54 protein-coding genes and 3 pseudogenes (2 of these 57 running past the window's edge) are annotated in these 56,387 nt (G+C 68.3%); 35 read left to right on the top strand and 22 right to left on the bottom strand.

Translation table 11 applies throughout. From position 1 onward, the window contains the following. Positions 1–233 carry the final stretch of a GIY-YIG nuclease family protein gene (locus RNB18_RS28235; protein WP_311716912.1) on the top strand. Its footprint begins 286 nt before the window's first position, so only the last 233 of its 519 coding nucleotides appear in the window; its start codon lies beyond the left edge, outside the window; it ends in the stop codon at positions 231–233. A 336-nt stretch (positions 234–569) separates the two neighbouring features. Here RNB18_RS28235 and RNB18_RS28240 read toward each other — a convergent pair whose 3' ends face one another. Continuing rightward, entirely contained in the window at positions 570–1,529 is a 960-nt protein-coding gene (locus RNB18_RS28240; RefSeq protein WP_311716913.1) for a phosphotransferase family protein, read from the bottom strand. 237 nt (positions 1,530–1,766) lie between these two features. On the opposite strand from RNB18_RS28240, the gene RNB18_RS28245 reads away from it, so the two are divergent. Next, complete coding sequence (locus RNB18_RS28245; RefSeq protein ID WP_311716914.1) at positions 1,767–2,363, top strand: dihydrofolate reductase family protein; 597 nt, start codon at positions 1,767–1,769, stop codon at positions 2,361–2,363. 92 nt (positions 2,364–2,455) lie between these two features. Here the strand turns inward: RNB18_RS28245 and RNB18_RS28250 are convergent, their stop codons facing one another. After that, entirely contained in the window at positions 2,456–3,250 is a 795-nt protein-coding gene (locus tag RNB18_RS28250) for an alpha/beta fold hydrolase (protein WP_311716915.1), read from the bottom strand. A gap of 62 nt (positions 3,251–3,312) precedes the next feature. On the opposite strand from RNB18_RS28250, the gene RNB18_RS28255 reads away from it, so the two are divergent. Then, positions 3,313–3,732 carry a MarR family winged helix-turn-helix transcriptional regulator gene (locus RNB18_RS28255; protein WP_311716916.1) on the top strand — a complete coding sequence of 140 codons (420 nt, stop codon included), beginning with the start codon at positions 3,313–3,315 and terminating at the stop codon, positions 3,730–3,732. A 423-nt stretch (positions 3,733–4,155) separates the two neighbouring features. Here the strand turns inward: RNB18_RS28255 and RNB18_RS28260 are convergent, their stop codons facing one another. Further along, positions 4,156–4,782: a TetR/AcrR family transcriptional regulator gene (locus tag RNB18_RS28260; RefSeq protein ID WP_311717033.1), complete on the bottom strand. Its 627-nt coding sequence runs from the start codon at positions 4,780–4,782 to the stop codon at positions 4,156–4,158. A gap of 77 nt (positions 4,783–4,859) precedes the next feature. Between RNB18_RS28260 and RNB18_RS28265 the strand changes: the two genes are divergently transcribed. The 3 genes from RNB18_RS28265 (at position 4,860) to RNB18_RS28275 (ending at position 6,908) form a co-directional block, all read left to right on the top strand. Further along, positions 4,860–5,633, top strand: a complete 774-nt coding sequence (locus RNB18_RS28265) for an SDR family oxidoreductase (RefSeq protein WP_311716917.1) — start codon at positions 4,860–4,862, stop codon at positions 5,631–5,633. Positions 5,634–5,804: 171 nt separating this feature from the next. Beyond that, entirely contained in the window at positions 5,805–6,437 is a 633-nt protein-coding gene (locus RNB18_RS28270; RefSeq protein ID WP_311716918.1) for a DUF6368 family protein, read from the top strand. A gap of 30 nt (positions 6,438–6,467) precedes the next feature. Further along, positions 6,468–6,908 carry an arylamine N-acetyltransferase family protein gene (locus tag RNB18_RS28275; protein WP_311716919.1) on the top strand — a complete coding sequence of 147 codons (441 nt, stop codon included), beginning with the start codon at positions 6,468–6,470 and terminating at the stop codon, positions 6,906–6,908. 158 nt (positions 6,909–7,066) lie between these two features. Here the strand turns inward: RNB18_RS28275 and RNB18_RS28280 are convergent, their stop codons facing one another. The 3 genes from RNB18_RS28280 to pyrE all read right to left on the bottom strand — a co-directional run bounded on the left by RNB18_RS28280 (position 7,067) and on the right by pyrE (position 8,949). Then, positions 7,067–7,333 carry a hypothetical protein gene (locus RNB18_RS28280; protein ID WP_311716920.1) on the bottom strand — a complete coding sequence of 89 codons (267 nt, stop codon included), beginning with the start codon at positions 7,331–7,333 and terminating at the stop codon, positions 7,067–7,069. Between the two features lie 360 nt (positions 7,334–7,693). Next, the gene (locus RNB18_RS28285; RefSeq protein ID WP_311716921.1) at positions 7,694–8,014 is read right to left on the bottom strand and encodes a DUF6191 domain-containing protein; all 321 of its coding nucleotides are present in this window, start codon (positions 8,012–8,014) and stop codon (positions 7,694–7,696) included. Between the two features lie 407 nt (positions 8,015–8,421). After that, entirely contained in the window at positions 8,422–8,949 is a 528-nt protein-coding gene (gene pyrE / locus RNB18_RS28290) for an orotate phosphoribosyltransferase (protein WP_311716922.1), read from the bottom strand. A 63-nt stretch (positions 8,950–9,012) separates the two neighbouring features. Between pyrE and RNB18_RS28295 the strand changes: the two genes are divergently transcribed. Then, positions 9,013–9,270 carry a TfoX/Sxy family protein gene (locus tag RNB18_RS28295; protein ID WP_311716923.1) on the top strand — a complete coding sequence of 86 codons (258 nt, stop codon included), beginning with the start codon at positions 9,013–9,015 and terminating at the stop codon, positions 9,268–9,270. 311 nt (positions 9,271–9,581) lie between these two features. Here the strand turns inward: RNB18_RS28295 and RNB18_RS28300 are convergent, their stop codons facing one another. Together RNB18_RS28300 and RNB18_RS28305 are read right to left on the bottom strand one after the other, a co-directional pair. Further along, entirely contained in the window at positions 9,582–10,460 is an 879-nt protein-coding gene (locus RNB18_RS28300; protein ID WP_311716924.1) for an LLM class flavin-dependent oxidoreductase, read from the bottom strand. 731 nt (positions 10,461–11,191) lie between these two features. Continuing rightward, entirely contained in the window at positions 11,192–11,434 is a 243-nt protein-coding gene (locus RNB18_RS28305; RefSeq protein ID WP_059209864.1) for a DUF5302 domain-containing protein, read from the bottom strand. Positions 11,435–11,681: 247 nt separating this feature from the next. On the opposite strand from RNB18_RS28305, the gene RNB18_RS28310 reads away from it, so the two are divergent. Next, positions 11,682–12,230, top strand: a complete 549-nt coding sequence (locus tag RNB18_RS28310; protein WP_311716925.1) for a GNAT family N-acetyltransferase — start codon at positions 11,682–11,684, stop codon at positions 12,228–12,230. Positions 12,231–12,453: 223 nt separating this feature from the next. On the opposite strand, the gene RNB18_RS28315 is transcribed toward RNB18_RS28310, so the two are convergent. Further along, a complete protein-coding gene (locus tag RNB18_RS28315; RefSeq protein WP_311716926.1) occupies positions 12,454–13,050 on the bottom strand; it encodes a TetR/AcrR family transcriptional regulator in 597 nt (198 codons plus the stop codon). Between the two features lie 129 nt (positions 13,051–13,179). Here RNB18_RS28315 and RNB18_RS28320 point away from each other — a divergent pair, with 129 nt between their 5' ends. The 3 genes from RNB18_RS28320 (at position 13,180) to RNB18_RS28330 (ending at position 17,496) form a co-directional block, all read left to right on the top strand. Further along, a complete protein-coding gene (locus RNB18_RS28320) occupies positions 13,180–14,067 on the top strand; it encodes an NAD(P)-dependent oxidoreductase (RefSeq protein WP_311716927.1) in 888 nt (295 codons plus the stop codon). 466 nt (positions 14,068–14,533) lie between these two features. Further along, a complete protein-coding gene (locus tag RNB18_RS28325) occupies positions 14,534–15,154 on the top strand; it encodes an SRPBCC family protein (protein ID WP_311716928.1) in 621 nt (206 codons plus the stop codon). A gap of 50 nt (positions 15,155–15,204) precedes the next feature. Then, entirely contained in the window at positions 15,205–17,496 is a 2,292-nt protein-coding gene (locus RNB18_RS28330; protein ID WP_311716929.1) for an FdhF/YdeP family oxidoreductase, read from the top strand. 16 nt (positions 17,497–17,512) lie between these two features. Here RNB18_RS28330 and RNB18_RS28335 read toward each other — a convergent pair whose 3' ends face one another. Further along, positions 17,513–17,860, bottom strand: coding sequence for an antibiotic biosynthesis monooxygenase family protein (locus RNB18_RS28335; protein WP_311716930.1), 348 nt, complete (start codon positions 17,858–17,860; stop codon positions 17,513–17,515). Positions 17,861–18,046: 186 nt separating this feature from the next. Here RNB18_RS28335 and RNB18_RS28340 point away from each other — a divergent pair, with 186 nt between their 5' ends. Beyond that, positions 18,047–19,114 carry a hypothetical protein gene (locus RNB18_RS28340; RefSeq protein WP_311716931.1) on the top strand — a complete coding sequence of 356 codons (1,068 nt, stop codon included), beginning with the start codon at positions 18,047–18,049 and terminating at the stop codon, positions 19,112–19,114. A gap of 2 nt (positions 19,115–19,116) precedes the next feature. After that, entirely contained in the window at positions 19,117–20,226 is a 1,110-nt protein-coding gene (locus tag RNB18_RS28345; RefSeq protein ID WP_311716932.1) for a hypothetical protein, read from the top strand. A 241-nt stretch (positions 20,227–20,467) separates the two neighbouring features. On the opposite strand, the gene RNB18_RS28350 is transcribed toward RNB18_RS28345, so the two are convergent. Then, entirely contained in the window at positions 20,468–20,902 is a 435-nt protein-coding gene (locus tag RNB18_RS28350; RefSeq protein ID WP_311716933.1) for a MarR family transcriptional regulator, read from the bottom strand. Between the two features lie 199 nt (positions 20,903–21,101). Between RNB18_RS28350 and RNB18_RS28355 the strand changes: the two genes are divergently transcribed. The 6 genes from RNB18_RS28355 to RNB18_RS28380 all read left to right on the top strand — a co-directional run bounded on the left by RNB18_RS28355 (position 21,102) and on the right by RNB18_RS28380 (position 26,978). After that, positions 21,102–22,274 carry a PP2C family protein-serine/threonine phosphatase gene (locus tag RNB18_RS28355; protein ID WP_311716934.1) on the top strand — a complete coding sequence of 391 codons (1,173 nt, stop codon included), beginning with the start codon at positions 21,102–21,104 and terminating at the stop codon, positions 22,272–22,274. 134 nt (positions 22,275–22,408) lie between these two features. Continuing rightward, positions 22,409–23,308: an STAS domain-containing protein gene (locus tag RNB18_RS28360; protein ID WP_311717034.1), complete on the top strand. Its 900-nt coding sequence runs from the start codon at positions 22,409–22,411 to the stop codon at positions 23,306–23,308. Beyond that, the gene (locus RNB18_RS28365; protein WP_394817680.1) at positions 23,305–23,730 is read left to right on the top strand and encodes an STAS domain-containing protein; all 426 of its coding nucleotides are present in this window, start codon (positions 23,305–23,307) and stop codon (positions 23,728–23,730) included. Before RNB18_RS28360 ends, RNB18_RS28365 begins: the two co-directional genes overlap by 4 nt. Continuing rightward, positions 23,730–24,173, top strand: a complete 444-nt coding sequence (locus tag RNB18_RS28370; RefSeq protein WP_311717036.1) for an ATP-binding protein — start codon at positions 23,730–23,732, stop codon at positions 24,171–24,173. The genes RNB18_RS28365 and RNB18_RS28370 overlap by 1 nt, the downstream gene beginning before the upstream one ends. Further along, positions 24,170–25,255 carry a SpoIIE family protein phosphatase gene (locus RNB18_RS28375; protein WP_311716935.1) on the top strand — a complete coding sequence of 362 codons (1,086 nt, stop codon included), beginning with the start codon at positions 24,170–24,172 and terminating at the stop codon, positions 25,253–25,255. The genes RNB18_RS28370 and RNB18_RS28375 overlap by 4 nt, the downstream gene beginning before the upstream one ends. After that, positions 25,239–26,978: a PP2C family protein-serine/threonine phosphatase gene (locus tag RNB18_RS28380; protein ID WP_311716936.1), complete on the top strand. Its 1,740-nt coding sequence runs from the start codon at positions 25,239–25,241 to the stop codon at positions 26,976–26,978. The genes RNB18_RS28375 and RNB18_RS28380 overlap by 17 nt, the downstream gene beginning before the upstream one ends. Before the next feature lie 63 nt (positions 26,979–27,041). Here RNB18_RS28380 and RNB18_RS28385 read toward each other — a convergent pair whose 3' ends face one another. Further along, positions 27,042–27,545: a MarR family winged helix-turn-helix transcriptional regulator gene (locus tag RNB18_RS28385; RefSeq protein ID WP_311716937.1), complete on the bottom strand. Its 504-nt coding sequence runs from the start codon at positions 27,543–27,545 to the stop codon at positions 27,042–27,044. 304 nt (positions 27,546–27,849) lie between these two features. On the opposite strand from RNB18_RS28385, the gene rph reads away from it, so the two are divergent. After that, the gene (gene rph, locus RNB18_RS28390) at positions 27,850–30,477 is read left to right on the top strand and encodes a rifamycin-inactivating phosphotransferase (RefSeq protein WP_311716938.1); all 2,628 of its coding nucleotides are present in this window, start codon (positions 27,850–27,852) and stop codon (positions 30,475–30,477) included. A 142-nt stretch (positions 30,478–30,619) separates the two neighbouring features. Here rph and denD read toward each other — a convergent pair whose 3' ends face one another. Further along, positions 30,620–31,636, bottom strand: a complete 1,017-nt coding sequence (denD, locus tag RNB18_RS28395; protein WP_311716939.1) for a D-erythronate dehydrogenase — start codon at positions 31,634–31,636, stop codon at positions 30,620–30,622. Between the two features lie 19 nt (positions 31,637–31,655). Between denD and RNB18_RS28400 the strand changes: the two genes are divergently transcribed. The 6 genes from RNB18_RS28400 to RNB18_RS28425 all read left to right on the top strand — a co-directional run bounded on the left by RNB18_RS28400 (position 31,656) and on the right by RNB18_RS28425 (position 40,298). Then, positions 31,656–33,815: a leucine-rich repeat domain-containing protein gene (locus RNB18_RS28400; protein ID WP_311716940.1), complete on the top strand. Its 2,160-nt coding sequence runs from the start codon at positions 31,656–31,658 to the stop codon at positions 33,813–33,815. A 251-nt stretch (positions 33,816–34,066) separates the two neighbouring features. Then, the gene (locus RNB18_RS28405) at positions 34,067–34,993 is read left to right on the top strand and encodes a hypothetical protein (protein WP_311716941.1); all 927 of its coding nucleotides are present in this window, start codon (positions 34,067–34,069) and stop codon (positions 34,991–34,993) included. A gap of 1,309 nt (positions 34,994–36,302) precedes the next feature. Continuing rightward, positions 36,303–36,509: a hypothetical protein gene (locus tag RNB18_RS28410; protein WP_311716943.1), complete on the top strand. Its 207-nt coding sequence runs from the start codon at positions 36,303–36,305 to the stop codon at positions 36,507–36,509. 794 nt (positions 36,510–37,303) lie between these two features. Beyond that, a complete protein-coding gene (locus RNB18_RS28415) occupies positions 37,304–37,885 on the top strand; it encodes a hypothetical protein (protein WP_311716944.1) in 582 nt (193 codons plus the stop codon). Next, positions 37,869–38,282, top strand: a complete 414-nt coding sequence (locus tag RNB18_RS28420) for a hypothetical protein (protein WP_311716945.1) — start codon at positions 37,869–37,871, stop codon at positions 38,280–38,282. Before RNB18_RS28415 ends, RNB18_RS28420 begins: the two co-directional genes overlap by 17 nt. 789 nt (positions 38,283–39,071) lie before the next feature. Next, positions 39,072–40,298 carry a restriction endonuclease gene (locus RNB18_RS28425; protein WP_311716946.1) on the top strand — a complete coding sequence of 409 codons (1,227 nt, stop codon included), beginning with the start codon at positions 39,072–39,074 and terminating at the stop codon, positions 40,296–40,298. 468 nt (positions 40,299–40,766) lie between these two features. Here the strand turns inward: RNB18_RS28425 and RNB18_RS28430 are convergent, their stop codons facing one another. Continuing rightward, complete coding sequence (locus tag RNB18_RS28430; protein WP_311716947.1) at positions 40,767–41,165, bottom strand: YybH family protein; 399 nt, start codon at positions 41,163–41,165, stop codon at positions 40,767–40,769. Between the two features lie 82 nt (positions 41,166–41,247). Next, positions 41,248–41,871, bottom strand: coding sequence for an NAD(P)-dependent oxidoreductase (locus RNB18_RS28435; protein ID WP_311716948.1), 624 nt, complete (start codon positions 41,869–41,871; stop codon positions 41,248–41,250). Between the two features lie 105 nt (positions 41,872–41,976). Here RNB18_RS28435 and RNB18_RS28440 point away from each other — a divergent pair, with 105 nt between their 5' ends. Beyond that, on the top strand, positions 41,977–42,360 hold the full coding sequence (locus tag RNB18_RS28440; RefSeq protein WP_311716949.1) for a winged helix-turn-helix transcriptional regulator: 384 nt from the start codon (positions 41,977–41,979) through the stop codon (positions 42,358–42,360). A gap of 1 nt (position 42,361) precedes the next feature. Here RNB18_RS28440 and RNB18_RS28445 read toward each other — a convergent pair. Together RNB18_RS28445 and RNB18_RS54135 are read right to left on the bottom strand one after the other, a co-directional pair. Further along, positions 42,362–42,694, bottom strand: a pseudogene (locus RNB18_RS28445) (transposase); the annotation flags it as partial. Between the two features lie 343 nt (positions 42,695–43,037). Then, positions 43,038–43,220, bottom strand: a pseudogene (locus RNB18_RS54135) (transposase); the annotation flags it as partial. Positions 43,221–43,498: 278 nt separating this feature from the next. Between RNB18_RS54135 and RNB18_RS28455 the strand changes: the two are divergent. After that, positions 43,499–43,642, top strand: a complete 144-nt coding sequence (locus RNB18_RS28455; RefSeq protein WP_394817681.1) for a hypothetical protein — start codon at positions 43,499–43,501, stop codon at positions 43,640–43,642. A gap of 41 nt (positions 43,643–43,683) precedes the next feature. Here RNB18_RS28455 and RNB18_RS28460 read toward each other — a convergent pair whose 3' ends face one another. Then, positions 43,684–44,655, bottom strand: coding sequence for an SDR family NAD(P)-dependent oxidoreductase (locus RNB18_RS28460; RefSeq protein WP_311716951.1), 972 nt, complete (start codon positions 44,653–44,655; stop codon positions 43,684–43,686). Between the two features lie 54 nt (positions 44,656–44,709). Between RNB18_RS28460 and RNB18_RS28465 the strand changes: the two genes are divergently transcribed. From RNB18_RS28465 to RNB18_RS28485, 5 genes and pseudogenes are all read left to right on the top strand, one after another. Beyond that, positions 44,710–45,132, top strand: a complete 423-nt coding sequence (locus RNB18_RS28465) for a MerR family transcriptional regulator (protein WP_311716952.1) — start codon at positions 44,710–44,712, stop codon at positions 45,130–45,132. Between the two features lie 312 nt (positions 45,133–45,444). Then, positions 45,445–45,615, top strand: a pseudogene (locus tag RNB18_RS54140) (replication-relaxation family protein); the annotation flags it as partial. Positions 45,616–45,773: 158 nt separating this feature from the next. Beyond that, positions 45,774–46,895 carry a lipid II:glycine glycyltransferase FemX gene (locus tag RNB18_RS28475; protein ID WP_311716954.1) on the top strand — a complete coding sequence of 374 codons (1,122 nt, stop codon included), beginning with the start codon at positions 45,774–45,776 and terminating at the stop codon, positions 46,893–46,895. A gap of 101 nt (positions 46,896–46,996) precedes the next feature. Continuing rightward, positions 46,997–47,347, top strand: a complete 351-nt coding sequence (locus tag RNB18_RS28480) for a hypothetical protein (RefSeq protein WP_311716955.1) — start codon at positions 46,997–46,999, stop codon at positions 47,345–47,347. 764 nt (positions 47,348–48,111) lie between these two features. Next, on the top strand, positions 48,112–49,308 hold the full coding sequence (locus RNB18_RS28485; RefSeq protein ID WP_311716956.1) for an MFS transporter: 1,197 nt from the start codon (positions 48,112–48,114) through the stop codon (positions 49,306–49,308). Positions 49,309–49,908: 600 nt separating this feature from the next. Here the strand turns inward: RNB18_RS28485 and RNB18_RS28490 are convergent. Continuing rightward, positions 49,909–50,724, bottom strand: coding sequence for an oxidoreductase (locus RNB18_RS28490; RefSeq protein WP_311716957.1), 816 nt, complete (start codon positions 50,722–50,724; stop codon positions 49,909–49,911). A gap of 338 nt (positions 50,725–51,062) precedes the next feature. Between RNB18_RS28490 and RNB18_RS28495 the strand changes: the two genes are divergently transcribed. After that, complete coding sequence (locus RNB18_RS28495; protein ID WP_311716958.1) at positions 51,063–51,647, top strand: hypothetical protein; 585 nt, start codon at positions 51,063–51,065, stop codon at positions 51,645–51,647. Positions 51,648–52,059: 412 nt separating this feature from the next. Here RNB18_RS28495 and RNB18_RS28500 read toward each other — a convergent pair whose 3' ends face one another. The 3 genes from RNB18_RS28500 to RNB18_RS28510 all read right to left on the bottom strand — a co-directional run bounded on the left by RNB18_RS28500 (position 52,060) and on the right by RNB18_RS28510 (position 55,885). Continuing rightward, a complete protein-coding gene (locus RNB18_RS28500) occupies positions 52,060–52,995 on the bottom strand; it encodes an alpha/beta hydrolase (protein WP_311716959.1) in 936 nt (311 codons plus the stop codon). A 111-nt stretch (positions 52,996–53,106) separates the two neighbouring features. Further along, entirely contained in the window at positions 53,107–54,138 is a 1,032-nt protein-coding gene (locus tag RNB18_RS28505) for an NADPH:quinone reductase (RefSeq protein ID WP_311716960.1), read from the bottom strand. Positions 54,139–54,148: 10 nt separating this feature from the next. Continuing rightward, positions 54,149–55,885: a CocE/NonD family hydrolase gene (locus tag RNB18_RS28510; RefSeq protein WP_311716961.1), complete on the bottom strand. Its 1,737-nt coding sequence runs from the start codon at positions 55,883–55,885 to the stop codon at positions 54,149–54,151. A gap of 317 nt (positions 55,886–56,202) precedes the next feature. Between RNB18_RS28510 and RNB18_RS28515 the strand changes: the two genes are divergently transcribed. Beyond that, positions 56,203–56,387, top strand: the 5' end (the start) of a protein-coding gene (locus RNB18_RS28515; RefSeq protein WP_311716962.1) for an FAD binding domain-containing protein. It continues 994 nt past the right edge of the window; 185 of the gene's 1,179 nt are visible here — the first part of the coding sequence; it begins with the start codon at positions 56,203–56,205; its stop codon lies beyond the right edge, outside the window.

Here is a 56,387-nt window from a genome sequence, read left to right on the forward strand (position 1 = left end):
CCCCTCCCCCACCACCCGACCGGGCCTCACGCCTGAGGTCCGAACTCGCCGCGCAACAGCGGCGGCTGGAACAACTCGAGGCCGCCGTACCCCAGTCCACCACCCACCTACGCCTCATCCTCCGCGGCATCACCGCAGCGCAGACACAAATCGCGAAACTCGCCAGAGAAGTCGAAGAAGCTGAGGCCGCACAACACTCACCCGGTCAGCAGACGAGACGGGCCAAGCCGTAGGCGCCGTACCGACATTGGTTCGCCCAGAGCCCAGCCACGACAGGTGGCGGGCGCTCGGAGACCAGCCTGGTCACCGTCGACTCCCGCCCCTGGCATCCCCGTCTCGATCAGGCAGTCCGGCCAGATGAGCCCGAGAACGCCCTCCGCCAGGTCGCCCAGGACCCGCCGCCGAATCACCAGCCACTGCCTTGTACCGGCACCATCAGTGTTGGCGCGCGGCACTGCCGTGTCGCCAGCTGTCGAACGCCACGAGAGCTGTGATGTCGTATCCGCCTATGAAGACAACGTCGGGCAATTGCGGTGCACCGCCGTGCCCCCGCCCCGGACCACCTTGGTTCAGCCCGGCGCGTCCATCAGAGCAGTGACGTACGCATCCAGCCGCTCCTCCACCATCCGTGCCGTCAGCTCTGTCCTGCCTGCACCCCGCCATGGCTGCGACGCCTGCTGCACTTCTTCTGAGAACGCCAGCGCGTCCCGCACCTGCCAGTACATCCGCTCGCTCGCGGCCGCTGCCAGCATGCCGCCGGCCTCCTCGTACGCCTCGGCGAACCGCACACCCCACGCCGGTCCGTGCAGCAGCGCGAGATTAGTGCAGCAGTGCGCGACATCGAGGTCCGCCGGGCCCCAAGAAGCCGCTGCCCAGTCGACGACGCCGGTGATGCGGAAGGCTGCGGGGCCCTTCGGAGGCACGTCGAACAGCACGTTGCCGGGGTGGAAGTCCCGGTGCAGGAACCGTCCCTCATAGGGGGGTGCGGGCCGTCGGATCACGTCGATCGCCGCGGCCCATGTCGCCGTGTCGGCGCCCTTCGGTGTCACGACGGTGTCGGCGGTCGTCAAGGTCACGTACCCCGGGGGCCGCTCGGCGGGGCCGGGTCGCACCGCGTGGATCGCCACGAGTTGACGGGCGAGCAGAGGGACGCGCGCCTCCACTCCCTCGTCCTTCAGGACCGTCCGGCCCGCCAGATGGGTCATCAGCAGCGACGGACACTCGCAATGCACGGCCCTGTGATCAACCGCCACCAGCCCAGGAGCCGGCACGCCGGTCCCCGCGAGCAGGGCGAGGGCGCCCCTCTCCCTGTTCAGCCAGTCCTCGGCGCGCTCCGCATCGACGAAGGTCCGGAGCACCAGGTCACGGGTGCCTCCGTCTTGCCTGGCGACGGTCACACGCCGCATCTCGGCAGTGATACCGCCATGCAGCGCTTCGGCTTTGACGACCCGTTCGCCGACGTCCAGATGCCGGTTCACCCAGGCCAGCGTCAACGGCCGGACGGCCACCGCCCCATCGTGGTCTGCCACTGCGCCACCCCATCATCCAGGCGGCGGCCTGCGCAAAGGTGTTTGCCGGAGGGGATATCAACGCTGTTCTCCTCTCCGCCTCAGATCAGGACTCGGAGCAGCAACTCGGAACTCCCGTCGGGAGAAGCCGGCCATCCTCTCCGCCTCGACGTTCATCAGTCAGGCCTTCCAGCGCGCCGAGGCGTTCCTGTTCGGCAGGCGGACTTACGAGATCTTCGCCGGCTCCTGGGAGCGGGCATGGATCCGGGAAACCCCGTCGGGCAAGCGTTGAACACGCGACCCAAATACGTCGCCTCGGCCACGCTCACCGACCCTCGATGGGCGAACACGACCGTCCTGTCGGGCGACGTCGCGGGCGCCGTCGGAGAACTGAGAGCCGCCGCGGGCGGTGAGCTGCAAGTGTGGGGCAGCGGCACCCTGATCCGCTGGCTGCCCGACCACCGGCTGGTCGACGAGACAATTTTGCTCACCTATCCCGTGATCGTCGGCCAGGGCACACGGCTCTTCCCCGCCACCGGCCCGGACCTTGGACTCGAGCTGGCCGACCTGCGGTCCACCCCGAAGGGGCTATGCACGGCTGTTCGGCTCTACCGGATCCGCCGACGGCAGGACACCCACGTCTGCACTGTCGCCACTGGCATTCACATTCGTCGATTGAGGCACTCAGCCACAGCGGTCCCCACAAAACAGCCCAGCCTTCTGCCAGAGCAAGATCGGAAACGACCTACCGGACCCCGCTTCCGACCCCCGATCGGTTCAGCCCCAAGCCCGCGAGATCAGCAAGAGCCTCCTCGCCGTCGGGGTAGAGGCAAGACCGCGTCCCAGACATCCTGACGTCGTCGACACAGGTCATGGCGTCCCGCGTCCAAGGATTCCAGGCCGGGGCGGGGCCGAATTGGCGGGGGCAACTGATCGCCTACACCTACTCACCACTGACCCGACGGATTGCCCGACCGGCGCAGGTGTGCGTCGATCAGAGCGAAGGTGGCTTCCGGCTGTTCGATCTGCGGAAGATGGCCGGCCTTGGGGACGACTTCGAGTCGGCCGTCGCCGAGGGCGTCGGCGTACGCGGCGCCGTAGGCGGGAGAGACGATGCGGTCGCTCTCACCCCAGAGCAGGAGGGAAGGCACCTGGATCTGCCCGAGCCGGCGCAGCAGCGTGGGGTCGTGCATGTAGGGATCGCCGGCGAGGATGCGCATCGTGGCCATGTTGGCTTGTCTGCGCGCGAGTTCCTCAGCGGGGAGGCCGGCCGGGTCGAGGTAGTAGCGGTCCGGGTCGTGCCAGGAGTGCTCCGCGACGCCGCGGGCGTCGAGGGCGAAGAAGTCGGTGATGGGTTCCGTCTCGACCTGCACACCTACCGCGTCGATCAGGACGAGGCCGGTGATGCTTCCCGCGCTGTCGCGTATGGCCATCTCGGCGGCTATCCAGCCCCCGAGGGAGGAGCCGACGACGAGAACATCGCGCAGTCGACGGTCGCGCAGCATGTGCAGATAGGCGAGTGCAAGGTCGTCGATGCCGGTGAGCCAGGCGGGGCGGCGGGTGCCGTCCCAGCCGGGGTGCACGGGCGTGATCGTGTGGGCAGTTCGGGAGAGGTGCTGGGCGAGGCCGGCGACGGTGGCGGGGCCTCCGCCGCCGTGCAGGACGAGAACCGGCCTGCCTGCTCCGGCCTCGGACAGCGTCAGGGACAGGTCGGCGTACATGGCTGATGCGTTGGTGGACATGCGGACGATAGTAACTAAACATCTTTATATAAGCTAGCTTGGTCATGCCGTAGACTCGATGCATGCACGTTGAGCTGCAAGAACTCGGCAGAGCGGTCAAACAGGCCCAGTACCGACAGCATCGGGCCCTCGACAGCGCCCTCCAAGCCATCGGCACGACGCTGGCACAGTGGGACGCCCTGCGCGCGATCAGCCGCTCCCCCGGAGCATCCGCCCGCGAACTGGCCGCAGCCACGTTCCAGACGGAACAAGCCTTCGGAACACTCGCCGGCCGTCTCACCGCCCAGAACCTCGTAGAACGCCGCCCAGGACACGGTCGGCGCATCGAACACCACCTCACACCCACCGGTCGGCAAATCCTGGCAGCAGGCCACAAGATCGCCGACGAAGTGCTCGCCGACTGCTTCTCCGCCCTGCCGAACGCGGACCGCGCGACCCTCCTCGATCTGCTTCGGCGCCTCGGCGCGGCACGAGATACCTAGTCAACTACTAGGCCAGGTGGACGCGTTGCGCATCGGGTGGTCCGGGGCGGCGCGCGCTGTTCGAGCAGGTGGCCAAGACATCGCGGGAGAGAGGCGCATCCCGCTTGTACTGGACCACCAAGGAGGACAACACCAGCGCCCGCGTGCTGTACGACAAGGTGGCGAGCTTCAAGGGATTCATACGCTACGACTACCCCTTGGCCATGCAGCGTGGGCTGCCCTGCCGCCCCCCCCATGGGCCGGCGAGTTCGCCTGAGCCCAGGGCACGTGGCTCGGGGTCGTGAGCACAAACGAGCGGCCGAAGCGGGGCGCAGGCCGAACTGGTCTTCTGCGACCGGCCGCCGCCGCTCACACTGGCAGCTACGCCGTCAGCTGTCGATCGAACAGCAGATCGTGATCTTGAGAGTCGGAGTGGGTGACTGATCAGCGTTGCGCAGCAGTCGGCCAGGAAGTCAGTGCCAGTTCGGCAACTGCGGCCAGTTGGTCTGCGGTGGCGCCATCCTGGGCTCGCTGCGAGAGTCCCTGCAGGACTGTGGCGAAGTAGTCGGCCAGGGCTCGAGGGCTGACGTCGGCCGGCAGCTCTCCCGCCCGCTGCGCCTCCCGCAGCCGGGACTCGAATCCGTCCACGTTTTTGTTGCGCAGATTACGGAGGAATGCTCGCACCCCCGCATCCTGCGGAGTGACGTTGGTTGCGGCGCTGATGGCCAGGCAGCCGGCCGGGTGCGACGGGTCCGGATAGATGACCGCAGCCTCCCGAAGGATGCGCGCGAACGCCCCGTACGCAGTGGTCTCCTCGCGCAGCGCCACGCCCGCGAAACTGCCGACAGGCGACTGGCCGTAGGCGTTGACGACTTCCTCGAACAGGGACTTCTTGTCCCCGAAGGCCGCGTACAGGCTCCCTGAACGGATCCCCATCGCATCGGTCAGATCGCCGATCGAAACGCCTTCATAGCCTCGCTCCCAGAACAGCCGTGTGGCTGCGGCAAGCGCCGCTGCGTGGTCGAAGGTGCGCGGACGGCCGCGCTTGGGTGTCTCAGCCATGCCCCACATTTTAGAGTGCTCGACCAAAAAAGGTGCTACCTTCTTTCTTGGTCGATCACTCAACAAATGGAAGGCGGTCAATCGGCATGGGTACGCAGCGACTTGAAGGAAAGACGGCACTGGTCACCGGCGGCAGCAGGGGCATCGGACGAGCCATCGCGGAGCGGCTTGCCCGGGACGGCGCTGTTGTCGCACTGACTTACGCCCGCGACGAGAGCGCGGCACACGACGTCGTGGAGCGCATCCGAAAGGATGGCGGCCGGGCCTTCGCCCTCCACGCAGAGCTGGGCCGTCACGGCGACGCCACCGCCTTGTGGTCAGCCTTCGACGCCCAGATTTCCCACCACGCGACCGACCAGGCCGTCGACATCATCGTCAACAACGCCGGGATCGGACGAAGCGCAGATCTGGCTTTATTGACCGAGGCCGGCTTCGACGAGGTCTTCGCCGTGAATGTGCGAGCTCCGTTCTTCATCGTGCAAGAGGGTTTGAAGCGACTGCGCGACGCCGGCCGGATCATCAACATCTCCAGCGGCGCGGCCCACCTCGCCATGCCCGAGGCCATCGCCTACGGCGCCACCAAGAGCGCCCTGGACAACTTCACCCTCAACCTCGCCAAGCAGCTGGGCGCCCGGGGCATCACAGCGAACTCGGTCGCCCCCGGGATCATCGATACGGACGTCAATGCGGGCTGGCTGCGCGGCAACCCGGAGGCCGAAGCCCACGCGAGCTCGCTGGCCGCACTGGGCCGGGTCGGCCGACCGGAAGACGTGGCCGACATCGCGGCCTTCCTCGCCTCGGACGACGCACGCTGGGTCACCGGCAGGACGATCGACGCGACCGGCGGCTCCGGCCTGTGACCCTCCCCTTGGACGGGAGCACCCGTCGGCGACCTCCCGTCCGAGGGAACTCGCCACTAGTGCTCTGACCGCATAGGTTCGCCGGGTGGGCGGCGTCGGTGCTCGGACCGTCTGGACTCGGTGTGGGAACAATGCGAGCGGTCGCGGAGCCGATCAAACTAGGCTCCCAGCATGTCTGGTCCGACGTTGGTGATCGAGTTGGCGGAGCCGCTCTCCCCGGCTGCGCTGCGGGAGTTCCGCGCGTTGATGGTGGGGCTCTCCTCCCACTTCGACGAGAAGCGGTCCGGGTTCTTCGACGTCAACGTGCCCGCAGAGCGACTGGGCGTCGAGGACAGGCGAGAGAAGGACTGGCGAAAGCCGTTCCCGCTGCCACTCCTCGGCAACACCTCCGCGGACGAGGGGCTCGCAGCCCTGGTGGGATTCAATCCGCAGCGCGAGGACTGGCGTCGGCCCTTCCTGGTCTACTTGATGGGGCCGGGCGTCGGCGACGAGAGCACCTTCGAGGCTGAGCACGCGGACGAACCCGAGGTGGAGGCCATCCTCGGCTTCAGACCGACCCATGCCGTCAATGTCAGCGCCGGCTGCAATCGCGAGATCGACCACGTGACCACGGCCCTGCTGACCGCCGCTGTCATGGACGTCATCGGGGGCGTGGCCAATGTCGAGCTGCTGGATGGACAGGCGTCGGTCGTCGCTGGCCTTCCGGGGGTGTTGGGGATCGCGGGCGACGACTGGATGGCGCTGGGATCGGCCGAGTTCCTGCGGGCCTGGGTTGGGCACCCCGCCTTCCGGCTGGTCAAGTAGCCCAGACAGATTCACTGCGGAGGTGGCGCTGTGACCTGGAACGTTCGCCAGGCCTACGCGATGGCCCCGTCGGTGGTGGTGCCCGGCGGCTGGCGGTTCACCCATGACCCCCGCGGCGCCTTCACGGCGATGGTCTTCGCGCCGGAGCCCGTGGAGCTGTCCTCCTTCGCCGCGGAGCACTGCCGGCTGTCCTCTTCCCCTGAGTCCGGATTCGTCCGGGTCCTCCAAGTCCAGCTCCGCGACGCCAAGGGCGTGGACATGCTGCGTGGCTGTGTGCTGCGCCGGATCGACGCCGAAGGCACGTACGAGCGGACCATCGACTCGGCCGACGACTGGTACGACGTACTGGCCGACGTGTTCCATCTGAACCTGACCGACGTCGACACCCCCGCGCGGGCGGCGCTGTGGCACCGCGTCCACACCGCACACCAGCAGTGGGATGCTGAGGGGCAGCGCGCAACAACGCTCTGACAGGACGGTCGGCTCATCGGTTCCTGCCCACTGTTGGCCGGGGGACTTCTACGATCCTGTGCATGCCGGATCCCGAGTTGCCGAGGGTCTCGTCGCCCTTGCGCTCGCGCACCTGCGTGGATGAAGAGGCGGACCGGCCGCAAGCGCCGGGCCGTACGTCACCCGGCGGGTTTGATGCGGAGTACGGCGGCCGCATCCAGGATGTCGACGACCTTCAGGCTCATGGCGTCGTTGAAGGTCGCAGCGGGGCCCTCGCCGCAGCTGAACCCGACACCGCCTCCGCCGTCCGACGACACGCTGCCGCCACCGGAACAGCCCGAGATGCTGTAACCCGACCCTGTCAGCTGGGCGACCATGTCCACCTTTCCGCCGGCGATCGCGGTCACCTTGATCGGCCCGAGGCCGTACGCTTCCGGAACTGTCACGGCGTCTCCCACCGCGACCTTGATTTCGCACGTCCCGTCAGCACACGGTCCGGTTGGCGAGGGCGACGGCGACGGTGTGGCCGTCTTTGTGGGACCGGACGCCGACCCGGATTCGGAGCTGCTGGGCCGGCCCCCGGCGGAGGGCCCGTCCGAAGAGTCCGAGGAACACGACGTGAGAAAGGTCAACGCACAAGCGACAACAACGGCAATGGCGGCGGTGGATGACGTTCCTCTACACATCATGATTGCCATTGAACCTCCACCCCTTGGCCCCCGGGCGGGTGCGCCACAAGACCTCCTCGGGAACGTTCGGCACCACCACAACAGGCTGAACGTGTGCGGCAGAGTCCAGCACTTGCCCTACCGACCGGCTGGAGGCATACGGACGACCGCTGTTCCTCCCTCCAGATCCACCATGGTCCGGTTCGGCGGTGCCCCGTCCTCCTCGTCGTCCCTGAGTATGAGCGCCGACTGGCGCTCCTTCAGTTCGCTCTGCTTGCCCGGCGAGAAGCTCGCATGAAGCTGCTCGAAGCCGGTTGCCGAGATCTGGCCCTGTCTGGCGCTGTTCCGCCAGGGCAGCAGCCCGGCGCGACCTGCGCGCAGAAGCAGCTGATCAGCGAAGGCCGCGGCGGTCAGCACGATGACCAGTCCGGGCAGGGTCATGAAGACGGCGAATCCCATGCGTCCAGTATCAGGGGGAAGGCACACGCACACGCCGCCTTCGGATAAACCGTCTTCACCCGCCTGCCAACGGCCGGGGCACTGACCAACCCGTCCGGGCCTGTCTTTCATCGACGTGCACCACATCCCGGTCGGCGCCCCCCCCACAATCGAAGCCTTCGGACGCCACGACAGGAGCCGGTACCTGGGGGCGCTGCGACAGGAGCCCGCCACCAAGAGCTCGTGGCTCGCCTCCACCACCGACCCGTTCGGCCAGGTCTGCTGCAGCAACGCCGACGGCCGGAACGGCGCAGCGGCGGTCCCCACCGGTGAGTGCTTCAGAGTGTCGCTCGCACCCCACGGTCGTGATCGACGAAGTGCAGGTGGATGAAGCACGGCGTCCTGGTGGAAGCGTGGACGAGTCCAGATCAGGCGGCAGCGGCCCGCAGATCCTCGGCCGTCAGCAGCGACAACAGTCCGATGCCCTGAGCGGCGAGGGCATCGGCGCCGCCTTGCTCGCGGTCGATCACGCACAGAGCTTCCTGCACCTGGGCCCCCAGAGCACGCAAGTCCGCGGTCGACAGCACGATCTGTCCACCACTGGTGACCACGTCCTCGACGACCAGCACCCGGCGACCCTCGATGTCGGCGCCCTCGGCGAGACGGCAGGTGCCATACGGCTTCGCCTGCTTGCGCACGAACGCGCAGGGCAGACCCGTTTGCCGGCCGAGTGCGGTCACCACCGGGATGCCACCCATCTCCAGGCCGGCCAGCACCTCGGTGCCCGAGGGCACCAACGGGGCCATCCGCCGGGCGATCTCATCGAGCAGGACCGGGTCACCCTCGAACCGGTATTTGTCGAAGTACTCCGTGGCAGTACGCCCGGACCGAAGCGTGAATTGTCCTGTCAGATGGGAGGCGGCATGGATACGGCGAGCAAGATCAGAATGTGTCACGGACGCCCAGTCTTCCAGCCGCCCCTCGCGAGGCTGATGACAGCCCCGGCTACCGCCTGGTTGGTGCACCGCCCGTCCGCCTCTTCTCAGCCGCCGCGCATGTTCGGCGGCATCGCCTTCGTGTACCTGGGCAACATGGCCGTCGGCGTGACCGGCGACGAGCTCATGGTCCGCGTCGGGCCCGACGCCGCCGACGCGGCCCTCGCCCGACCCAGGGCGCGGGACTTCGACACGACCGGCCGCCCGATGCGTGGCTGGGTCGTGGTCGCCGGGTCCGCCGGGACGCAGGACGAGGCCCTGGGAGCGTGGATCGACGAGTGACGCGCCTTCGCAGCGAGCCTGCCGCCCATATGTGACGGCCCCCGGCCGCTGCCGTGTCGAACGGGCCAGTGGAGCTACGGCGCGGCCTGGGAGTGCGGTGGGTTCGCGGTCCGGCGGGAACGCGTTCGCGTATCACCTCGCCGGACCACGACCCCTGTCCTACGGGGTGGTCGAGCGGCCGGCCGGTCCAGGTACCGCTGTGACCGCAGGAGGGAGCGTCTTCGCGGGCATACCCGAGCCGTTTCCCGGGCCGGCTCGGCGGCCGCGTCCTGGACGCCGATCTGACGGGTCACTGGCCGGGCTCCCGGACTTCAGTTCCGCGGTCCCACCGCATCCAGTACGGCCTCCAGTTGCCGTAGCGGATCCGGGCCGGCGATCCGCAGGACGACCGTGTCCGCGCCGGCCGTGGCCAGGGCGCGGAGACTCTCGGCAGCCTGCGAGGCGGGGCCCGAGACGGTGAACACCTCGTGCGGCGGGCGACCGAGCCAGGCGCCGTGGCCCTCGATGTGCGGGTGCAGGACCCGTGCCACCTCGTCGGCGTCGTCACCGACGCAGGCGAAGGCGAAGACCGTCAGGGCGTGGTCGGACGCGGCGCCGCCCTTCGCGGTCAGCGCGCGGGCGTTCTCCAGGTCGCGCGGGCCGTGGCCCTCAGTGATCACGGTGCCGTCCGCGACCCGGCCGGACAGTTCCAGGGAGCGAGAGCGCACAACGCCCGCGACCACCGGCGGCACCTCGGTCGGCGGATGTGTCAACTGGACTCCGTCCAGGCGCACTTCACGGCCCGTCAGCTCCACTCGCTCCCCACGCAGCAGCGCGCGTACGGAGACGATCGTCTCCTCGAGCAGGGCCAGCGGGGAACGCGCCGCGGCGCCCACCTGGGCCATCCACTCCTGCACCCCGTGCCCGATCCCGGCCACCAGCCGTCCGGGGAACACCCGTGCCAGCGTGGCCAGTTCCATCGCCAGAAGCGCCGGGCTGCGCAACGGGGCGGGGGCGATGCCGATACCCACCTTGATACGTGCCGTAGCTCCCAGGGCCACGGCCGCTGCCGACACCCCGCCGTTCCACCCGAGGTCCTCCACCACCCACACGTCGTCCACGCCGAGCGCCTCTGCCCGCCGCGCGAAGTCGGGCAGCCCTTCCGGGGCCCAGTCTCGGTCGTACATCACGCCGATCCGTACGTTCGTCATACGCGGAACCTATGTGGGGGCGGCAGCTCGTTCAACGGGGTATCGCGGCAGGGGGACAGCCACGGCGGTCTCCTGTGATCCCACTCGCCGCAGATCCGCAGGACGAGGGCGACAGCTGCGGGCGGCGGGTCGGGGGAAGGCGGAGCGTGAGGACACCCGTACGGCGATCGATCGCCGACCCACTGTCTACGCCACGGCGGCGCGGGCCCTGCTTGGTGCGCGCCGACCCCGACGAGTTCCTGTACAGCGCCCTCGACCAGCTTGAACTGCCGCGCGAATACGCCGCAGCGGTATTCGGTCACCGCGACGCCCTGAACGTCCTGCGGACCTCGACGCCGACTGCCGCAGCCGTATCTCGGTGGAGGACATGGCCGTTGCCCTCATCGACGAGGCGGAGCTGCCCCGCTTCGTTCAGCGCCGCTTCACCGTCGGCTACTGAAAAAGATCAGAGCGCAGATCGCCGTGGGGGAATCGTGGACTCCCCCACGGGCGGTCGTTTCTCCATCAGCCATTCCGAGCGGCCGGCTGCTGCCAGTCCGTCGGCATGGTGGATCGGGCTCTGGTCGTAGCCATCACAGCAGCGCGGCCACGACGACGTGATCGCCCATCGGCAGCGGCAGCTTTCCCACCCGAGCGAGCAGACCTGAGGCGCTCTCGGCGATCGGCGGGGCGCCCCGGAGAGGGCGCCGGCGACTGCGCCGCAGCCCAGGCGCTTCCGGAACCGCTCCGGCTCAGCCCCCGCTCTTTCGCCGGAACGACCGCTGGCTCGCAGCCGGGCCGTGCGCCCCACGGATCTTCGAGGCCTGGGGGTTGGCAGCAAGGTCGGCGGCGTCGGCCTGCGCACCACGCTTGCGTGCCAGGGCCTCGCGGAACTTGCGCTTGAGGTCGTAGTTGCCGTCGCTGTCGGGCGCGAGAGCGGACGTCTCGGGCTCAGCCGGCTCCGAACCTTCTGGGGATGCAGCTTCTGCGGTCATCGTGACCTCCTGGGTTCGGGCAGTGGGACTCACAGCTTGTCATGCCGGGCGCGGTACAGGGCGCCGGTGTCCCTTCTCAGGCGCACGGGTGCGGTGAGGTCCGTGGAGCTACCCCACTCACCGAACCGACACCCACGCTTTCGCCCTCGGCTGCGGCACGATCTGCCGGTGACGCCTCAAGGTGCGACGGCGACGGGGACGTCCTGCTTTCGGATCACCCTCCCGGGCGTGCGATAGGTTGCCCGCCATGACTGAACTCGCTGTCGTCGCCTGGCCAGTTGCCCCGATCAAAACCGAGCGGCTCGTGCTCCGCGAGTCCGAGGCACGGGACCGTGCGGCGTTCATCGAGCTGTTCGCCTCGTCGGATGTGCATACCTACCTCGGTGGTCCTCAGCCGCGTGATGAGCTCGAGCGATCGGTGCCTGAGACGCCCGGGCGGCGCCCTGGCCATTTCGTGATCGAGCTCGACGGAGCGATGATCGGCACCGTCGAGGTCAGCCGGCGCGATGCGGAGCGTCGCGGCAATGTCCGTCCGGACGCCGGGGAGGCCGAGCTCAGCTACCTGTTCCTGCCGGAGGCATGGGGACGCGGGTACGCCGCCGAGGCGTGCGCAGCGGCACTCAGCTGGTTCGCCGACGCGCTCCCCGGCGTGCCGGTGGTGCTCTACACCCAGACCGCCAATGCCCGCTCGATGCGCCTCGCGGCCAAGCTGGGGTTCACCGAGGTGCAACGGTTCGAGAAGTGGGACGCCGAACAGTGGATGGGCGAGTGGTCCCCGGTCACACCGCCCGCTTGAGGGCAACCACTCCATGGCTCGGATCAGCCGCTGTTGCCGGGCTGGACACCTCGACACGGCCGTCGCGGGCCGGCTTCGTGCTCCCCCGCTCCGGCACGACCTGGCCACCCTCGTCCGCCTCAAGGTCTTGACCGGGCACGCAGAGGCACGTCCGAGAGCGCCGTCACCGGCGCCCTGATCATGTCCTCACGGGCTTCGGCGGGGCAGTTGCTGAGAACCTTATTCAGCCGTCCTGGCTCACCGCCGCGTCGAGGAGGGGGCCGAGCTCGCGGGCCACGGTCGTCAGCGGACGTATGTCCCGCTCCGCCCGGGCCATGAGGATCGCTCCCTCCAAGGCGCTGACCATGAGGGTGGCCAGCGCGGCCGCTCGTTCCTCGGGCACTCCCACGTCCGTCAGCGCCTGGGCCACCGGAGCGGTCCAGGTGGCGAACGCCTGCGCCACGGCGGCCCGCGTGGACGCGGTCGACTCCGCCCAGTCCACCGTGGCGGCGGCGACGGGGCAGCCTCCCGCGAAGCCGACGCTTTCGTACTCGTCGGTCCACTGGCGCACCATTTCCGCGAACAGTCCGCTCGGCGTCGGTTCGGGCAGGGCGGCGAGGAAACGGGCGACTCGGTTGCCCGCGTATCGGGCTGCCCAGTCCACCGCCTCGTTGACGAGCTGCTCCTTTCCGCCGGGGAAGTAGTGCTGGAGCGAACCGCGCGGCGCGCCGGCGTGGGCGGCGACCTCGCGCATGCCGGTGGCGGCGACCCCGTCGCGCCGGATGAGCTGAGCAGCGCTGAAGACCATCCGCTCCCGTGCGCCCCTCTCGGGCACCGCCATCGCCGACCTCCCTGTGTGGTTTGCGCGGGTCCACTCTATGACCGCCGTCATAGGAGCGTTTACTATGACGGCTGTCATAGTGTGCGGCAACGGCTCGGCCTCGGCGTGAGCCGGAAAAGGCGGTGCCTTGTGTACGTGGGATTCATCGGCCTCGGAACCATGGGGCAGCCCATGGCCCTCAACCTCGTCCGGGCCGGGACGCCTCTCGTCGTGTGGAACCGCACCCCCGGCCGGTGCGAGGTCCTGCGCGCCGCAGGAGCCCAGGTCGCCGCGAGCCCCGCCGAGGTCTTCGAGCGGGCCCGGACCGTGTTCCTCATGCTGGCCGACGAGGCTGCCGTGGACGCCGTGCTGGGGCGCGGCACCCCGGACTTCGCCGGTCTCGTCGCCGGACGGACCGTCGTACACATGGGCACGACCTCGGCCGAGTACTCGGGCGGTCTGCAGGATGTTGTCCGGGCTGCGGGCGGAAGGTACGTGGAGGCTCCCGTCTCCGGCTCCCGCGTCCCCGCCGAGCAGGGGGAGCTGGTGGGAATGACGGCGGGGGACGACGACGCCGTCGCGGCCGTACGCCCTCTGCTGGCCACGATGTGCCGGGCGACGTTCGACTGCGGCGCGGTCCCCGGCGCGCTGCTGATGAAGTTCTCGGTGAACCTGTTCCTGATCACCCTCGTCACGGGGCTGGCCGAGGCATTCCATTTCGCCGACCGGTACGGACTCGACCAGCGCCTGCTCCGGGACGTCCTGGACGCGGGCCCGATGGCCAGTGCCGTCTCACGGGTGAAGGGGCCCAAGTTGCTGGCCCGCGACTTCACCGTGCAGGCCGCCGCCACCAACGTCCTGGAGAACAACCGTCTGATCGCCGAGGCCGCCCGCAAGGCCGGTCTGACCTCCCCACTCCTCGACGCCTGCCACGCCCTGTACGGCGAGGCCGTCGAACAGGGCCACGGCGACGAGGACATGGTGGCCGTGCTGCACGCCCTGGAGACCCGCACCGACGGCACGCCCGCACCCGCATGACTGGAGGACCACGCGAGACAGCCATGCGCCGGACGAACACCTGCCGCCGCACCGCCACCTGACAGCCCGTTCAGGTGAACCTCCCCGGCCGCACTGTTCGGCGCCGCACGCGTCGAGCGGCGTCATCACCGTGGACCCGTCCACCGGCACCGAGAACCGAAGAGGATTCCGCACTACTCCCAGACGTGCTCGGCCACGTCGGACATGACCCCGTACGCGCCTTTCGTCGCGGACCTCAAGGCACAGAACGCCGCCGACACCGGCAGCACCTGAGCGTCAGGCGGCTCAACCCGGTTTCACAGCGCCCCTCGACGGCTCCCGGACCCCGCAGCCGGGGACCGAGCAGGATGATGGCGCATTCGCGCGACTCGAAGACCGTAATGGGGGAACCGGGAGAGGAGCCCTGGCACACGAGAGGGAGGCGGGTGCGCGAGGCCCGTATCCCTGTACCGGAGGAGAGGCCACGATGGCGCGCGAACAGGACTCCCGGCAGGCCGTCCCGAACATGCCGGGCATGCGCCCCGACACCGACGGTGTCACCCGCCGTCGGCCGCTGCGGAGGCAGCACGTCGAGGAGACGGTCGAGGTCGCGGTGCCGGTGCGGACGGCGTACAACCAGTGGACGCAGTTCAAGACCTTCCCCCGGTTCTCGTCCGTGGTGCACGGCGTCGAACAGGTCAGGCCCACCGTGACCGCCTGGACCATCGGCTACGGGCCGCTGCGCCGCCGTTTCGCGGTGGAGATCGTGGAGCAGGACCCCGACTCCTACCTGGCCTGGCGCGGCCTGGAGCAGCGCCCCTCGCACCAGGGCGAGGTGGAGTTCAGGCCCACGGAGTCGGGCGGCACGGCCATCACCGTCCGGATGCTGCTCGAGCCACGCGGAGCAGCGAAACGGCTCACCGGCTCTTCCAAGATCACGCAAGTGACCGCCCGGCTGGTCCGCCGCGAGCTCCAGCACTTCAAGCAGTTCATCGAGGGGCTGGGACAGGAGGGCGGGGCGTGGCGCGGCACCATCCGCAACGGCCGGGTACAGCACGATCACCCGGAACCGCCGAGGAGCCGCGTGGCCCAGTGGCCCGTCGGCTGACCCGCGTACCGCAGGCGGCAGGACAGACGCGGCAAGAGAAAGGCGAAGCGATGCAGAACCCGCCCGGCGAGGAGCCCGAGACCACCCTCTCGGTGACACCGCCGAAGAAGTGGGCGGCCGGGGTCCCGGCGGTCGTGCACGCTCTGGAGTACTCCCTGGAGCAGACCTCCCCGCGCAAGACCGGGGTGGACCTGCTGGCCATGAACCAGGTGGGCGGGATCGACTGTCCCGGCTGCGCCTGGGCGGATCCGGCCCCGGGGCAGCGCCATCGCAACGAGTACTGCGAGAACGGCGCCAAGCACATCAACGACGAGGCCACGAAACGCCGGATCACCGCAGACTTCTTCCGTGAGCACAGCGTCTCCGACCTCGCCGGGCGCTCCGACATGTGGCTCAACCAGCAGGGCCGGCTCACCGAACCCGTGATCAAGCGGCCGGGCTCGGACCACTACGAGCCCATCGGCTGGAACGACGCCCTGGGTGTGCTCGCCGGGGAACTCATCTCGCTCGCCTCCCCGGACGAGGCCATCTTCTACACGTCGGGCCGGGCCAGTAACGAGGCCGCTTTCGTCCTACAGCTCTTCGCGCGCGCCTTCGGCACCAACAACCTGCCCGACTGCAGCAACATGTGCCACGAGTCCAGTGGCTTCGCCCTGAGCGAGACGCTGGGCACCGGCAAGGGCACCGTCAGCCTCGACGACCTCCACCACGCCGACCTGATCTTCCTGGTGGGGCAGAACCCCGGCACCAACCATCCGCGCCAGCTGACGGCCCTGGAGGAGGCCAAACGCAACGGCGCCCGCATCGTGGCGGTCAACCCGCTGCCCGAGGCGGGGCTTCGGCGCTTCAAGAACCCGCAGAAGCCACGGGGGGTCATCGGACGGGGCACCCAGATCGCCGACCGCTTCCTGCACATCAAGCCCGGTGGCGACCTCGCCCTCTTCCAGGCCCTCAACCTCCTGCTGCTGGAAGCCGAGGACGCCCGGCCCGGCACCGTCCTGGACCACGACTTCATCGACGCCCACACGACCGGCTTCGAGGAGTTCGCGCAGCATGCCCGCGCCGTCGACTGGGACGACGTGCGCGCGGCGACCGGACTGACACGCGAGGAGATCGAGAAGGTCCACGACGAGGTCCTGCGCAGCGAACGTGTCGTCGTCTGCTGGGCGATGGGCATCACCCAGCACAAGCACGGCGTGCCCACCATCCGGGAGATCGTCAACTTCGTGATGCTGCGCGGCAACCTCGGTCGCGCCGGCACCGGCGTCTGCCCCGTGCGCGGGCACAGCAACGTCCAGGGCGACCGCACGATGGGCATCTGGGAGCAGATGCCGGACTCCTTCCTCGACGCCCTGCAGCAGGAGTTCGGCTTCGATCCGCCGCGCCCGCACGGACTCGACTCGGTGAACTCGATCAAGGCGATGCACGAGGGCCGCGTCAAGGTGTTCCTCGCTCTGGCCGGCAACTTCGTACGCGCGGCCCCCGACAGCGAGATCACCGAGGAGGCCATGCGTTCGTGCCGGCTGACCGCCCACATCTCCACCAAGCTGAACCGCTCGCACACCGTCTGCGGTGACACGGCGCTGATCCTGCCGACCCTGGGCCGCACCGAACGCGATGTACAGGCCGACGGCGAGCAGTTCGTCACGGTCGAGAACTCCATGAGCGAGGTGCACACCTCCCAGGGCCGCCTCGAACCGGCGTCCCCCCTGCTGCTGAGCGAGGTCGCGATCCTGTGCCGGCTGGCCCGCCGCACCCTCGACGGCAAGCCGGACGTCCCCTGGGACCGGTTCGAAGGGGACTACGGCACGATCCGTGACCGCATCTCCCGCATCGTGCCGGGATTCCACGACTTCAACGCGCGGGTGACACGACCCGGCGGCTTCCAACTGCCCAACCCCGTCAACGAGGGCGTGTTCAACACCTCGGCCGGCAAAGCGCTGTTCACCCGCAACGAGCGCGTGATCCCCAAGGCACCCGAGGGCCACCTGCTGCTGCAGACCCTGCGCTCGCACGACCAGTGGAACACCATCCCCTACACGCTCGACGACCGCTACCGCGGCATCCACGGCAGCCGCCACGTCGTGCTCGTCAACCCGGCCGACCTGAGCGAACTCGGCCTGGCCCAGGGTGACCACGTCGACCTGGTGAGCGTCTGGGCGGACGGCACCGAGCGCCGCGCCGAGAACTTCGAGATCGTCCCCTACCCGGCCGCACAGGGCTCCGCCGCCGCCTACTACCCCGAGACCAACGTCCTGGTGCCGCTGGACAGCGTCGCCGACATCAGCAACCAGCCCACGTCGAAAGGCCTCGTCGTCCGCCTCGAGCCCACACCCGCCTGACCGAACGCAACAGGACCTACGTACCGGCCGGGCGGGTGAACCCGTAGGCGCGCTCGACCTTGGCCACGTGGAGCGCGAACGAGGCATACCAGTGCTCGCGTCCGTACGCACGGGCGAGGGCGTGCTCTGCGTGATCCCGCCATGCGGCGATCGATTCCTCGTCCCGCCAGTACGACACCGTGATCCCCAGGCCGTTCGCACCGCGAGCGGCATCGACACCGAGGAATCCCGGCTGGTCGGCAGCCAGTTTGAACAACCGCTCGTCCATCTCTCCATAGCCGTTGTCGCCGGCGGTCCGCACTGCCGTGAACACCACCGCGTAGTAGGGCGGGGCGGGCAGCGACGCGGGCAGGGGATCGGTCACGCGAGTCCTCCAACGGACGGCACCAGCAGTCTCGCCTCAAACGATCTCGCGCACCGACCCGAACTCACAACCGTGCTGTCCCGTTGGTGACCCACCCTCCCAGGGGCCGCGATCGGCCGAATGCCGTCTGTCCACGGATCGGTGAAAGCCCATAGCGTGTGCGGCCTTCGCATCCTGGGAGGTCTCGTGAACGGTCTCCGTGCGGTCGTCGTCTGCCTGGTGATCGCGTGTGCCGCGGTGGTGTCGCCGGCTGCGGCCGTGACACCGAACCCTGCCGTGACACCGAGCTGGTCGGCGCTGCCGGTGCCGGCGGCGGCCCCGCCGGTGACGGTGTCCGATCTGGCCGCCCGCGGGCCGGCCGAGGCATGGGCGACCGGGTACGAACAGGCCGCCGACGGACTGCGGCCGATGTTGTACCGGTGGAACGGCACGGCGTGGAGCCGGGACACCACCTTCCCCGGTGCGGGTGAGCCGGGTTGGCTCGGCAAGGTGCAGTTCGTCGGCGCGGACATGTGGATCTTCCACAACCGCGCGGGAGAGGGCGAGATCCTGCGCCGGTCGGCGGCAGGGTGGAGTGCCGTCCCGTTGCCGCAGACCCTGTGGACCTACCAGGACTTCACCGCGACACCGGGTGCCGCGTGGGTGGTCGGTGAGGACGACACCGGGCTGAAAGTGCTGCACTACGACGGTTCCCGCTGGACCGCTCAGGCCACCCCGGCCGGGGTGCTGTACCTGATGGGAGTCACCGCGCGTACCGCCGACGACGCCTGGGCCTGGGCGGACACCAGCACCGGGACCACCGTCCTGCACTGGGACGGCACCGCATGGCAGGACGCGAAGGTGCCGCTCCCACCGGACAGCAACGTGCACACCCTCCTGCTCGAACCGGCCGGCCGGATCACGATCGGTGGCAGCCAGTACACCGACGGCGTGGCAAGCACCTACCTGATGAGCTTCAACGGACACGTCTGGCGCACCACCCACCCGCCGCTGGACGACACCTCCACCGAGGCCATGGTGCGCGGCCCGGACGGCGCGCTGTGGCTGCCGGTGCGCAGCGACCGCGCGTTCCAGTCGAAGTACGCGCGGGTGGACGGCCCCAGCACCACCTTCTCCTACGGCCCGGAGCGCACGAACGCGATCGACGTCAAACCGCGTGCGCTGACGAGGGCCGGGTCCTCACTGATGTCCTTCGGGACCGTCGAGATCTACGGCTCGAAACCGAACCTGATGAGCGAGCGGCTGGGAGGCTGAGCATGGCAAGAAGACTTCTCGTGGCGGCCCTCGCTGTCGCCATGACCCTCATCACCGTCATGGGCTCGGCCGCGGCGCAACCCCTGTCCTGGCAGCACGTTCCGGTTCCGGCACAGGTACGCCCGCAGGCCGCGCTGAACGAGGCCGTGGCGCTCGGCCCGGACCGGGCGTGGGCGGTGGGCGCCGACGCCGTGGGGCGCGAGGCTCCTGGCTTCCCGCTGGTGCTGCGCTGGGACGGAACCGCGTGGCACCGCCAGAGCCTGTCCGGGATCGGCTGGCAGGGCGAGCTGCTGTCCGTCGCCGCCACCTCACCGACCATGGTCTGGGCGGTCGGCCGCGATGCGGCGGGCGGCGCCCGTCTGCTCCGCTTCGACGGCATCGCCTGGTCCGAGAGCGGGCCGCCGCCCGGTGTGGTGCTGACCAGCATCGTCGCCGGCGGCGGTGAGGCCTGGCTGATCGGTTCGCGGGACGGTGCCCAGGTACTGCTGCGCCGGGACGGGAGCGCCTGGCGGGACGTGCCGGTACCGCCGGGATCGGTGTATGGGCTGCACATAAGGGCGGCCGACGACGTCTGGGCCGCGGGCGCCACCGACTCGGGTGCGGCCGTGTCCCATTGGAACGGGCAGGCGTGGCAGCAGACGATCGTGGACGGGTTCCCGCGGTCCGCCGTGGGCAGTGTGCTGGCGGTCTCGCCGACCGAGGTGTGGGCGGGTGGCACGGCCGGGTTCGTCGGCGGCCCGCCGGGCCGGCCGATTCCGCCGCTGCTGCTCCGCTTCGACGGGCAGACGTGGAGCCGTGTGAGCGTCCCCACCGATTTCGGCTCGATCAGCTCACTGGCGGCCTCCTCGGCCGGCGGACTGGCCTGGGTCTCGGTGGCCCGCTCGCAGAAGTGGGGCCCGGCCGGCAGCTCTCCGCCGCTTGTCCCCGGGCCCGACTTCCTCGCCTGGAACGGCCAGTCGTTCACCGAGTACAGCGAACCGGCGGTGGCAGGAGAGGGAGACTCGCGGACCCTGCGGCTGGCGCCGGTACCCGGTACCGACGCGGTGTGGTCGGTCGGCCGCGCCGACGGCCCCGGAGGCACCTTCGCGCCCCGTACGTTGCGCTTCGGCTGAGCAGAAATCCATCCCCTTCCCCGGATGGCTCGGCACATGCACGGCTTCCCTCATTCGAGAGACATACGGCACACCCACCGAAGAACTAGTCGCGACGGGGTAACCGAGTTCGGGTAAGGGCGGTCAGACGCACTGTTGCCGTCTGACGACAGAAGCCGGGAAGCAACACAACAACCGTGTCGGACGTACGGGGAAGGACCTGTCGAGAGGTGACAAAGACGCTGTCGGCGCGATCGTCGGTTCAGGCGGTCCGGCTGCCGGAATCCGCCGCGTCCTCGTGTATCTGCGTGGCCGCGGCGAAGCAGAACGCCTCCAGCCCTTCCAGCAGCGCGACCCGCTTGGCGGCAGGCATGTCCGCCAGCACGGTCTGCAGCTCCCTCTCCCTGCGGGCACGCAGGTCGACGAGGAAGGCGCGGCCCGGGCCACTGAGATGCAGCCGCACCTCACGCCTGTTCTCCTCGCTCACGACCCGCTCGACGAACCCGGCCGCCACCAGCCGGTCGCACAGCCGACTGGTGGACGGCGGGGTCGAGGCGAGGGACTCGGCGAGGGTGCGCAGGTTGATGCCGTCGTGGTGTTCGAGGATGTGCAGCACCCGAAGCTGCGAGGCGGAGGTGGGCGCGGTCGAGGCCCGGCCCCACACGACCTCCAGCAGCTCGACGGCTGTGGTGGTCACGCGTGCGACCTCATCGCGCTCTGAGCGGCGGCGGAAGTCAGTCACGATCACACTCTCGCAGGCACTGGGCTGCTGTCAGCGTACTAGGCACACGCGCTGACCACACGGGACCGGGATGGCCGAAACGGCCCATCGAGGGGGGCGACCTCGCGAGTGGGACCCGTACGTCGTCCGGCGAAGGACAGGTGTATTTCGCATCATGAAGAGATTCTTGGCCGTTGAACGCGCTCTGCGCACAGCGGCCCCCCACGAGTTGCTCGACGCCATCCGCGCCGTACTGATCGAGCAGTACGGCGCGGAGGACGTCGAGCTGTTCATGGCCGACTACGGCCTGAGCGTGCTCCAGCCGGTGTCGGTGCTGCCGCACACGCTGGAGCCGGTGTCGGTGCGCAACAGCCCGCCCGGCCGGGCCTTCGGTTCCCAGCAGCCGTACCGGGAGGAAGGGCGGAACGGGCGGACCCGCCTGCATCTGCCGGTCAGTGTGCGCGGCGACCGGCTCGGCGTGCTGTCGCTCACGCTGTCCGACGGCGACGCCGCGCACCGGTGGGAGTCCGAACTGACCGACATCGCCGACGTACTGGGGCACGAGGTGGTCGTGGCCGAGCGCGACACCGACGTGTATCTCCAGGCGCGGCGCAAGGACCGGCTGACGCTGGCCGCCGAGATGCAGTGGCAGCTGCTGCCCGGCCGCGCCTGCTCCCGCCCCGAGTACGACCTGGGGGCCCAACTGGAGCCGGCCTACGCCATCTTCGGCGACAACTTCGACTGGTCAGCCACCGCCGACCATCTGATGCTGTACGTCACCAACGGCATGGGCGAGGGCATAGAGGCGTCCCTGCTGACGAACCTGGCCATCAACGCGCTGCGCAACGCACGGCGCGCCGGGCTCCCCATCGCGGACCAGGCGGCCCTGGCGGACCAGGCCGTCTACGCCCACTACCGAGGGCACTGCTACTTGTCCGTCCTGATGTTCGACTTCGATCTGGCGACCGGCCGGGCGAGCGTCGTGGACGCCGGCTCCCCGCAGTTGCTGCGTCTGCGCGGCGGGACCGTGGAACGCGTCGCCTTCGAAGCCCAGCTCCCACTGGGCATGTTCGAGGAGACCGACTACGTGGCGCAGGACTTCCACGTCGAGCCCGGTGACCGGCTGGTCTTCGTCAGCGACGGCGTCCATGCCGTGGCCTCCCCCAAGGGAGAGGCGTACGGGGAGGCGGCGCTCGCCCGGGCCATCCACTCCACGCGACTGCTGCCCGCCGCAGAGGTGCCGCGCGCCATCCTGCGGGAGCTGACCGGCCACCGCGGCGAAGCCATGCCGGACGACGACGCCCTGATCGTGTGTCTGGACTGGCGTGGCAGACCGGAGTACGAGTGACAGGCGAACCGACTCCATGGCGGCGACCGCATGTTGTTCGCCCCACACGCTCGCGTTAACGTTTGCCATGCGGCAATAATTGCCACATGGCCTGACCGCCCGGCGGGCCCTACGGCCACGCAGGCAAGGAGACGATTCAGGTGGCGGAGCAGGACACGGCCCCCGGGACGGCGAAGGAGCTGGGTGCCTTTCTGGAACGGCGTCGTGAACAGATCGCCCAACACTGGGCGGACGCCGCCCTGTTCCGTACGGTCTTCACCGTCTCCCGGGACGAGGCGGTCGAGGCGTGCAAAGCGGTGGTGGACGCCCTGGCCGACGTGGCCCGCTCCGGGCAGCTGGAGGATGTCGAGGCTCCGGGATTCGGCACCGTGAGAGACCAGCTCGGCCGGATGGCCGCGGCCCGGGCCGGGGCCGGGTTCACGCCGGCGCAGATCGCCGGCGAGGTCGCGGGCCTGCGCGAGCCCGTGACCGCACTGCTGCGTGCCGAGTTCGAGGACGACGCCGACGACGAGCGGGTCACCGCGTGCACGCAGGCGCTGGCGGTCCTGACCGCCACACTGCGTCTGGTGATCATGGAGACCACGGTGAGCGCGGGTGAGGAGCTCATCGCCCGGCAGCGCCAGCAGCTGCTCGAGGTGGCCACCCCCGTCATCAAGCTGTGGGACGGCATCGTCGCCGTACCGCTGATCGGCACCCTGGACAGCGCCCGCAGCCAGGTCGTGATGGAGAGCCTGCTGGAAGCCATCGTGGACCAGCGCGCCGCGTACGCCATCCTCGACATCACCGGCGTCCCGACCGTCGACTCGCTCGTGGCCCAGCATCTGATGAAGACGGTCGCCGCGGCCCGGCTCATGGGCGCGGAGTGCATCGTCTCCGGGATCCGTCCCGCCATCGCGCAGACCATCGTCCAGCTCGGCATCGACCTCGGATCGATCATCACGCGGGCCGGCCTCGCCGACGCGCTGGCCTACGCGCTCACCCAGCAGGGCATCGTCGTCTCCGCGCGCCCGGTCACGGAGGCGGGCCCACGGTGACCGGCCTCCCCGCCATGCATCCCGGCCCGGGCCCCGTACCGGTACTGGCGCTGGGAGACGTCCTGCTGATCACCCTGCAGGGAGAGCTGCACGACGGGGCGGCCGAACAGCTCCAGCACGACATCTCCCGGCGCATCGCGTCCAGTCCGATGCCCGTCGCCGGTGTGGTGATCGACCTCTCCGGCGTGGAGATCATCGACTCCTTCCTCGGCCGTGTCCTGGCCGAGATCGCCGCGAGCGCACGCCTGCTGGCCGCGCGCACGATACTGGCCGGCATGCGTCCGGCGGTGGCCATCACCCTGGTCGAACTGGGTCTCACCCTGCCCGGCCTGAGCACCGCCCTGAACGTCGAGAAGGCCCTGTCCCTGCTGGGCCGGGTCTCCTCGGCGGCTCCGACCGCTCACCTGGAAGAGGGTGCATGATGCATGCCCCCATCACCTCGACCACGCGTCTGCCCATCGGCTCGGACGCCGACCTGGCCTGGGTACGGCAGCAAGTGCGCCAGACCACTGCCGACCTCGGCTTCAACCTGGTCCAGCAGACGAAGCTGGTGACCGCCGCCAGCGAACTGGCCCGCAACGCCCTCGTGCACGGCGGCGGCGGATACATGGAGATGACGGTGCTGACAGAAGGCGCCCACCGCGGGCTGCGGCTGTCCTTCGTCGACGCGGGCCCCGGCATCCGGGACGTCGAGCTCGCCATGACCGACGGTTACACCACCGGCGGCGGCCTGGGCATGGGGCTGAGCGGGGCCAAGCGGCTCGTCAAGGAGTTCGCCCTCGACAGCCGCCCCGGCCAGGGCACCACCGTCACCGTCACCGACTGGGTCTCCGGCCTGCCCGCGCCCCGCACAGGTGCGCCTTGAGCAGGGTGTGGGACATCCCGGTGCAGGACAGCACCCGGGTCCGGGACGTACGCGTCGCCGCCGAAGCCGCCTGCGCGGACGCGGGGCTGGACGCGCATTCCACGGCGGTCGCGGCGCTGGTGGCCACCGAGTTGGGCACCAACCTCGTCAAGCACGCCGGCGGCGGCCGCGTCCTCATCAATCTGGCCGCCCCCTCCGACACGTGCGCCGAGGGCGTGCCCTGCGTGCAGATCGCCTCACTCGATCACGGACCGGGCATCGACAACGTCCCGGCAGCGATGCGAGACGGTCACACCACCGCCCCTTCCTCATTGGGGGCGGGCCTGGGCACCTGCCGACGTGTCTCCAGCGAGTTCGACCTGCACAGCCGACCGGGTCGGGGCACCGTCGCGGTGGCACGCATCGCCCCGGCCCGGGCGCCCGGCGGCCCTCAACGCCGGGAGGCCCGCTCGCGTACGGGCACCCGGGCCGGGGGGATCACCACCTCCCTCGCCCATGCCGAGCACTCCGGAGACGCCTTCGGCCGGGTGCGCTCCGGTCCACGCGTCACGCTGATGCTCGTGGACGGGCTGGGCCACGGGGAGAAGGCGGCCCAGGCGTCCACCGCCGCCGTGGAAGAACTGCGCCGGTGTGCTGATCTGCCGCCGGCCGAGATCCTGCGAAAACTGCACGCGGCACTGCGGACCACGCGAGGCGCGGCCGTCGGCGTCGCACAGCTGGACGAGGACAGCGACCGGCTCTCGTTCGCCGGTGTCGGCAACATCGGCGCCAGGCTGCGCACCGACGGCGCGTGGCGGCCCCTCATCTCACACCCCGGCATCGTCGGAGCCCACTTCCCCGCCAACGTGCCCCTGACCGCGACCGCCTGGGCACCGGACAGTCTGCTCGTCCTGCACAGCGACGGGCTCCCCAGCCGCTGGACGCCCCCCGGCGACCCCCGACTCGCCGTGCACGACCCGGCCGTGGTGGCCGCGGTCGTCCTGAGGGACGCCGGCAGCGCTGCCCGCCCCTTGCGCGACGACGCCAGTGTGGCCGTACTGACTCCTGCTCCCCGGACGGACCCGCATGACCGCACCCACTGACGTCTGGAAAATCGCGTCCGTCGTCGACGCCGCCCGGGCCCGCGCCGCCGTCGACCGCATCGCCACGGACGCCGGGGCACCGGCGCTGGAACGAGCCCGCCTCCTGAGCGCGCTGACGGCGTGGCTGCGCCGCTGCCTCGGCCGGGGCGGAGAGTGGGAACTCCTGCTCCACGTCCGGCAGTCCGCCGCCGGGCAGACCGGTCGACTCGAGGCTTCGTTGAGCCCGGTCGGCCATTGCGGGCCTGGCCCGCTGGACGAAGCGCCCTCACTCACTTGCTCTCTGCCTCACCAGCCCGCCCAGGACGCTCCGAGCGTCGCCACCTCGCTGCCGGAGGCCCTGCTGCGCGCCGACGAGTACACCGCAGCGGTGCTGAACCTCCTCGACGAGCAGGAAAGCCTGGTCCGGCTGCACCGGGAGGAACTGCATCAGACCAACCAGGGTGTTCTGGCACTCCATGCCGACCTGGAGGCCTCGGCACGCGCGCAGCGCGAGCTCCTGGAAGCCGAGCGCACCGCGCGCGCCGAGGCGGAGCGGGCCCGGCGCCTGCTGACCTTTCTCGGTGACGCCAGCGCCGCCATCACGTCGTCGCTCAGTCATACGGCCATCCTGCGCCGCCTCTCCGACATGCTGGTGCCGGACTACGCGGATCATCTCGACGTCTGGCTCTTCGACGAGGAGGAGTACGCGAACCACGACGACGAGCACGCACCCCGCGTCCGGGAGCACTCGGCAGCTGCCGTGGCCGCCGCCCGCACGGGCCGTCCCCAGCACGCCGCCGCTCACCCCGGCGGCCTGCCCGGCGTCGACGACCTCCCGCCCTCCGCCCTGTCCCCCCAACGACCGCTGCTGGCCATCCCGCTCGTCGCACAGCGCCTGCTGGGCGTCCTCACCCTCACCGCCCCCGGCCCCCGCTTCGACGAGGACACCTCCGTCATGCTGGTCGAACTCGCCCGCCGCGTCGGCGTCGCCCTGGACCACGCCCACCGCTACCAGCAGTCCCGCAACACCGCCGAAGCCCTGCAGCGCGCCCAGCTCACCGAGTTGCCCACTCCGCCCGGCCTGCTGCTCGCCGCGCGCTACCTGCCCGCCACCTGGGGCATGAACATCGGCGGCGACTGGTACGACGCCTTCCTCCAGCCCGACGGCAGCCTGCTGGCTGTCATAGGGGACGTCACCGGCCACGGACTGCACGCCGCAGTCGTCATGGGCCAGTTGCGCACCGCCCTGCGCGCCTACGCCGTCGAGAACGCCACGCCCGGCGAGATCCTCACGCGCCTGCACCGCATGCTCGGCCACCTGCAGCCGGACCTGTACGCCACCGCGCTGATCGCCCGCTTCCGGCCCGGCGAACCGGAAGTGGTCTGGGCGTCGGCCGGCCACCCGCCCGCCGTCGTGCGCGCCGCCGACGGCACCGTACGGGTCCTGGACGCCAAACCCGGCGTGATGCTCGGCATCCCGCTGCACTATGTGTACACGGATCACCGGGCCGAACTGCCCGCCGGTTCCTCCCTGGTCCTGTACACCGACGGCCTGGTCGAACGCCGGGGGCTGGGCATCGACCCCGGCATCAACCGTCTGAGCCACGCCCTCGCGGCGCTGAACACCCCGGAGCTGGAACAGGACCTGGACGCCGCCGCCGACGCCCTGCTCAAGCCCCTCCTCCACGACTCCGAACGGGACGACGACGTCTGCCTGTTGCTGTGCCACACCGTGGCGCCGTAACGGACACGAGTTCACCACTGGGGGCCGCGACGGCCGGAACGACCGCCGGGGCCGACCGTCCGGTCAGCGTTCGGGGCCGTCGATGTTCCTGCCGGTATCGCCCTGAGCGGTCAGGAAAGCCCGCAGGCCGCCACCCAGCGCCGCCCGCTCGCCGGGTTCCATGGCCGCGAGGACCACGGCAAGCGCCTGAGATCTGCGCGTGGCAACCTCGTTCAGGATCTGCCGGCCGCGGCCCGTGAGCACGAGCTGAACCTCACGTCGCCTGTGCGGATGCAGCAGCCGCTCCAGCAGGCCGGCCGCCTCCAGCCGATCGCACAACCGACTGGCAGTGGGCGGACCTATGTCCATGCTCTCCGCCAGAGTGGTGAGATTGAGACCCGGTTCCGACTCCAGGACCCGAAGAGCCCTCAGTTGGTGCGGCGACAGCCTCAGACTCGCCCCCTGGGCGGCCACCGACCACACGTTCGCGAGACCGTCCACGGCATCGGCGATCTCCAGCGCGACGGAGAGTGGGTCATCACCCGGTCCGCTCGACCGGCCGTCCCCCGAGCCACTGAGACGAGTCACACACGCATCGCTTTCAGTAATCGCCTGGCCATGCAGATACCGCCCTCATTCAAACGCGGTACCCGATGAGTCGTCGACCAAGCACTGGCGAACACATCAGGCGGCTCGGCCTGGACGCTTCGCGAGATCTCGTGAGTCCCAGCGGACGGGAATAAGCAAAGGCAAGGAGAGAACTCTCCTTGCCACTCTTAAGTTATAGCGCGCAGGGGGGCTTGCCGCAAGACCCGGGTCGTCGCGCACAATCGTCGGCCGAGGCCACAACCTGCGGAAATGGGGAAACGACTTGTTGTCGACCGACTCGTCGATGGAGAACGCAACCGGGGACGGTACCGCGAGGAGCGAGCGGTACGTGCTGGATCTTCAAGAGATTGACGAGAGTCAGATCGCCGTCGTCGGCGGCAAGGGCGCGCACCTGGGCGCCCTCTCCCGGATCGAGGACATCCGGGTACCGGCGGGCTTTTGCGTGACGACGGACGCCTTCCGGCGGGTCGTGGCGCAAACGCCGTCGATCGACGATCGCCTGGATCAGTTGTCGCGCGTGAACGCGGACGACCAGGAGGCGATCCGCACACTCAGCGCGGAGATCCGCCGGACCATCGAAGAGATCGCCATCCCGGGCGATCTCGCGGCGGCGATCACTCAAGCGTTCGCCCGGTCCGGCGAGCAGGCCGCCTACGCCGTGCGATCCAGCGCCACGGCGGAGGACCTGCCGACGGCCTCCTTCGCCGGCCAGCAGGACACGTACCTGAACGTCGTGGGAGCGACGGCGATCCTTCAGCACATCAGCAGGTGCTGGGCCTCACTGTTCACCGAACGGGCCGTGGTCTACCGCCGACGCAACGGCATCGACCACCGCACGGTCCACATGGCCGTGGTCGTGCAGCAGATGGTCTTCCCGCACGCGGCCGGCATCCTGTTCACAGCCGACCCCGTCACGGGCGACCGGACGGTCGCCACCGTGGACGCCGGTTTCGGCCTCGGCGAGGCCCTGGTCTCCGGTCTGGTGAACCCGGACGTCTACAAGGTGCGGCACGGCGAAGTCGTGGCCAGGACGATCTCCGCCAAACAGCGTGCCGTTCACGCCCTGCCGTCCGGCGGCACACAGGAAGTGGGGATCGACTCGCAGCGGCAGGAGCACCCGGCGCTGACGGATGCGCAGGCGGTCCGGCTCGTGCAGCTCGGGCGGCGGATCGAAGCGCACTTCGGCCGCCCGCAGGACATCGAATGGTGTCTGGTCGACGACGATTTCCACATCGTGCAGAGCCGTCCGATCACCACGCTGTTCCCCGTTCCCGAGAGCGGTGACCAGGAGAACCACATCTATGTCTCCGTCGGTCATCAGCAGATGATGACCGATGCCATGAAGCCCTTGGGGCTCTCCATGTGGCGGCTGACGGCCATGGTGCCGATGCACGAGGCCGGCGGGAGGCTGTTCGTCGACGTCACCCGGCGCCTGGCCTCGCCCGCGAGCCGCGCCGGCCTGCTGGACCTCATGGGGAAGGGCGATCCGTTGGTCCGGGACGCGCTGGAGACCGTCCTGGACCGGGAGGAATTCGTCCCGTCGCTCCCGGACGCGTCTCCCGGCGCGCCGTCGGCCGCCGTCCCGCCTGCCTCGATCGAGACCGATCCGGCCATCGTCACCGGACTGATCGAGCGCAGCCAAACGTCCGTCGCCACCCTCCGTCGCGACGCCCGGACAAAGACCGGACCGGCGCTGTTCGACTTCCTGCTGGAGGCCTTTGAGGAGCACAAACGCGTCCTGGGTGATCCGCTGAACCTTCAGGTGATCATGGCGGGAATGGAGGCCACGTGGTGGCTCAACGAGAAGCTGGAGGAGTGGCTCGGCGAGAAGAACGCGGCTGACACGCTGACGCTGTCCGCCCCCGGCAACATCACGTCGGAGATGGGACTCGCGCTGCTCGACGTCGCGGACGCGATCCGCCCGCATCCGGAGGTGGTCGGGTTCCTGGAGGGCGTCGAGGACGACGGCTTCCTCGACGAGTTGGTGAAGCTCCCGGGCGGGACCGAAGCGCGCGATGCCATCGAGGCCTACCTCGACCGGTACGGCATGCGCTGCGTCGCCGAGATCGACATCACGAGGCCGCGTTGGCGCGAGCGCCCCAGCACCCTTGTTCCCGTGATCCTCGACAACGTCAGGAACTTCGAACAGGGCGCGGCCCAGCGGCGCTTCGAGCAAGGCCGCCAGAAGGCGCAGCAGAAGGAACAGGAGGTGCTGTCACGCCTGCGGACCCTGCCGGACGGGGCACGGAAGGCCGACGCGACCAAGGGCATGATCGAGCGGGTCCGCACCTTCATCGGATACCGGGAGTACCCGAAGTACGGCATCATCAGCCGCTACTTCGTCTACAAGCAGGCCCTGTTGGCGGAGGCCGAGCGCCTCGTTCAGGCGGGCGTGCTTGCCGACAAGGAGGACGTCTTCTACCTCACCTTCCAGGAGTTCCACGACGTCGTGCTCTCGAAGCAGGTGGATGACCAGCTCGTCCAGCAGCGCAAGGACGCGTTCCGCTCGTACCAGGCGCTCACACCTCCCCGGGTCCTCACCTCGGACGGCGAGGCTCTCAGCGGGGCGTACCGGCGCGACGACGTGCCGGCGGGCGCCCTGGTCGGCCTGCCTGTCTCCACCGGGACCGTCGAGGGAAGGGCCCGCGTCATCCTCGACATCGCGGAGGCCGATCTCGAAGAGGGCGACATCCTGGTCACGACGTTCACGGACCCCAGCTGGTCGCCGCTGTTCGTCGGCATCGCGGGCCTGGTGACGGAGGTGGGCGGTCTGATGACCCATGGCGCGGTGATCGCCCGGGAGTACGGCTTGCCGGCCGTCGTGGGCGTGGAGCAGGCCACCCGCCGGATCCGGGACGGGCAGCGGATCCGCGTGCACGGAACCGACGGGTACGTCGAGATCCTGCCTTGACGGATCCACCGAGAGGCCGGTTCGTGGCTGCGGTGGCGGGCCGACGGCTCACGGGAGCGACTCGCCTCCGTGAGCATGGTGATCAGGTGGCGCTCCTGGTGCTGACCGCCGGTACCGTCCGACATGGCCGTGTGCAGCAAGTTCAGGCCATCGGGGTGGCGACCGCGTCAGGGTGATCGGTGAGGTAGTCCTGGAGCACCGACAGGAAGCTCGGGTCGGGGCCGAGGCCGAGTGCGGCGGCGCGTTGGTGGTCGAGGACGGCCGGCCATGAGCCGACGATCGCTTCGACCGCCGGGTCGGGGGCGACGGTGACCCGGTCGGCGACGGTGTCACCGGCCACCTGGCGCAGGGTCGCGAGCATGTCGGCGACCGAGACGGTCAGTGCGGGCAGGTTGACCGGCAGCGGGCCGTCCAGGCGCCCCGGCCCGGTGCCGCGTTCCGCCTCGGCGACGCGGAGGATCCCCGCAACGGTGCGCCGAGGGGAGGACAGAGCCACCTTCAGGCCGGGATCCACCGGGCAGACGGCGGGCAGGCCCGCGAGCGGTTCGCGCACGATGCCGGACAGGAAACCGGAGGCTGCCGCGTTGGGCCTGCCCGGACGTACCGCCACCGTCATCAGCCGCACGACACGCCCGTCGATGAAGCCGCGGCGGGTGCAGTCCGCGATCAGGTGTTCGCACATCAGCTTCTGGGTGCCGTAACTCGACCGCGGTACCGGCACCGTCGACTCGCTGACCGCCGGTGGCAGAGGCAGGGCCGGGTGGGAGCCGTAGACGGCGACACTGCTGGCGAACAGCATCCGCACCACCGGCCCGCCCTGCCGGGACTGCGCCCGCGCCGCCTCCAGCAGCCCGCGCGTGGCGTCCACGTTGGCACGCATCCCGAGATCGAAGTCGGCCTCGCACTCGGCCGATACCGCGGCGGCGAGATGGAACAGCACGTCCACCGGCTCGGCGAAGACCGTGTCCAGTTGCTCGAGCAGTTCCCCCCGCACCACCTGCACCGGCACCCCGGCACCTTGTGGCTCGTCGGGCCAGGCCACGCGGTCGACCAGCACCAGCCGGCTGATCGGTTCACCGCCGAAGGCCCCCGCCCGCAACAAGGCGCCGACCAGCAGTCGTCCGAGGAACCCGGACGCACCCGTCACGACGATTCTCACCCGTTCGTCTCCTCTCGTCATGCTGCAATACGTTACGACTGTGATCGACTACGACGCCGAGATCGAGCGAATACTGGGCGGACCTCCGAGCAAGCTCGCGTTCCGTGCTCTGTGCGCCGCTCTCGTCCGTGCGGGCAGTCCTGCGGGCCTCGTCTCCCTGTGCCACGAGCGGCTGGCTTCGTGGCCCGACCGGATGCGGGAGGCACCGTGGTCCTGGCTCGCTGCTCTGGAGGCCGGTCACACGAAGCCGACTTGGGAGCTTGTACGGTCCCTGCAGCTCCGGTCGGCGCGGACCGGCATCCTCGATGCTGCTCTGCCGGATCCTCGGTCCCGGTCCGAAGTCCGCGGGGTCACCCATCTCGACCTCGGCTGGTACGCGAGTGATCGCCTCGCCGCCTTGGTGGAGACCATGGAGTCCTGGGAGGATCTGCGGTCGATCCAGGTCGGCGGTCTCACCGACATGGACGGCGCGTTGCTCACGAGACTCGCCGGCCGTGCCGCTCTCGTGCGGCTCGAGTCGCTGGACCTGGTGAGCGTTCGCGAGGACATGTGGCATTTCAAGAAGCCGCCGTTCCGACCGCCCGGTGGGCAGGCGTGGCGGCTGCGGCACGCGGGGCTACGGGCACCCGACCTGGTCCACTTGATGCGCTCGGGGCTGGTGCCGGACCTGCGCTCCGCAGACGTGCTCGTGTGCGACTTCGGTGAGGCGAGGGATCTCGCCGGCTGTGCGGAACTCGCCCGGCTGGAACGGCTGTCGATCGGGTTCCGTTGCGGGAAGAACGGACGCCAGCCGCTGTGGAAGCCGTACTTCGGCAATGTCATCGATCAGGACGACGAGGCGTGCGAGGCGTTCTTCGCGTGCGCCGATCTGGCGAGCCTGCGCAGTCTGACGGTGCGGGGCACGGCGATGGGACTCGGCCGCGAGGGGCTCGGTGCCCGCGGCATCGATGCCGTGATCGGCAGCGGTGTACTGCGACAGCTGACCGAGCTGAACCTCGAACTGCTCCCCGTCGGCGACGCGGCCATCTCGGGTGTCCTCGAAAGCCTCGACCGCGGCCGCATCGAGCGGCTGAAGCTCGCCGATCTCGTCGCCACCGACGTCACGGCCGCGGCCTTCGCAGCCGCCGGCGCCTTTCCACGCCTGCGCCACCTCGATGTGAGCCGTAATCACCTCGGCGCAAAGGGGGCCCAGCAGCTGGCCGCCGACGTCCGGATGCCCGTACTGGAGCACCTCGACCTGAGCGGCCGGGAAGGCGGCTCGCCTTACTACGGGCGACCTGAGGTCCAACCCGTCGGTGACGCGGGCGCCGCGGCCTGGGCTTCGTCCCCCAACGCCGGCACGCTGACATATCTGAACATGGCGGCCACCGGACTCACCGTGAACGGGCTGACCGCGTTGATGACATCCGAACGGCTGCACAGGCTGGGCGGCCTCGACCTGGCGTGCAATCCGGTCGGCAGCTGGCCGGCACACCTGCGCGACGCCCCCGTCTGGCGCACCCTGCGCACGGTCGACGCCGCCGACTGCGGACTCGGCGACGACGACATCGAAGCCCTCGCAACCACCGTCTCGGCCCCGTGTCTCCACAGCGTTTCCCTGGCCTACAACACCATCGGCCCACGCGGCGCGAGAGCGCTCGCCGCGTGGGCCGCCCTGCCTCAACTGTGGGAACTGAACCTGCACGACAACGTCCTGGGGGACGACGGGCTGACCGCACTGGCCTCCTCCGGGGCAGCCCAGCGCCTGCTCGAACTCGACCTGGAACAGGACTGCTGGAATGCCCACGCGCGCGGAAACGCGACACAGTCGCCAGCGCTGTTGCTCGACCGTGCGGCGTTCCCCAGCCTCGACGCGATCTTCCTCGGCATCGTCGACGAGTACCACGACGCGCGGTACTCCAGCGGGTTCCCCTCCCCCAGTCGGCAGGAGCTCGCGTCGGCTCCCACCACCCGGCCCGAACTGGCCGCGTTCCTCACCCACCTCGACGTGGAGCAACTCGACGACGACGGGGACGACGCCGACACCGAGGGATCGGACGACGAACGCGCCGAGTACGACTTCCGCACCGAACGTGCCGTACGGCACGCCGAGTTCATCGCCGTGGCCCAAGACTTCGCCCGACGCATGATCGAGGGAGACATCGGTTGGCCGCCGCCACTCACCTCGGACACTTCCTGAACGTACCCGCATCCTCATGGCCACCTGCGGATACCAGGGCAGAAGTCGCAAGCCAGGACGCCACCATGTGCCGAACTCGTGAAAGATTGACGGGAGTTGTGAAGAGCGACAAGAATGCGGCTCGCTCGCTGTCACTGAAGCGAGCGAAGTGACGCGAGTGGCTCAGACACGGGTTGCATTCCCACTTTCCGCCTGCCGCGGCTCCTCGCGTCCTGCCACCTCCCACACTCACGAATCCGCCAGGACATATCTTGACGCGTCTTTCACGCTCCAGAACGTCGGCCGCTGTTGCCGCAACCGCCTTCATCGCCACTGCCACTCCCCTGTTCGGGGCCGCTGCCGCCAGTGCCACACCCGCGGGCGGCTGCCAGACGGCCACGGTTCAGTACCGCTTCGTCGACGCCGCAGGAAAGCCGGTCGGTGCCGACTGGACCTCACAGGGCGGCTTCCACCAGTGGTCCACCGCCCCCGGCACCGTCGAGGTTCGGCTGGCTCCGGGGCAGACGGTCGGCGAGGGCTGCAAGTACCCGGTCTCACTGGCCGAATACACCACCGAGGGCCCGAACTGGTACACCTCCGGTCTGCAGACCCTCGTCGACCACGCCACGGTCTATCTCGGCGCCGATGACCTCCCCGGCGCCGACGACGCCAAGCGGACCTGGCAGAAGCTCACGGTGAAGACGCCGGACTGCTACGGGCAGATCGACCTGTACGGCGACGACGTCATCTACGACGGCGGGTCGGGCGAGGGTCATGGGCCCGCGCCCTACCAGCCCGACAACGTCGTCACCCCCTACCACCTGATCGCGGCGTGGAACGGCGGCGACAAGTCGTGCACCCCCGAGCAGCCGAACTCCCCCACACCCCCGGCCTCCCCGTCCACACCGGACAGCCCGAGCAGTCCGCCCGCCAGCCAGCCGCCCGCGGACCAGACGACTCCGCCCGCCACGTCCACGACCCCGCCCCCCACCTCCTCCACTCCCCCCACCACCCCGGACGTCCCCCCGCTGGAGTCGACGCCCCCCACCTCCCCGGCGCCCTCGCCCAGCGACAGCACTCCGCCGCTGGCCGAGACCGGTTCCAGCGCACCGGTCGGTCTGATAGCCGGCGGCGCGGCCGCGGTGATCGCCCTCGGGGCGGCCGCCCTCTACGGCACCCGCCGCACCCGACGCTCCTGACCAGGACCGCAGCCGGCACCGCCATGCGGTGAGACGTCCGGCAGTCTCGCCCCAGGCACCGGACAAACCCAATCGGCCGGGACAAGGGCCTGGGGCGAGACGTTGTCGTTGCGGAAGACGGTCTGGGACGAAGTCGTCAATCCCCACACCGGCCCCCGGCAACTGACCGAACACACCGCCGTGGTCAAGCCAGACGCGGACTGGATCACTCCCAGCACGGGACGTCTGCCGCCGGAGAAAGCTTTCGCTTAGAGGTAGGACCAGCCGCTCAGTCGCTCAGTGGGGCGAAAAGGAACACGATGGTTCACGGTTGCGCGACACGCACCGGGGCTCAGCCCACACGAAAAGCAACACGACCTGCGTGGGACACAGCGCGTACGACAACAAGCTGGGACCGACAGCAGTGCGAGAAGTCGTACTGCACGTTCTTCCCTATTGAATCTACGTGTTGCAGCAGTACGTGTTGCGCGTGGAGAGGGACGTGTTGGCTATGACCTGGCGAGTGCACTGGGTGACGAGGACGCATGCCGCAGCGGTGAGTGATCACCCTGTTTTGAGGGATTGGGCCGACCTCGATGTACGTGAGGAGGCCAGCCGGATTGACCCGGGGGACGTGTTCTTCACGGGCCCGAACTACCGCGTCGACCCGAGGCTGACGCTGTACACGACGCGTTCGGCGTTCGCGCATCTGGCCAGGAAGACGCGGCGGAACTACGCCGGGGGCTGCTGCCTGTTCTTCAACTTCCTGTGGCAGCAGGAGAAGAATTGGTGCGACGCCGATGCCGAGGACCTGCTGGACTTCGAGGACTGGAGGCGCTGGTCGCCCCGCAGTCCGGCGCGGATCGGCGGTTCGAAGTGGAACCGCGAACTCGCAGCGCTGTCCCGGTCTACAAGTGGGCGACGGCCAAGAAGTACGTCGCGGCCAACCCGGTCCTGGAGCGGGAGGTGCTGGGCTTCGACGGCGAGATGGTGAGCGTCCCGGTCCAGCGTGCGAAGGACGCGCGGTCGACGAACGTGAAGTGGCTGACACCGCGGACTACCGGTTGTGGAGGGACGTGGGCCTGCGCGGTTACACGGTCGACGGGCGGCGGGATCCGTCGTTTCGGGGCCGCAACGACGACCACAACGCCGCCTACTCCGACCTCCTGTTCTCCTCGGGGATGCGGTTGTCGGAGGGCGGTTCGCTGCTGACGTTCGAGGTCCCGGCTTTGGAGGCGAGTATGAAGCGCTACTTCAACGGGCGCTTGGCAAAGGCAGCTACGAAGAGTCGGCGTGAGCGGACGTTCTACGTTGCGGTCGAGGATTTGCGATGGTCGCGGCCTACGAGCGGACGACGCGGCGGGCGGTGATCCGCCGGGCCCAGTCCAAGGGCCGCTACGACGCGATGGACGACATCTGGGCCTTGGAGAAACGTTCCGGCTGGCAGCAGTCGACCCTGCACTTCCGGGACGAGAAGGGCCGACTGGTCGAGCGAGATCTGACGTCGCTGGACGTCGAGGAACGGCAGCGGCTCTGAGCACCGGCGAGACGCCGTTCTACGTCGGTCGGCACGGACGACAGCGACCCGACTCCCGCTACACCGAGGCACTGGGCAGCGACCGGTCCGAGGACACGTGGATGCGGCTTTTCCTGACCACCGACGAGGCATGCGCGCTGATGACCTTGATGATCGCTTCCTACGGCTGGAACGCGACGCCGGTCATGGAGTTGAAGGTGCCGGACGCGAGCCCGGACGCCGGGGGCGAGGGCCAGATCATCTATCGGGTCGAGCTGGAGAAACGTCGCCGGAGTCACGCCATGCGCTACGAGACACGGAGCCTGGCCGACTGGGGGGGCGGGCTCCCCGGGACGGCTGATCACGCACGCGATCCAGGCCACGACCCCGGCCCGGGAGACGCTGAAGAACCTGGGGGAGCCCATCGACCGGCTCATGGTCTGGCGCCTGGGCCAGCGCCGGGCCGTTTACGGCGAGGGGCCCGTCGGGCTGTTTCGGGCCGAGAACTTCATGCCCGACGTCTGGCGCAACTGGCGCGATGACCTGGGCGGCGGCGTGTCGCTGAACCTGCGGCGCCTGCGGAAGACCGTGGTGATCGCGCATCAGCGCCAGCACAACCCAGCACAGCCAGAACACCCACGACGAGGTCTACGTCCTGCCCGATCCGCGCACGCACACCAAGGCTCAGCCCGTGATCGTCGAAGGGATCACGGAGACGATCGAGTCGGCCCGCACGTCCTTCACGGCTCAGATCAGCCGGGCGGCCACGGACGCGGGGAAGGACACCCCGACCATTGGCGGTTCAGTACGGTCACATGCGCACGCTGATCAGCCAGGGATACGGTTCGCGCTCGCGCGGCGGGATTCACGACCTGCTGGACTTCGAGACCGTCCGCAGCGTCGCCGAGCACCTCAGCGAGGTCCACGAGGCCATCCAGGAGGGTGAGGGGATCTCCGGCCCGGCGGCGAGACGACTGATCCATGCCGCAGCCCAGGAACACAGCCGCTTCGGCGGCATCATCGCCTCCGTCCGTCAGGCCCGCAGCCTGCTGGCCGACCCGACGCTGAACGTCTTCGAGAACAAGGAGGCATTCCTGTTCTGCAACTACGACCGCGCCAAGGCGCTCTGCCAGCCGGACCGCGACGGCAAGAGCGAGGCACCGAGCCTGGGCCGCTGCAAGGTCAACTGCGCGAACATCGCCCGCACCGACGACCATGCACGCCAGCTGCGGGAGGCGGCCGAAAGCCTGGGGCAGCAGACCGCATCCGGGGCGGTCCCCGAACCGCTGGCCGACCGGCTGCAGGAGCGGGCCCAGTCCCTGATCGGGCTCGCCGACCAGCACGACACCGACCGCGTCCTGGCGGGAACGGGGCTGGGCGATGAGCCCCGACAATGAGAGGGAGACCATCCGGGCCGCGATGGACCGGCTGCTGGCCGGAACCCCGCTGAGGTCTGACGGAGCTCTGACCGTCCTCGCGCTGGCTGCCGAGGCGGACGTGAAGCGGCACGTCCTCACGCACCGGCATACCGACCTCAAGGACGAGTTCTACGCCAAGGTCCGAGCTCAGCGGCACGTTCCCGACAGCGAACGCAAGCTGCGGGAGGAGCTGAGGAAGACCAAGGAACGGCTGGCCGAGGTGATCGCGGAGAACACCCGGCAGCAGGCCGAGATCGAGACGTTCGCGCGGGTGGTAAACGTCCTGACCATTGAGAACGACCAGCTTCGCGGCGAACAGGGCCGCAAGCGGGCCCCGGTGGTGGCCTTGCGTTCTGGGCCCGCAGCGAACTCGTAGTCGCGGACGGCCGTCTGGTCCTCCTCGCTTCGTCGGCAGGACGAGACGGCCGGGGAGCCGGTCAGACGGCGACTTCGGTGCGGATGCGCTCGATGAAATCGTGCGCCGCTGGCTCGCGCCGCCAGGGGGCCAGAGCGGTGTTGAACTCGCAGACATCGCTTCCGAATCGCGCCGAGTGCCCTATCGCTGTCGGTGCCCGCCGCTACGCTCATGGGTCATGGCACCCGTAGTCAAACCCGAGACGCTCCGGTCGGCCATCGCCAGCGCGGTTGCTGAGCTGAAGTCCTACGACGTTCCCGCTACGACCCCTACACTGCGGCGCTTCGGCCTGGCCCCGGTCCCTTGGAACGGCAGCGAATGGATTTTCTGATGCTGCTGCCCCATCGTGAGCGCGTCGTTATCGAAGTCGACGGATCCCACCACTATTCGGTTGATGGGAAGGCTAAACCCCGACTCTACTCCGAGATGGTCTCCGAAGACCGCCGCCTGAAGTTGGCTGGCTACGAGGTCTACCGCTTCGGTGGTCACGAGCTCGCAGCGCAATGGAGCCGCGCACATAGTCGTGGGCTTCTTCCGGCAGCTCTTCGACCGCAAGGGCATTGTCCTGCCTGGCAACCTCACCGGCGGCACAACCACCAGATCATGATTGCCAACCAGAGACGCGAGGACTGATTTATGGGGTTCGACACATATTTGAACGTCGGTGATTGCGTTGCTCTTCAGTGGCGCAAGTATGCCAGCTCCCTTCCCCGCCTCCTCTTTCGGTACGACCAGTTACATATTGAGCACATGGATGACGATTCCTATCCATCCGATCAAGTGCACTTTGAGGGGAAAGCTGAAGAGGCACTTGCAAACCTCTCGAACGCCGGGATCGGTTGGCATGCAACGATCGACGCTTATTCACAGATGCGCTTCAATGGGCAGGCGGCTGGAATGTATATTGCCCACGCAAACTTTGAGAGGAACGTCGACTGGAATGCTGCCGAGGTAGAGTTTGAGAAAATTTCCCCAGAAATTGATCTGGTAAATCTTGGCAAGCTCATGGCATATCAGTGGAGGAAGGGCGACCGTCAAGGCGAGGAGGCGTCAGAAGACGATTCGGTAATCCTTCTTCGTGACCTCAATTACGATGGCAGTCTACCTAATTCCGGCAATGCGGCATCGCAGGCATTTAGGGACGCACAAGAGGCTGGGGTGGATAACCCCTTTGCGGCAGCAAGAGCCGCGGAGGTTTTGGCAGTGCTGGACCGTGATGCGCCGCTTCTGGTATGGCCTATGGTCCTGTCGGTGTTCCTGCAGCACTTGCCCTCAGATACGCCCATTGTCCTGGACATCAGCGAGGCTGCCGCTGAGCGCCAAGGGGTCGACCCTCATGCATACGCTGCCCAATACTGGGAGGATTCTGCGGAAAGTCTCAGCAGCACGGCACAGACCCTTGGCCGCCTCTTTGGCGTACTCTCCGCCTTCGATAGTAAGCTGGGCCGAGATTTCTGGTTCGCTCGAGCGGCGGATATTCTGAAACGCCTAAACTCGCTGCGCGATTCTGGAGATGAATCCTCGACGAAAGAGCGCGGGGATGCCCTTGAATCCCTATTTGATGCACTGATGAGAACGGAAGAACCCGAGCTGCAGGTGATTGAAAAGAATTTCCGGACCACCGAGGAAGAAATTGATATTCTCGCCAGTAATGGCCTCCTTGATCCATTCTGGTTGGCTCATGGGAGCCCGCTTATCCTTGTCGAGTGCAAGAACTGGACGAGCAAGCCGGGAGTTCCAGAATTGCGGATTTTTGAATCGAAAGTCCGTGATCGTGGAGCCCTATGCAAGATTGGTATCTTCGTGTCAACCTCAGGGTTCACGAAAACGTTCCTTAAGCGCCTCAAGAAATTTCAATCGGCCGATGGCATCATCTTTGCAGTCGACGGCGCAGATCTCGATCAAATCGTCACATCGAAGTTGAGGCTGACGGATTGGTTGCGTACCTCAGGGATCCGCCGATCGCTCGGCGAGTAGCCGCCCAGACTGCCGCGGGCGGGGGGCACAAACCGGCCGACTGTGACCTACCTGCTGGTGAAGCGCTCCCAAGACCATGACCCAGCTCGGCAAGCCGCCCTCACCCTCGTCGATCACCCACAGCCGGGTGCCGTCGGGCTGGCGGCGCGCGACTTCGGAGGTGATTGCACCCGGCAGTACCGGGTTCTCCAGGGGCAGCCCGGTGGAGGTCAGTGCCAGGTCGCCGACGACGCGGCGTTCCTTTGGGATGTGAGGGCATCTTCGGGGTGCCGGCCAGCATCGCCTCGTAGGCTTTGCGCAGTCCGCTGTAGCCGGTGCTGGCCGAACCCTGGAAGTACAGGGCCCCGATGGGCTCGTACAGCGCGAGCACGCCGTCGGTGTCCCCGGCCTCGGCGCGCTCGAGCCACAGCCGACCCAGATCCTCGGGCTTGTGCGCCTTTCGCGACCGTGGTCGGTGACCGCCGGCTTCTAGGCCTGCCCTGGGCTCTGGGAGAACATGTACTTGTGGATGCGCCACCCGTCCGGGGTGCGACGCAGCACGAACAGCTCGCGGAAGTAGGCCTGGGAGCGAGTGCCGTCGGCCACGGCAGTCACCGTGACGGGCTGCTCGGATCGGACGATCGCGATCTCGTCGTAGACCTCGGTCGAGACCACCTCCACGTTGACCTCCATCCCGATGGCGGCGAAGGTGCTGGCGTAGAAGGAGTCAACGGCGTCGCGGCCGCGCAGGCTGGGCAGGTTCTCGGGGATGATCTCGGCCTCGTCGGCGTAGAGCCGCAAGATCGTGTCAGTGTCCTTGATCTGCAGCGCCTGCATGTACGCCTCGACTACGCCGACCGCGTCGGCGGTGCTGTTGTTGTTCGTCATGTGGTGCTCCTCTGATATTTGGTTGGCAACCCACACCACACCGTGCCGGTGACGTGCCAACTTTTCCGTTTGTGTGAGCCGGTCAGTACGCGACGTGGACGAGGCGGCGGGTGAGCTCGCCCCGCTGCAACTCGTCGACGAGAGCGACGGCGTAGTCCTCGGTGCTGATGTGGCTGTTGCCCTCGCCGTCGCTGAGCAGTTGGTGATCGCCTGTCCGGTACGCGCCCGTGCGCTCGCCGGGCGTGATCACCGCGGGTGGGGAGAGGTAGGTCCATTCCAGGTCGTCGGCGTTGTCGCGGACAAGCTCGAACAGCGCCACCTGGGCGCGAACCGGCGGCAGGGCGTCCTCGGGGAACCCGGGGGTGTCGACGACCCGTGCACCGGGGGAGACCTCCAGGCTGCCCGCGCCGCCCACCACGACCAGGCGACGCACCCCGGCCCTGCGTACGCCGTCCAGTACGCCGCGGCCCACCTCCAGCAGTGACTCGGTGGCCTCGATGCCGCCTCGTGGCGGTGACACGGCCAGGACCACCGCGTCGTGGCCGGCCGCCAGGCGCGCGACGGTGTCGGCGTCGCTCGCGTCCGCCGCGAGGGTGCCGTCCTTCCCGCTGCGCGTGACACCCGTCACCTCGTGGCCCCGCTCGCCCGCCTCGGCAGCGATCCGGCTGCCGATCATCCCGGTGGCTCCGAACAGCAAGATGCGCATCCCATGACCTCCTTGTAGTCATCGCGTGTGCCGCGCACACGCCTTCACCTAGAAGGTATCAATGGGATACTGGTTACTTCAAAGATACTGAAGTACCCTTCGGATATGGTGAAAGAAGCTGCCGACGAATCCGAGATCTGCTGCCCGTCCCGGCTGGTGCTCGACCGCATCGGTGACAAGTGGTCGGTGCTGATCGTGCTGAACCTGGGCGACGGCCCCAAGCGGTTCAGCGAACTGCGGGGGGTGCTTCATCACGTCACGCCCAAGGTCCTCACCTACACACTGCGGGGGATGGAACGCGACGGCCTGCTCACCCGCACGGTCTTCGCCGAGGTCCCGCCCCGCGTGGAGTACGAACTGACCCCGCTGGGCCACTCCCTGCGACCCGTCATGGAGCCGATCACCACCTGGGCCGAGGAGCACGTGGACGAGGTCCTGTCCCTGCGCAAGGCCCACGACACCCGCTCCGCGGACGAGTTCGCGGGCTGATCTCCGAGATGAAGCCGGTCTCGTCCACGGCCAGCACGCCGTCCTCGGCGCCCAGATGCTCCAAAACAAAGCCGCGAACCTCGTCACGGACAGCGTAGACGGACTAGTCGGCCTGGTTCAGCAGCCGTTGCATGCCGTCCGGGCACAGCTCACCAGCCTGCTCGGCCAGAGTCCAGCCGTTCCTGCGTTCCAAGGGCGCGAGCAGCCCGCGCAGATACTCCCTTGCTCACCGACGCGGCTCGGACCTGCGGAAATGTCCACCGATCCGAGCATGCAGAGTGTCGAGACCAGCCGCCCAGCAGTGCACCTCATCAACCGTGACGTCCCCACCCATGCACAGCTCAACGAGAACCCCACCAACCGTCACAGCAAGTGCGGCTGCAGTATTGGACGGCTGACGGGCTGCCTCCAATGAGGTTCTTCAGACGGCCAGCACCCAGGCGAGGGGCTGGTCGTCTGCGATTCATACAGTGCTTTCCCCTTACATAGAGTTACCAAGATGTCAGCGACGCAAGGACACTGAGGAGACTGCCGCAACACTCCCTGAGTTGACAGGGAAACGTTCTGCTGCTTTCCCGCCTCCATGGGCTCGCTGTCCGCCCACATGGAGCGCATGCGCACCTACCCGGACATCGCCGGTGAGGTGCTGCGCCTGGAGTACACGAGAGCGAGCCCTGTCCCGCCGAGGGGTCCTGCCGGTACTGCAGCGCCTTGAGTCGCCTGCGGAGCTGAGTCTCCAACTCGCCGAGGGCGCGGGCGGCCAGGTTGGCCAAGCTCCGCTTGATGTGCGCCCACAGAGCCTCCACCGGGTTGAGGTCGGGCGCATACCCGGGCAGCAGCACCACTGTCAGCCAGTCCCGGCCTTGGGGACCAACGGAACGGCCAGTATCGGTGAGACTGATCTTGAACAGTGGGACGGCCGTGGGACCGTCGATACATGCGACTGAACACCTCAGTTGGCCATTGAGTGCTTCAGTCGGCCACTTTGCTGTTCAGCTAGACGCTGATCGCGACCGCGCGGTCATCTTCACTGGTGAACCCCCGGGCATCCCCGAGGGCGTGGACCTGGCCGACACCGCCGCGCTGGGGATCGCCGGAGTCACCGCGGCACGACCTCGCCGAGGAGGTACCCGACGACATGGCCGAAGTCGTGTTCTGGTTCGATGCCCACGGCATCACCCACATCCACCGCGTTGTCACCGACAACGGCGCCTGCTACCGATCAGGGGACTTCGCCCGCATCGTCGGGAACCGAACCCGACACCGAAAAACCAAGCCCTGAGCTCCTGTATGCGCCCAAGTCGGCGCATACAGGGTAGGGGGTCATCGGGTGATGGGGGTGGCGCCGGTCGCTGCGATGGACAGGTCCCAGAGCCGTGCGGCCGCACCGGTGTCGATGGCGTATTCGCGGACGCCGCCGTCGTCCATGGGCTGGTCAGGGGCGGAGACACGCGCGACGTCGCAGTCTTCGAGGTAGAGCCCGCCGCGGCCGTCGAGGAGTGGAGACGTGGCTGCCCACAGACCGGTGGCGGCACCCTGGGAGGGTGTTTTGAAGTCGGTGCCGATCACGTTGCCGTGCTCGTCCACCCATCCGCGGTCGATCTGCTCCTGGAGTGGCATCTCTCGCTGGAGACCAGTAATGATTTTGCCCGGGTGGAGAGCGAATGCGCGGACGCCGTCGTTGCGCCCGAGGGCATCCAGCTGTACGGCGAACAGGACGTTGGCGGTCTTGGCCTGGCCGTAGGCCAGCCACTTGTCGTAGCCGGTGCGGAAGTGCGGGTCGTCCCAGCGGATGTTGGTCAGGACGTGTCCGGCGGAGCTGTTGACGACGACGCGCGCACCGTCCGCTGAGGCCAGGAGCGGGTAGAGCTCGCAGGCGAGGGTGAAGTGTCCGAGGTGGTTGGCGGCGAGCTGGCCTTCCCAGCCGGGTCCGACGCTGCGCTCCGGGGTGGCCATGACGCCCGCGATAGCCATCAGGAGGTCGAGCCGGTCAATGGAGTCGTTGATCCGCGCGGCGGCGGCGTGCACACTGCCGGGATCGGCCAGGTCCATAGGGATGACCTCGCAGCCTTCCACATCCGCGAGCGCAGACCGGGCGATGTCGGGCCGACGTGCCGGAACGATGACGTGGGCCCCGGCGGTTGCCAGGCTCCGGGTGGTTTCCAGACCGAGTCCGGAGTAGCCCCCGGTCACGACGGCGGTCGCGCCGGAGAGGTCGAGGCCGGTCATGACGTCCTCGGCGGTGCTGGCTGCGGAGTAGGGCGAGCCGAGCGGCTGCTGATCAGTGGTGGTCATGCGCTGACGCTACGATCTAGAGCGAGGTCTAGATCAAGTCGTAGGCTGGGCGGTATGACGACTACCGAGGCGCGTGAGGAGCCACTGAGCATCGGTGAAGTGGCCGAGCAGACCGGGCTCAGCGTGCACGCACTGCGCTTCTACGAGCGTGAGGGCCTGCTGGTCGGACCGGTCCAACGCACCACGGGAGGGCGGCGGCGCTACCGCAATTTTGACGTCGATTGGCTGTTGATCTGCGTCAAGCTCCGGGAATCCGGTATGCCGCTGGCCGACCTCAAGCGGTTCGCTGAGCTGGTGCGACACGGTCCGGGCAACGAGGCGGAACGCCTGCAGCTCCTCGACGCCCACCGGCAGCGCGTCGACGCGCAGATCAATGCGCTGGAGGAGTGCCGTTCCGTCATTGCCTGGAAGGTCGGCGTCTACGCCGAGCATCTCGCTCGTGGTGAGGCCAGCGGGCTCTGGGACCCGACAGCCTGAAGCAAAGAAGCAGTGCCTGCTTGCCAACACCGTCAACAACGTGGTCCGACAGACCTTTGTGTCCCACCGTGACTGTGGTTGGGGCGTCGTCGTGGTCGGTGGTCGGGTCGGGGGTGGCGGGTTTCCTCAAGGTCAGCACAACAGTCCGTTCTGACCTGGGAGTTTGACCATGTCTCCCGCCAAGAGGGGATACCAGTGAGCGCTGCCGAGACCGCTGCGTCGTACACTCCCGGGCCCGCCGAGCCGCTGCCCCCATCAGCTTCTGTCCGCGCTCGTCCAGCACCGGATGGCCACCACCAGCCAACTCCGGCCCGGCTGGGTGACCGAATCAGCGATCTGCAGGCCATGGTCGCGCAGCACCCGCTCGTGGCCGCGCTCGCCCGCGAGGTTCCGCTGGGAGCCGTCGTCCTGGAAGACATCGTCATCCTCGAGAAGCACAGTCCCAGTGGGTCAGAACGCCAGGTGTTGGGCGACGCTCTGTAGGTTGATGAAGGTTGGGTTCGCGACACTCGCGATGAGCATGATCGGTGATCTTGCTGCGCAGCCTGCTTCCACTGTGTGCGCGACGACACCGGGCACGACGCGCCTGGTCGGGCCGTACGCCTCAGTAGGCTTGTGCGCCGAACAGAGGAGCACTGCCCATGAGCTATCGCCTGAAGGCGATCACCCGCGAGGAACATCTGGCCTTCGTCACGGCCCGGCCCTCGGTGAGCCACATGCAGGTCCCCTCATGGGGGGACGTGAAGCCGGACTGGCGGGCGCAGAGTCTGGGCTGGTTCGACGAGGACGGCCGGCTGGTCGGGGCCGGGTTGGTGCTGCTGCGGCCGTTGCCGAAGCTGAAGCGCTACCTCGCCTACCTGCCCGAGGGCCCGGTCATCGACTGGACCGCGGCAGACCTGGAGCGGTGGCTTGAGCCGATGCTCACCTACCTGAAGGGGCAGGGTGCGTTCTCGGTGAAGATGGGGCCGCCAGTCGTTGCCCGCCGCTGGAGCGCCGAGGCGGTCAAAGCCGCGATCGCCGACCCGCAGGCGCGGCACCTGCGGGAGGTGGAGACCACCGCGCACGAGCCGCGGGCCGTCGACCTCGCCGACCGGCTGCGCCGGATGGGCTGGCAGCAGACCGAGCCCGGTGGCGAGGACGGCTTCGCCGCCGGCCAGCCGCGCTACGTCTTCCAGGTCCCCTTCGCCGGGCGGTCGTTGGAGGAGATCCAGAGCGACTTCAACCAGCAGTGGCGCCGCAACATCAAGAAAGCGGAGAAGGCCGGCGTCAAGGTCGTCCAGGGCGGCTACGAGGACCTGCCCGCCTTCTACGCCCTCTACGTCGAGACCGCCGAGCGGGACCGGTTCATCCCGCGCCCGCTGGCCTACTTCCAGCGGATGTGGACCGCACTGCAGGCCGAGGACGACGACCGGATGCGCCTCTACCTCGCCCACGACGAAGGCGAGGTCCTCGCCGCCGCCACGATGCTGACCGTCGGCGAGCACGTCTGGTACTCCTACGGCGCGTCCACCAGCCGCAAGCGCGAGGTCCAGCCGAACAACGCCATCCAGTGGCGGATGATGTCCGATGCCCACGAACTCGGAGCCGCCGTCTACGACTTTCGCGGCATCACCGACACCCTGGACGAGGACAACCACCTGCTGGGACTGCTCCGGTTCAAGGCCGGCACCGGCGGCCAGGCCGTCGAATACCTCGGCGAGTGGGACTACCCCCTCAACAAGGTCCTGCACAAAGCCCTGGACCTTTACATGTCCCGCCGCTGAGACGAGGGCAGCCTCATGCTGATCACCGCCTCAGATGCGGTACGCGCGGAACACCAGCCGCAGGCGGGCAAAGCGGAACTGCTGCCTGCGACGATGCGCTTGTGAGCTATGACCTTGCAGTGTGGGACGGCGACCGCCCACTCGACGACGACCAAGCGGGCTCGACCTACGACGAGCTCTACGAGCGCTACCTGGAGTCGGACGATGTCGTCGTGCCTCCGGCACCACGCATCGTCGCCTATGTGGAAGCGCTCGTCGCGCGGTATCCGGACGACGTCGACCGCAGTGTCGTGTGGGCGTCACCACCGGTCATCGAGGAGGCATCTGGCCCGATCGTGTACCTGCTCATGTCCTACGGCGAGGCCGAGGAAGTGTCCGAATACGCCGCTGTGCTGGCTCGCGAGCGCGGACTCGTCTGCTTCGATCCGCAGGCAGAATGCCTCCGGCCCTGAGCTGCCTGTTCTTTCAGCGGGCAGACCAATGGATCCTCGGACGCCCGCAAACCCTCACCGAGCCCGCGCCGCTCCAGCTCGAGACCGTCCGCAGTCAGTGCCCCGAACTCGACGCCCTTACCCGTCACATTCGGTGCTTCACGACCATGCTCACTGACCGTCAGGGCGAGCGTCTCCCGGAGTGGCTCCACGCCGTCCGACAGGACGAACTGCCCAGTCTCCACACGCTCGCCGCCGGCATCGACCGCGGCCTTGACGCCGGCATCACCGAATTTGGCCTGCCCTGGAGCTCGGGCGCGTTCGATGGGGGACGTCAACCGGATCAAGATGCTCAAGTGTCAGATGTTCGGTTCTGCGGGCTTCGAACTCCTCCGCAAGCACGTCCTGCTCGACGCATAGAACCCAGGTCATAAGTCATCCTCAACACGTCCAAAACCATTAGGGAAGCTGCTCCAAGAACTCGCGGCGCGAAGGATCGGCCTCCTCTGCAGCCATCGAACCGAGTAGGTCGACGAACTCGCTTCGCTGATCACCCCACAGCTGAGTCACCGGATGAGCGACTGTACGTTTCTGAGCTCCGTTCCTCTACGCTCAAGGAGGTCATCAACTACCACATGACATCTGCCCGGTGATGGAGTCGGCGTGGGGTGCGCGTCCCCGCTCCACGCCGCCACTGGACGGCTTCAGGCGCAGCCACGGGTCGGCACATCCGGACGCCGACGACCCCGTTGGCGCGTCCCGCCGGGCGGCGAAAGGGATGCGCCGTGCCTTCGGCTTCGGCGAACTACCGCGCTCTGCTGCGCACTTCGGGTACAGCAGCCTTCTTCCTTCCCGCCGCTGTCGGGCGTCTGGGCATCGCCATGACGGGGGTCGGCATCGTCTGGCTGGTGCACGCACGCACCGGGTCGTATGCCGCTGCGGGTCTCGTCACCGGCGGGTTCGCTGTCGCGGACGCCGTTGCCGGGCCGCAAATCGGGCGCCTTGTCGACCGGTTCGGGCAAGCGCGGGTGCTTCCCTTCGCGCTGGGTGCACATGCGGGGGCCGTGGCGCTGTTGCTCGCCGGCGCCGTTCCGGACATCGTTGCCGGAGTGCTCGTAGGGGCGACGCTGCCCCAGCTCGGTGCCCTGTCCGCCGCTCGCTGGTCCGCCCTGCTGTCCGGCGAACGGGCTGTCGCGCTGCCCACCGCCTTCGCCCTGGAGGCCCTCGCCAACGGTGTGTCCTACCTGGCCGGCCCCGCCCTGGTGAGCGTCCTCGGTGCCGCGGGCCGCCCGGGCGCCGGAGTGCTTGTCGCCGCCGTTCTCGTAATCGGCGGCGGGCTCGCCCTCGCCGCCCAGCGCCGCACCACGCCGCCCCTCACCGGCCACGCCGAACGCCGGCACGCCGGACGCGCCCTGCTCCGCTCCGCATTCCTGCGGCAGGTCGCGCTCGGCCTCACGCTCGGGGTGTTCTTCGGCGCGATGCAGGTGTCCGTCACCGCATACGCCGTCGGACGCGGCACACCGGACGCTGCAGCACCGCTCTACTTCGCCTCCAACTGCACCAACGTGGTGGGTGGTTGGGCCTACGGAGCATGGCGTCACGGCGGCTCACCCCGGCGCCACCAGGCCGCAGCCGCAGCCGGCCTCGCCCTCGCGAGCCTCCCGCTGACCATCCTCGACGCGCCCCTCGCGATCGGCGCCACCCTCGCCCTGACCGGACTCGCTGTCCCTGTCCTACTCATCCTCACGTCCGTCCTCACCGAGTCGTCGGTCCCACGCGCCGTCCTCACCCAGGCGTTCACCTGGGGCAACTCCGCAAGCGCCGCAGGAATAGCGGTCGCCGCGGCGGTCGCGGGACGGGTAGTCGACGGCGGCGGTGCACACGGCGGCTTCGGAGTGGTGGCGGGGGCCGCGGTGGCGATGACGGTGCTGGCGCTCGGCGGTCTGCGGGACTCATCAGCAGCCGGGGACGAACGACGGTGATACCGGTAGGAAGACGCCACCATCAAGACACCGAGGAAGGGGCCGAGCACCCCAAGCGGTGTCAAACCTCACCGACGTTCTCCATCCCACGGTGCAGCAAGGTGATGGGTCCCGGCACGGGACTTGTGCCGCCGCCGGCGCCTTGTCTTCGGTCGGAGCGCTGGCTGCCACTTGCGCGTGGTCCAACGAACCGGCACTCCTCCGTAAGGGCACGCCGCTGAACGAGCTCCGGGGCGTCGAGGAGGGAAACAGCCGCAGCCACTGCGGCCACGCACGGTCCCGTCGCTGACGTGAGGGCCTCGGGGCGGCTGGTGATGCCCGTGGAGGGTTTCTCTGGTGGCGGTGGGCCGGGGGTATTCGACATCCCGGTCAAGGAAGACGTCACCGGAGCGATCAGTTGCGCTGCTCGGCGTCCAGCAGTGCGAGGGCGTTGCGGATGCCCTGTTCGAGGAGTTGGTCGGTGGGGGCGCGGGAGCGTTGCAGAGTCCCTGCCGGCGTCCCGTCACGCCGTCGCCGCCCGCGCCATCATGCCGAAGAGGCTGAGTGACTTCAGGCGTGCCGAGAGTGGATCGCGGAGGGCGAAAGCGTCGGTCTGCGGCGTCAGGTGGGCAGGCGGTTGTTCTTGCGGATCTGCTTGTCGAAGATTCCGGCGGGGACGAGGCGGCGCGCGGTGGTGACGCGTGAGGCCAGCGGGCCGGCGGTGTAGCGCAGCTTCGGCTTCTTGTCGGTGGCCGCGGTGACGATCACCTTGGCCACGACGGCGGGGTCGTCACCGGCCTTCATCGCCTCAGCCATCACCTCGTCGAAGATGCGCCGTCGCTCCGCGTACAAAGGCAGCGGGGTGTCGGGCTGGGAGGCGTTGGTGTCGAAGCTGGTCTTGGTGTAAGCGGGCTGGACGAGCAGGACCCTCACGCCGTGCTCGCGGACCTCGTGGTCCAGTGACTCGGTGTAGCCCTCGATGGCGTGCTTCGAGGCGACGTAGAGGGCCATGAAGGGCTGGGGAGCGACGCCGAGGACGGACGAGACGTTGATGACGCGTCCGCCGTCCTGGGCGCGCATGTGCGGCAGGACGGCCTTCGTCATACGGATGACACCCAGGACGTTGATGTTCAGGACGTTCTGGGCCTGGGCGACGGAGTTCTCCTCGACGGCGCCCGCCGTGCCGATGCCGGCGTTGTTGACCAGGACGTCGATGCGTCCGAACCGGTCGATCACCTCTGCCACCGCGGCGGCGGCCGACTCGTCACTGCCCACGTCGAGATCGAGGTACGCCACCCCGGCGGGCGGGGTGAGCCCGGAGGTCTTGCGGCCGGTTCCGATCACCTCGAAACCCGCCGCGCCGAAGGCGCGGGCCGCCTCCTTGCCGATCCCCGAAGAGGCACCTGTCACGAGAGCCACCGGTCGAGTTGTCGCCATCACGATCTCCTTTGGTTTGAAATACGTCCGTATAACTTACGTTCGTACGACCATAGAGTGATGGTCGACCCCTGACAAGTAGCCATGTCCGACAATCCGGGAAACATGGGGCGCGGCACAGGAAGGCCCGCCGACCTCCGACAAGCCGAAGCGCTCCGGGGGATCGTCGCACGGCGTGTGTGCGCCGCCGTGACCTGCTCCCCATGACACCCATGTGAGTACGGTCATAATTCAAACCTCGCCGGACCCTTGCCTCCGAGCCGGCCTCCCGCTTATTGTCGTACAGTCGTAATGCAAAGGCTCCTAGCCGCAGCACCTCTCCCCGAAAGGGACTTCCCATGAAGTCGCTGGTCTCGCCGAAGCTGAAGCCGGGCAGGGTGGATGAGGTGCGGCAGGCGGAGCGCACGGAGACTGACACGGTCGCAGCACGCCCCACACCGGGTGCCCCCGGCCCACTCGCCTCCTTCGCCCGGTTCGTACTGTTCGGCGGCGGCGTCGGGGTCGCGTCCAGTGCCGCCGTGGCGGAGCTCGCGGGACTCATGCCCTGGGCTGCGGCGAACGCGCTGATCACCGTCGCCTCCACTGCCCTGGGCACGGAACTGCACGCACGCTTCACCTTCGGGACAGGGAGCGCCGGATGGCGCCAGCACTGGCAGTCAGCGGGGTCGGCCGCGGCAGCCTTCGCGGTGACCTCAGCCGCGGTGCTCGTCCTGCACGTGGTGCAGCCGTCGGCTGGAGCCCTCTACGAGCAGGTTGTCTACCTCGGCGCCGCCGGGCTCGCCGGTCTCGGCCGTTTCCTTGTACTGCGGCTGTTCGTCTTCGCCGCCAGTCAGACCCGTACGACAGCGCGGGCCATGGAGCCCGCGCCGGTCCGGGAAGCGGGTCCGCAGGTGTCCTTGCTCCTGCCCGTTCCGGCGCTGTGAGCACCGCAGGCAGCGGCCGAGTTCTTGCTCAGTCGGCGAGCGACGACAGGTGTTCGAGGTGCGTGACCTGCCTTGAGAAGAAGGCGATGTTCGTACGGTCGTCCTGTTCAGTGCGCCGAAGATCAACCCGCCTCCGGGTACCGAGAGCAGCGTCGGCCCGGGCATGACCATCTCCTGAGCCGTGACGCCGAGATCGCCACGCTACGGACGGGCTACCTCGTCGGCCATCAGACGTGAAGCTGTGGCGCGTTCGGCGTCGGCGTCGGTGCTGCCGTCGGTGTGATCGGCGACGAGTTCGTGAGCTGCCGCGTCACGCGACGAACTCTGGCGTCGCCTTCCGACCGCGAGACCGGCCGGCGAGGCCGACCCCGAACCCCGGGGCGACCTCGCCGGCCGGTCTCCGTCCCACCACTCAGCGCGTGCCCTTGCCCAGATGGGTCTCGAACCAACGGGCTGCTTCGTCGGTGACAAGATCCCGGGAAAGGTGAGGCCAGTAGACCCCGTAATGCCCGCCGGAGATCATCACGAGCTCCTTGGGCTCAAGAGCCGCGTCATAGGCTTCCAGAGCGAGCGAGGGCGGAGTCGTCTGGTCGTCGGCGGCGACAACCATCAGCAGAGGCGTCGGGCTGATCCGGCGCATGAACGGACGCACGTCATAGGCCAGCGCCCGTCCAGTCGATCGGATGGTCACGCTGTTCATCCATCCAGGAGCGGGGCCTTGGGGACCGCCCACGAGATACTCGTAGTCCGCCTGGTCCTCGAAGAGGACGGCTTGGTCGGCCGGGTCGGTCGGCATCCGCACCAGCTGGATACGGCCGGGCTCCTCACCCTTGAGCCTTCCTTGCCTGTCGTTGTCCATGTTGTCGTTGATCGCGGCGAGCGCACCTTGGCCGTTTCCCAGTACGAACTGGTCGTAGCCGGAGATGAAGGGCACCTGGCTGACGACAGCTTTCACCCGGCGGTCCATGGCGGCCACGACGAGCACCATTGCCCCGCTGTAGCTTGAGCCCCACAGGCCGATGCGGTCGCTGTCGAGCGCTGGATGCTGCTCCACGAAGGACAGGGCCATCTGCAAGTCCCGCTCCTGGGCGACAGGATCGACGTCCTGGCGCGGCTCCCCGTCGCTGCTGCCGCACGTCCGCTGGTCGTACAGCAGGACTCCGAAGCCCCGAGCGACGAAGGCGTCGGCGACAGATTCGAGGCGGGTGATCGACGACGAGAATCCAGGGGTCATCACGATGGTGGGATGCGGGCCCTCGGAATTCGGGGTCATCACCCAGCCACGCAGGATGACCCCGTTGTCGGCGCGGAACTCGATGTCTTCCTTCACCGACGTCGCCGCGGCCACATCCTGGTTCTTCAGACTCATTTCCTCATCCCTCCGGTATGACGATTGACGGTCGCTCGGGCGAGCGCCGATATGTTGGGCGGGCAGTTCCAGCCGGTTCGGGCAGGGGCGTCATGCGGACAGGTCAAGGAGGACTTTGCCGATGATTCCGGACTCCACTGCCCTGTGGGCATCCGCGATCCGCTCCAGCGGAAAGTGGTGGACGGGCAACCCTCTGTCCTCACCCACGCCGATCACCCCGGCTGCCAGGGCCCTTTCTATGGATGCGACGGCGTTGTCGAGAACGGCGTCGGTCATCTTGTACAGCAGCACGAAGTGCCAGGTGACGCTCTGAGTCATCTGGGACCGGACCGGCATGGTGACGTCGTCGCCGCCGTTGTTGGCGTAGACGACGATCAGCCCGTGCGGTGCGAGGACCGCGAGGTCCAGGCCGACGTTGGTGGACGGAGAGACCTCGACGACGATGTCCACCCCGTCCGGCGCGAGTCGCCGTATCTCGGCGGCGGCTTCCTGCGTGCGGTAGTTCACCACCATCGGGGCGCCGGCGGCCTTCGCAAGGCGGGCCTTGGCTTCACTGCTGACGGTCGTGATCACGGTCGCGCCGGCCCATGTCGCCAGCTGGATCGCAGCATTGCCGACGGCGCCGGCTCCCCCCGCGACCAGCACGGTGACCCCTGCGAGCACCCCCGGTCCGAGCCGGCTCGGGCCTCCGGCACGCAGTGTCAGCGCATGATGAGCAGTGATGAAGGGGACCCCGAGGCCGGCGCCCAACTCCAGAGAGGCCGTGTCGGGCAGCGGGCGGACCAGTCGGGCCGGAATCGTGGCGTACTCCTGCGCGGTCCCCTCCCAACGCTTGAAGGCGACGAGCCACAACCACACCCTGTCCCCCGGCACGAGGTTCTCGACCCCCGGGCCGACGGCGTCCACGATCCCGGAGCCGTCTAGGTGCGGAACCTGAACCCGCCCGTCGGGGATCGGTATGTGGATTCCGCCGATGCGGGTCTTCCAGTCGGTCGGATTGACGCCTGAGTAGTGGATCCTCACGCGAACTTCGCCTGCGCCCGGATCGCGTATGGGGAGGTCGACCATGCGGAGCACGTCGTGACCTCCGGTGGTTGCGTAACCTGCGGCTCTGATCTTCATCACTCCTTTTCTAGGTCCTTGTTGCCGGGATGACCGGGAGGCGGAGAAAGGATGAGTGTTTGCCTCCCAGATGAATCGAAGTGCGTCCTCCGAAGACGGACGCCGGACGATCCGACGGATCGTTGTGCAGGAACGGTCCCGAACCCTGCATGGCGTTCTTGAAGTTCGAGAGTCGAGTCTCCGGCGCCCCGTCGTAAACCCAGTCGGAGCCCCGCAGGGTCAAACTGAGGCGCCAGCCCGGTGGGAGGACCACGCTGGTGGGCCACAGTTCGACATCGAGTTGGTAGATCTCGTAGGGCGTGACCTCGAGTTCCCGCTCATGCGAATGGAACGGCCGATACGGCGTACTGAGACGCTCATCGAGCTCCCGGTGCGACATTCTCAACCAGCCCTTCGTCACTGCGCTGAAGGGGTCGATGGCACCTTGAAACACATGTTCATTCCCAGCCGGGTCAAAGGCGCGCAGCACTGCGAAGATGTCGGCGTCCGTGGAGGTAGTGGATACGAAGAGCCGGCAGGCAACCGGTCCCGTGATCTCGGTGGTCTTCTCCATCGGTTCGGTGGTCCAGGAGACGCCCTCACCGTTGACGTCAAAGGAAACGACCGATTCAGTGGCGGCACCAGGGTGCATTCGATCGATGTCCAGTTGCAGATCGGTCCAGGTCGTCCCGGGAAGTGGCCATGCGTCTTCGTGTCGCACCTCCGTCGTTCCATCGACATGCCGGACCTTCATTTGGATGCGGGGCTGTTCATCCCAGCGGTTGTCTTCGCCCTTGAGGAAGTGATCGAAAAACCGGCGCTGGAGTTCTACGCCATAGTCGGTGTAGAACTCCACCCAATGTTCACCGTCATGGATCTCGAGCCATTTCTGCGTCGAAGACGCCCTGCAAAAGCCTTCGATGTTGCCGCGAAGATGCAGCCCCTGCCCGCCCCAGTTTCCGGCGGACAACAGCGGCACATCAACTTGGGACAGATCAGCCTGGCGCTCACGGTAGGCGTCGATGAACTCGTTGTCGCGGTGAAACTTCGGCAGGTCAGCCCGGTTCGCAGCGAGTTCGGATTCAGTCAGCGTTTGATCGCCGCAGACCAGTTCCCCGGTTGCAGCGCTCCGCGGTCCCGCCTGCCCTCGTCCGTGCTGGACCGACAGCACCTGCATCTCGTACCAGTTCGGCAGCATCATGCTCAGAATTCCGCCATGGCGCGCACCCTCTCGGTAGAAGTCGGAGGCGCCCTCCCATACGCAGATCGCTGCGAGAGGTCCCGGCTTCAGCGCGGCCACCCGCCACTGGTTCATCCCGTAATAGGAGATGCCGTTCAGCCCTACCTTGCCGTTGCTCCACGACTGTCGGCCCGCCCATTCGATGCTTTCGCGAAAGTCCTCGATCTCTCGCGCGGAAAATGGGTCCAGAAATCCAGGAGACCGGCCGGCACCACGAGAGTCCACGCGAACGAGGGCGTAGCCATGGGGAACCCACTTCTCCGGGTCCGCCACCTCCCAGCACTGGTGGGCATTGGTCGACCCGGTCACCGTGTCCGGATGTTCTATAGCCATCTTGTTCCATGCCGTCGGGTACCCGTCGACGAACGCCAGACCTTTCCCATAGGGCCCGTACGTCATGAGTGCTGGATGTTCCAAACCGTCATTCGGACGGAAGACGTCAGCTCGCAGAACGATGCCGTCGTCCATCTCGATCGGCACGTCTCGTTCGATAAGCATCATCTTCGCCACTTCTTCTTGCGTATGCACGTCACCCTCCAGTCCTGCGCCTGCCACTGGGAACTCGCCCACTCCGACGGCTCCAGGTCGTGGGCACGGGCGATGCGGATTCGACGAATTGATCGGTCAGGTGAGTGTTCGGACATCCGCTCGACTGGCCGGCGCGCCACATCGAGGTCAGACCAGAATGCCGCGGTGGAACGGCCCGGCGACATGTGCTCACTCACACTGTGAGTGGCGTGCGATGTGTCCCCGAACATGGAATCGGTCAAGCCGCCCTCCGAGACTGAATGCCCGAGGCGTCGAGCAGGAGCGCCGATGTCTCTCGCAACCGGGAAGGTCGACGCATGCGCGAACCCAAGTCCCGTCAGGCAGTCGTCGTCGGAGGATCGATCGGCGGTCTCACCACCGCGCTGCTGCTGCGGGACCTCGGCTGGGACGTCGACGTCTTCGAGCGATCGACCCGCGACGACGCCCGCGGCGGTGGCATCGTGCTGCAGCCGGACACAGTCCGCTGGTTCACTGAACGAAG

The organism is Streptomyces doebereineriae (assembly GCF_031845645.1).
In the GTDB taxonomy this organism is placed as follows: domain Bacteria; phylum Actinomycetota; class Actinomycetes; order Streptomycetales; family Streptomycetaceae; genus Streptomyces; species Streptomyces canus.

What these genes read in the sequence shown, in the direction of transcription:
- RNB18_RS28325 (WP_311716928.1), top strand. Translation starts at nt 14,534, where the DNA reads ATGGCGCGCGAACAGGACTCCCGGCAGGCCGTCCCGAACATGCCGGGC.
- RNB18_RS28250 (WP_311716915.1), bottom strand. Translation starts at nt 3,250, where the DNA reads ATGTCCACCAACGCATCAGCCATGTACGCCGACCTGTCCCTGACGCTG.
- RNB18_RS28430 (WP_311716947.1), bottom strand. Translation starts at nt 41,165, where the DNA reads ATGACGAACAACAACAGCACCGCCGACGCGGTCGGCGTAGTCGAGGCG.
- RNB18_RS28435 (WP_311716948.1), bottom strand. Translation starts at nt 41,871, where the DNA reads ATGCGCATCTTGCTGTTCGGAGCCACCGGGATGATCGGCAGCCGGATC.
- RNB18_RS28310 (WP_311716925.1), top strand. Translation starts at nt 11,682, where the DNA reads ATGACTGAACTCGCTGTCGTCGCCTGGCCAGTTGCCCCGATCAAAACC.
- RNB18_RS28455 (WP_394817681.1), top strand. Translation starts at nt 43,499, where the DNA reads ATGGCCGAAGTCGTGTTCTGGTTCGATGCCCACGGCATCACCCACATC.
- RNB18_RS28505 (WP_311716960.1), bottom strand. Translation starts at nt 54,138, where the DNA reads ATGAAGATCAGAGCCGCAGGTTACGCAACCACCGGAGGTCACGACGTG.
- RNB18_RS28260 (WP_311717033.1), bottom strand. Translation starts at nt 4,782, where the DNA reads ATGTGGGGCATGGCTGAGACACCCAAGCGCGGCCGTCCGCGCACCTTC.
- RNB18_RS28370 (WP_311717036.1), top strand. Translation starts at nt 23,730, where the DNA reads ATGCATGCCCCCATCACCTCGACCACGCGTCTGCCCATCGGCTCGGAC.
- RNB18_RS28255 (WP_311716916.1), top strand. Translation starts at nt 3,313, where the DNA reads ATGCACGTTGAGCTGCAAGAACTCGGCAGAGCGGTCAAACAGGCCCAG.
- RNB18_RS28285 (WP_311716921.1), bottom strand. Translation starts at nt 8,014, where the DNA reads ATGGGATTCGCCGTCTTCATGACCCTGCCCGGACTGGTCATCGTGCTG.
- RNB18_RS28345 (WP_311716932.1), top strand. Translation starts at nt 19,117, where the DNA reads ATGGCAAGAAGACTTCTCGTGGCGGCCCTCGCTGTCGCCATGACCCTC.
- RNB18_RS28475 (WP_311716954.1), top strand. Translation starts at nt 45,774, where the DNA reads ATGAGCTATCGCCTGAAGGCGATCACCCGCGAGGAACATCTGGCCTTC.
- RNB18_RS28300 (WP_311716924.1), bottom strand. Translation starts at nt 10,460, where the DNA reads ATGACGAACGTACGGATCGGCGTGATGTACGACCGAGACTGGGCCCCG.
- RNB18_RS28270 (WP_311716918.1), top strand. Translation starts at nt 5,805, where the DNA reads ATGTCTGGTCCGACGTTGGTGATCGAGTTGGCGGAGCCGCTCTCCCCG.
- RNB18_RS28355 (WP_311716934.1), top strand. Translation starts at nt 21,102, where the DNA reads ATGAAGAGATTCTTGGCCGTTGAACGCGCTCTGCGCACAGCGGCCCCC.
- RNB18_RS28330 (WP_311716929.1), top strand. Translation starts at nt 15,205, where the DNA reads ATGCAGAACCCGCCCGGCGAGGAGCCCGAGACCACCCTCTCGGTGACA.
- RNB18_RS28460 (WP_311716951.1), bottom strand. Translation starts at nt 44,655, where the DNA reads ATGACCACCACTGATCAGCAGCCGCTCGGCTCGCCCTACTCCGCAGCC.
- rph (WP_311716938.1), top strand. Translation starts at nt 27,850, where the DNA reads ATGGAGAACGCAACCGGGGACGGTACCGCGAGGAGCGAGCGGTACGTG.
- RNB18_RS28245 (WP_311716914.1), top strand. Translation starts at nt 1,767, where the DNA reads ATGGATCCGGGAAACCCCGTCGGGCAAGCGTTGAACACGCGACCCAAA.
- RNB18_RS28265 (WP_311716917.1), top strand. Translation starts at nt 4,860, where the DNA reads ATGGGTACGCAGCGACTTGAAGGAAAGACGGCACTGGTCACCGGCGGC.
- RNB18_RS28400 (WP_311716940.1), top strand. Translation starts at nt 31,656, where the DNA reads ATGCTGCAATACGTTACGACTGTGATCGACTACGACGCCGAGATCGAG.
- RNB18_RS28380 (WP_311716936.1), top strand. Translation starts at nt 25,239, where the DNA reads ATGACCGCACCCACTGACGTCTGGAAAATCGCGTCCGTCGTCGACGCC.
- RNB18_RS28465 (WP_311716952.1), top strand. Translation starts at nt 44,710, where the DNA reads ATGACGACTACCGAGGCGCGTGAGGAGCCACTGAGCATCGGTGAAGTG.
- RNB18_RS28305 (WP_059209864.1), bottom strand. Translation starts at nt 11,434, where the DNA reads ATGACCGCAGAAGCTGCATCCCCAGAAGGTTCGGAGCCGGCTGAGCCC.
- RNB18_RS28490 (WP_311716957.1), bottom strand. Translation starts at nt 50,724, where the DNA reads ATGGCGACAACTCGACCGGTGGCTCTCGTGACAGGTGCCTCTTCGGGG.
- RNB18_RS28410 (WP_311716943.1), top strand. Translation starts at nt 36,303, where the DNA reads ATGGTCGCGGCCTACGAGCGGACGACGCGGCGGGCGGTGATCCGCCGG.
- RNB18_RS28315 (WP_311716926.1), bottom strand. Translation starts at nt 13,050, where the DNA reads ATGGCGGTGCCCGAGAGGGGCGCACGGGAGCGGATGGTCTTCAGCGCT.
- RNB18_RS28420 (WP_311716945.1), top strand. Translation starts at nt 37,869, where the DNA reads ATGAGCCCCGACAATGAGAGGGAGACCATCCGGGCCGCGATGGACCGG.
- RNB18_RS28425 (WP_311716946.1), top strand. Translation starts at nt 39,072, where the DNA reads ATGGATGACGATTCCTATCCATCCGATCAAGTGCACTTTGAGGGGAAA.
- RNB18_RS28495 (WP_311716958.1), top strand. Translation starts at nt 51,063, where the DNA reads ATGAAGTCGCTGGTCTCGCCGAAGCTGAAGCCGGGCAGGGTGGATGAG.
- RNB18_RS28440 (WP_311716949.1), top strand. Translation starts at nt 41,977, where the DNA reads ATGGTGAAAGAAGCTGCCGACGAATCCGAGATCTGCTGCCCGTCCCGG.
- RNB18_RS28415 (WP_311716944.1), top strand. Translation starts at nt 37,304, where the DNA reads ATGCGCACGCTGATCAGCCAGGGATACGGTTCGCGCTCGCGCGGCGGG.